Here is a 55,256-nt window from a genome sequence, read left to right as displayed (position 1 = left end):
GCCGGGCTCTGCGGGGTGACCCGCTCGACCATCAGGCGGCCCTGCTCCTCGCGCAGCGTGACGCCCAGCCAGGGGCGGGCCGGCTCCTGCCGCCGCCCGAAGGCCAGAAGGTCGGCCAGGATCGGCTTCAGCGCGGAGACCGGAACGAACATGTTGCCGGGAATGCCGCCATGGGCCGGCATCGCGTCGCGCACGATCAGCGAGCCGATCCCGACCAGTTCGCCCTTGCGGTCGATCAGGGCGGCGCCGTTGAAGCCCATGATCGGCGGGGTGGTGAAGATCGCCTCGTCCAGCAGATACTCCCAATAGCCGGCGAACTCGCGCTTCGCGGCGATCAGCACCGGCTGCACCCCGGTGGAGCCCTGCCGGGTGAGCACCATGGCGCGCTCCCCTTCCTTGATCGCGTCGGAGTCGCCAAGCCGGACCGGCGCGGCGCTGAAGCCCATGCCGGCGCGCAGCAGCCCAAATCCGCTGGCCTGATCGTAGGCCACGAACTCCGCGGGGTAGCCGCGCCCCTCGCCGGTGGTGACCTGGAGCTGCGACGCCTCCAGGATCGTGTAGCCGATGGTCAGGATCAGCCCGGAGCCGTCGATGACGACGCCGGTGCCCTCGCGCTCCGTGCCGAGCGAGCGGGCGCTCTGGCTGTCGGGAAGGATGGTGGCGGAGATGCGGACCAGGGCACCCGCCAGCTTCGCTGCGTCGAGTTGGTCCGCCCGTGCCATGGTGACGGGAAGAAACGCCGCGAAAATGGCGGCAAACAGACTTGCCGGGAAGACGAAGGTCCAGGGGATGCGGCGCCAGCGACCCGTCATGCTTCCCTCCCGTGCCGGAGTCGAGTCGGGCGGAACGCCGGACTGCTCGATCCCCGAACTAAACATGAGGGGCGCCGCGCAACCATCAAGGGCCTCTCCGATTCGACCGGAGTCCCTGGTCCGAGCCGTGAAACCTCCGCCGGCCGTGCAGCGTTACCCGTGGCAACGACACCACGAAGGACGGGACCGATGCCCATCAACAACGAACGCGAACTTGAGCAGGCGGTGGCGGAGTTCCAGCGCCTCGCCGACGAGCCCGCCGGCTCGTCCGGCGAACGCCGGAAGCTCGAACTGGATGCGGACATCAAGGCCTTCTACGCGCAGCACGCCGACGACATGCGCAAGGGCAAGCCGCGCCACGAGTGACGCTCGGTCTCCCCGGACCGCGCATTTCTTCATCGACGCGGAGGGGGCGGCTGACCGACACTGCCGCCGCTCCCGGGCCGGGTCGCCGGGCCGGGACGCGGCCGTTGTATGGAAGGAGCGCGTCCCCACGATGAAGCGAATCGACAATTGCTACACCTGCCTGTTCTGGGAAGGGCAGGGCATCCGCCAGAGGGGACCGAAGGGCCTGTGCCGCCGCTTTCCGCCGCAGGTGACGCCGCGCGACACGGAGGGGCGCTTCCCGATCACCCTGTCGACCGACTGGTGCGGCGAATGGAAACGCGACATCGGTGACCCGGCCGGCGAGGCCGCGGACAACCGCCTGATCTACGACGACCCGCAGCCCCGGTAAACGAACCGGCCAAGTGGCGCACGGTGGCGGTGCGGGGCGCGCTGGTCCGACCGGTCGACAATCACACCGTCGCTTCGGCAGCGGTTCGCCGGTGGCTCACCGGGGCATCGGCGCGACCACCATGGACCGCTGGTTTTCCGGCAGAACCGAATCCCCGCGGACCAGCATCCGATGCCAATCGACGCCGAGCAGGGCGACGGCCAGGGCCATGGACAGGACGATGACTGCCACCGCGCCGACCCATCCGCCATTGTCGTCGCGTCCGCTGGGCCGCGAAGAGGTGTTCTGGGAGGTGAGTGGTCGCGAAAGGAGTGGGAAGATCGTCATGGGTCGCCTCCACCGATGAACAGGCGCAATCCCGACTCGTAGTGTCAGCGAGGTCAGTGTAACGCCGTGAGGCGGGGCGGCGCATCAAGCCTTCGGTCGGAACGCCCATTCCTTCGGATGATGCCGGAAGCCATGGCGCGGAATTCCGCTATGAGAAAAGGCCGAGTCCGCGAGGACTCGGCCTTTTTCATCGAAGTGGCTCCCGGTGCTGGACTCGAACCAGCGACACGCGGATTAACAGTCCGCTGCTCTACCGACTGAGCTAACCGGGATCAGTCTGACCGGGCTTTGCGAGGCGCATCGTCCGGCGTGGGCGGTGATATAGCGGACCCTCAGGCGCTTGCCAAGTCTTTTGATGGCAAAAATTCGACCGCCAAGGCGGGGCAGGGGATCGGTCCGCACACGCTGCGAAAACGCAAAAAGCACCGGGCCGTTCGGGCGCGATGCTTTTGGAACGCTTTGATTTCGCTGATGTCTCAGCCGCATCAAGGATGGAGGCACGGGCGGGAATCGAACCCACGTACACGGATTTGCAGTCCGCTGCATCACCACTCTGCCACCGCGCCATCCTTGCGTCCGGCACCCCCTAGCGGGAGCGCCGCGGCGTGGGAGCGGACGTATACTGCTGTTCACGGGGGTGGTCAAGCGCCTTTGTGGCGTTTTCCGCCGAACCGGTGCGGCGTTGTGTTCGTGGGACTTTGAAGATATATACGCGACGAGGCAGCGAGGCCGCGCACCACGGCTTGGCGCCGCGCTCCGTCCACCAGATTGTAAGCGACCGCCATGTCCGAATACGCCGCCGCCCGCCTCAACATGGTCGAAGGGCAGATCCGACCGAACAAGGTGACCGACCAGCGTCTGGTCGACGCCATGCTCGACATTCCCCGTGAACAGTTCGTGCCGAAGGCGGCGCGCGGCATTGCCTATGTGGACGAGGATCTCGCCATCGGCAAAGGCCGCTATCTGATGGAGCCGATGGTCTTCGCCCGCATGCTCCAGGAAGTGGGCATCGACGCGACCGACGTCGTGCTCGACATCGGCAGCGGCTCCGGCTACTCGACCGCCGTGCTGGCCCGCCTCGCCGCGACCGTCGTCGGCATCGAGTCCGACGCCGAGCTGGCCGGGCAGGCCACGGAGGCGCTGACCGCCGTCGGTGCCGACAACGCCGTCATCATCATGGCGCCCCTTGCCGAGGGCTATCCGCAGCAGGCCCCCTACGACGTGATCGTGATCGAAGGCCTGGTGTCGGAGGTGCCGGACGGCATCCTGGCCCAGCTGGCCGAGGGCGGGCGTCTGGTGAGCGCCGTCATGGGCGACCGTGGGGTTGGCGAGGTGAAGCTCTTCCAGCGCAGCGGCGGCGTCACCTCGGCCCGCACGCTGTTCGAGGCGCACACGCACCCGCTGCCCGGTTTCGAAGCCAAGCCGAAATTCGTATTCTGATCCCAGAGTGAGTGATCCCAGGGGCCTCGGCCCCTGTCGACCCGACCCCCAGCCTGTCACCTTGCCTTTCACCGGCCGCCGTCCTGCGGCCCGCAGCGGAGAATCAAGGCATGCCGGCGCCGTTTGACATGGAAGTCGAAGACCTCGACCGCATCCGGACCTCCGGCGGCGATCCGCTGGTGCTTGACGTACGGGAACCGGGGGAGGTGGCCATCTGCGCCCTTCCCGACAGTCTCCACATTCCGATGGGGGCGCTGCCCGCCCGCGTCGGGGAGTTGCCGCGGGACCGCGACATCGTGGTCGTCTGCCATCACGGTGGACGCAGCGCGCAGGTGACCATGTGGTTGCGTTCCCAGGGGTTTTCCCGCGCCACCAATCTGAATGGCGGGGTGGATGCCTGGGCGCGCCGAATCGACCCGAACATGAAGGTCTATTGAACATGACTGTGCGAAGCCGTTTCGCGCGCCATTTGATGGCGACCGCCCTCACGCTGGGGGTTGCCTTCGTCGGGGGCATCGACACCGCGTCGGCCCAATCCCTCGAAGACGCGCTAGCGCAGGCCTATTCCAACAATCCGGCGCTCGCCGCCCAGCGCGCCCGCCAGCGTGCCGTGGACGAAGGCGTCCCGCAGGCCCTGTCCGGCTACCGGCCGACGGTGCGGGCGACCGCGGGGATCACCCGCAACGCCACCGACAGCACCTTTCAGGGCGGCGAAACCGGTTCCGAGAACAACGCCAAGAGCGTCGGCGTCTCCGCCACCCAGCCGCTCTACGACGCCACGGTAGGTCCGGCCGTCCGCCGCGCCGAGCGCACCGTCGAGGCGCAGCGCGCCACCGTGCTCGCCAACGAGCAGCAGATCCTGCTGAACGCCGCGGCGGCCTATCTGGACGTCGTCCAGAACCAGGCGGTGCTGGAGCTTCAGGCGAACAACGAGCAGGTCCTGCGCCGTCAGCTCGACGCCGCCCGCGACCGCTTCCGCGTCGGCGAATACACCCGCACGGACGTCAGCCAGTCCGAATCGCGTCTGGCCGCCTCCATCGCCGCCCGCATCTCCGCCGATGGCACGCTCCAGGCGTCGCGCGCGACCTACGAGCGCGTCGTCGGCTCGATGCCCGGCAAGCTGAAGGCGCCCAAGCCGAAGTTCAAGCTGCCGGGGACGCTGGACGAGGTCGTCGAGATGGCCCGCTCCAACAACCCGTCGGTGCTGTCGGCCACCTACACCGAGGCGGCGCAGCGCGAGGCGGTGGACCAGCAGTTTGGCCGCCTGCTCCCGTCGGCCAACCTGTCGGCCCAGGCGACCCGCACCATCGATGCGGGCCGTTCGTCGGGCATCGACATCAAGCGCCAGGACGGCGCCCAGCTGACCGCGCAGATCACCATCCCGCTCTATCAGGCCGGCCTGCCGGAAGCGCTGACCCGCGAGGCGAAGCACACGGCGAATCAGGCCCGCCTGCAGATCGACGACACCCGCCGCCAAGCGGTGGAGGCGGCGATCAGCGCGTGGCAGGGGCTGCAGGCCGCCCGGGCGAGCATCGAGTCCTACAACTCCCAGATCCGGGCCGCCGAGATCGCGCTGGAAGGCGTGCGGCAGGAGGCCCAGGTCGGTTCGCGCACCGTGCTTGACGTGCTGAACCAGGAGCAGGAACTGCTGAACGCCCGCGTCAACCTCGTCCGCGCCCAGCGGACCGAGATGGTCCAGGCCTTCACGGTTCTCGGCGCCATCGGCCAGTTGACGGCGCGGCAGCTCAACCTGCCGGTCCAGTATTACGACGCCGACACGCACTACAAGCAGGTGCGCAACAAGTGGATCGGCACCGGCGTTCCCGAGTGATCACACTTGAATGCCCCATCCTGGGTGATCGTTCCCGGATGATCGAAACGGCCCGCTTCGGCGGGCCGTTTTTGTCTGGTGGCTTTTTACCCAGTCCTGCCCTAGTGTCCGCGTCAGGATGACGTCTCCGGGTTTGCCACGATGAGCGATAAAGGCCAGCAAGAACCGTCGATGGAGGAGATCCTCGCCTCCATCCGCCGCATCATCTCGGAGGATGGCGAACCCGCGAAGGCGGAAGCGGCGCCCCCTCCGCCACCGCCCCCACCACCACCTCCTCCGCCGCCACCGCCCCCTCCGCCGCCGCCTCCCATGGAGGAGGATGACGACGACGTTCTGGAACTCACCCAGATGCTGCAGGACGACGGGCGGAACGAACCCGACGAGCCCGACCCGTGGCGCGACGAACCGGCCTTCGGCGGCATGGCCGACCCGGAGCCGGTCTTCCACGACCCCGACCCCGAACCGCCGCCACCGCCGCCGCGTCCGGCGGTGAAGCGTCCGGCGCCGGCCTTCGACGATTTCGACGACGACGAGCCGCCCCCGCCGCGGCCGCGCATCCGTCAGTCGGACCTCGACAACGGGCTGATCTCCCGCCGGGTCGCCGAGGAATCGTCCCATCATTTCACGCATCTGGCGCGCCAGCTCGGCGATGACCTGTCGATCGGCCCGATGCCCGTCGGCGTGCGCACCGTGGAGGAGGTCGTCCGCGAGCTGTTGAAGCCGTTGCTGAAGGAGTGGCTGGACGAGAACCTGCCGACCATCGTCGAACGGCTGGTGCAGCAGGAAATCGACCGGATGATCCGGCGGTCCCAGAAATTCTGAGCGGCGTCACGCCCGCCACGCATTCCGGCCACGCATTCCGTTTGAATTCGTAAGCGAAAGTTCCTGGTGATGTTGGAAAAGACGTACCGGCCCGCCGAGGTCGAGGAAAAGCACTACCGGCTGTGGGAAGAGACGGGCGCCTTCGCGGCGAAGACCGAGTCGAACGGCAAGCCCTACACCATCATGATGCCGCCGCCGAACGTGACCGGCAGCCTGCACATGGGCCACGCGCTGACCTTCACGCTCCAGGACGTTCTGACCCGCTACAACCGGATGCGCGGGCGCGACGCGCTGTGGCAGCCGGGCACCGACCACGCCGGCATCGCGACGCAGATGGTCGTGGAGCGCAACCTCGCCAAGGAAGGCAAGACGCGCCACGATTTCGGCCGCGACGCCTTCATCGACAAGGTGTGGGAGTGGAAGGCCGAATCGGGCGGCACCATCACCCGCCAGCTGCGCCGGCTGGGCGCCTCGCCCGACTGGCCGCGCGAGCGCTTCACCATGGACGAGGGGCTGAGCCGCGCCGTCCGCAAGGTGTTCGTGGAGTTGCACAAGCAGGGGCTGATCTACAAGGACAAGCGGCTGGTCAACTGGGACCCCAAGCTGCACACCGCCATCTCCGACCTCGAGGTCGAGCAGAAGGAGATCAAGGGCAACCTCTGGCACTTCCGCTACCCGATCGAAGGCGAGGCGGACCGCTTCATCGTGGTCGCCACCACGCGCCCCGAGACGATGCTCGGCGACACCGGCGTCGCCGTGCATCCGGAAGACGAGCGCTACAAGGACTTGATCGGCAAGAACGTCGTCCTGCCGCTGGTCGGCCGCCGGATCCCCATCGTCGGCGACGAGTACGCCGATCCGGAAACCGGCTCGGGTGCCGTGAAGATCACCCCGGCGCACGACTTCAACGACTTCGAGGTCGGGCGGCGCAACAACCTCGCGGCCATCAACATCATGGACCGCGACGCCCGCATCACCGGCGACGAGGTTCCCGAGGCCTACCGCGGGCTCGACCGCTACGAGGCGCGCAAGAAGGTCGTGGCCGAGCTGGAGACGCTGGGCCTGCTGGAGAAGATCGAGCCGCACACCCACATGGTGCCGCACGGCGACCGTTCCGGCGTCGCCATCGAGCCCTGGCTGACCGACCAGTGGTACGTCGACGCCGCCACGCTCGCCAAGCCGGCCATCGAGGCGGTGGAGACCGGCAAGACCGTGTTCGTTCCCAAGCAGTGGGAGAACACCTATTTCGAATGGATGCGCAACATCCAGCCCTGGTGCATCAGCCGCCAGATCTGGTGGGGCCATCAGATTCCCGCCTGGTACGGCCCGGACGGCCATTTCTTCGTCGAGGAGACCGAGGCGGCGGCCATCGCCGCGGCCAAGGCCCATTACGGCGAGGACGTGGCGCTGACCCGCGACCAGGACGTTCTGGACACTTGGTTCTCGTCGGCCCTGTGGCCCTTCTCCACGCTGGGCTGGCCGGACGAGACTCCGGAGCTGGCGCGCTATTACCCGACCGACGTGCTGGTGACGGGCTTCGACATCATCTTCTTCTGGGTTGCCCGGATGATGATGATGGGCCTGCACTTCATGAAGGACGTGCCTTTCCGGACGGTTTACATCCACGCCCTGGTCCGCGACGAGAAGGGCCAGAAGATGTCGAAGTCCAAGGGCAACGTCATCGACCCGCTGGAGCTGATCGACCAGTACGGCACCGACGCCCTGCGCTTCACCCTGACGGCCATGGCCGCCCAGGGCCGCGACATCAAGCTGGCGGTCAGCCGCGTCGAGGGCTACCGCAACTTCGCGACGAAGCTGTGGAACGCCGCGCGTTACACCCAGATGAACGGGGTGGCCCCGGTCCCCGGCTTCAAGCCGGTCGGGCTGACCCAGACGGTCAACCGCTGGATCGTCGGCGCCCTGGCGGAGGCGGCGAAGAAGGTCGGCGAGTCCATCGAGGCCTACAAGTTCAACGAGGCCGCCAACACCGCCTACGCCTTCACCTGGGGCACCTTCTGCGACTGGTACCTGGAGTTCACCAAGCCGATCCTGAACGGCTCCGACGAGACGGCCATCGCCGAGACGCGGGCGACCACCGCCTGGGTGCTGGACGAGATCCTGCACATGCTCCACCCGCTGATGCCCTTCATCACGGAAGAGCTGTGGGAGCAGCTCTCCACCGACCGGGCGAACCGCCTGATCTCCGCCCGCTGGCCGGAGCATGGCGCGGAGCTGATCGACCCCGCCGCCCGCGATGAGATGGATTGGGTGGTGCGGGCGATCTCCTCGGTCCGCTCCATGCGGTCGGAGATGAACGTGCCGCCCGCGGCGCAGATCGAGCTGAAGCTGAAGGACGCCGGTCCGGAGAGCCTGAAGCGGCTGGACACGCACCGCGACCTGATCCTGCGCATGGGCCGTCTGTCCAGCGTCGAGCCGCTGTCCGGCCCGGTGCCGAAGAGCGCCGTCCAGGCCGTGCTGGACGAGGCCACGCTGATCCTGCCGCTGGAAGGCATCGTCGATCTCGACAAGGAGCGGGCGCGCCTGACCAAGGAGATCGAAAAGCTGTCCGGCGAGATCAAAAAGATCGACGCCAAGCTGTCGAACGAACAGTTCGTCGCCAAGGCGCCGGAAGAGGTGATCGAGGAGCAGCGCGACCGCCGCGACACCGCGGAACAGGCCCGCGACAAGCTGCAGAAGGCGCTGGAGATGCTGGCCGCGTAAGGCCAGTCATCTGGACCAAAAAAGCGAGAAAGGGCAGGGGCTTCGGCTCCTGCCCTTTCCTTTTGTCTGAAGAATGCCGGACCGCGCGGCGCCTCAAATCTTGATGGAGGAGACGAAGCGGTCGGCGTCGGCTTCGAGCTGCCGGAGTTCGTCCGCCAGCTGGGCGGCGGAGTAGATCATCTCGATGGCCGACTTGCCGGTCTCCGCGGCGGTGATCGCCATGGTGCTGACGCTCTCGGTCACCTCATGGGTGTTGTCGTTGGCCCGGCCCACGGCGCCGACGATCTCCTCGGTCTGTTCGAGCTGGTCGCGCACGGCGGCGGACACGTCCTCCGACAGGTGGGCGACCTCCTCCACGGTGGTCCGAATGGCCCGGATCGCCTCGACGACGGAACCGGTGGCCTCCTGGATCGCGCCGACCTGACCGGCGATGTCTTCGGTCGCCTTGGCGGTCTGGTTGGCCAGCACCTTGACCTCCGACGCGACGACGGCGAAGCCCTTGCCGGCCTCTCCGGCGCGGGCGGCTTCGATGGTGGCGTTCAGGGCCAGCAGGTTCGTCTGCCCGGCGATGTCGTTGATCAGCCGGACGATCTCTCCGATCCGCTGCGAGCTGTCGGCCAGCGCCGCCACCGCCGAGTCGCTCTGCCGGGCGTGATCCACGGCGCGGCGGATCGCCGTGCTGGACGTGGTCACCCGCCCGCCGATCTCGCCGATGGAGGCTGAGAGGGTGCGCGACACGTTGTTGACGATGCCGACCACCTCGGAGGTCTGCTCCGCCTTCTCCGACGTGTCGAGGGCCTGCTCCTTCATCTTCTCTGCGGTGTCGCGCAGGATGTGCGCGCCGTTGCGGATCTGGTCGGCGGCGTGGCTGACCGTGTGGAGCACCCTTCCGAAGGCCGAATCGAAGTCGTGGGCGATGGCGCGCAGTGCGTTTTCGCGCTCTTCCTCCGCCCGCCGTTCGGCCCGGCGCGACTCCTGCTCCAGCTCATGCGTGCGCTGAAGATTCTCCTTGAACACACTGACGGCACGGGCCATAGCACCGATCTCGTCGCGCCGCCCGGTCTCCGGTACGGTGGCCGTCCGGTCGCCGCCGGCCAGCCGCTCCATCACGCCCTCGATCAGGCGCAGCGGCCGGGTGATGCTGCGGGCGACCAGCAGACTGATGACGGCGAAGCCGACCAGCAGGACGGAGCCGACCTGGAGCACGTTGGCGATCACCTCGCCGCGCACCCGATTCTGAGTCTCCACCGCCCCGGCCATGCCGGCGTTGGCCGACTCCAGCAGGGCTTCGAAGCGCGGCACCATGGCCTGGAAGGCATCGTTGAAGGTCTGGACCTCGGCCCGGAACGCCTTGGTGGCGTCCACGAAGCGGCCGAGGTAGGTGCGGTAGGTGCGGGCCTGCTTCTCCAGCTTGGTCTGGGTCGCCGTGTCCAAGCCAGAATCGGCGAGGAAGAAGGTGAATTCGTTGAAGGCCTTGCGGTGGCCGGACAGCAGCGATTCGTCGCTGTAGATGATGAAGTCCTTCTCCATCTTCCGCATGGACTCCATGCGGCCGGTCAGCTTGTCGGCGTTCGGCCACTGCTTCAACTCGTCCTCGATGGCGCGGGCCGAGGCGCGCAGGACGCCGCGCAGGCCGCTGTCGTCGGACAGGCCCAGTTCCTTTGCCCGCGCGACCACCGACGAGAAGCGCTCCTTCAGCGTGCCGATGCCCTGCGACAGATGCTCCAGCTCCTCCTGCGGCAGGCGCTCCACGCCGCGTTCCTTGAGATCGTCCAGCAGGCGCGAGGCTTCCTCGGCGTTCTTCGCGAAGGCCTCGGCCGCCGTCTCGTCACGGTCGGCCACGAAGCGCAACGCCTGGAAGCGCAGACGGCTGGCCCGGCGCTCGATGGCGGCGGTGTGCTCGTAGGCGTCGCGGAACTGGTCCAGTTCGGCGGTCGCCTCGAACATGCGCTGGGCGCCGACGGTGACCGTCCCGCCCAGCAGGCCCAAGGTGACCACGGACGCGGCGACCAGCAGCGCGATTCGCGTGCCGATGGAAATGTTCGACAGCATATGCGGTAAATCCTTGGTTGCGCCGCGGACCTTACGCGCCGCCGAAGACGCCGCTGTTACGGATTGATGGCGGATTCGTTACCGTGCCGTCGCCCCCTGGGCATTCATGGTGAACGCCCGTATCTAGAAACCGCTGGAAATCGAAAGGGGAGGTCGGCTGTTGTCCTTCGTGCTGTCGAAGCTGCTGTGGCTCCTGGTCTCGCCGGGCAATCTGCTCGTGCTGATCCTCACCGCCGGGACGGCGCTGCTGTTCACCCGCCGTCTGGCCCATTGGGGGCGGCGGCTGGTCGTGGCGGTCACCGTCGGCTTCGTCGTCGTCATGGTCACGCCGATCGCCTCCTGGGTCGCGCTGCCGCTGGAGGAGCGCTTTCCCCGACCCGACCTGCCGGAGCGGGTGGACGGCATCATCATGCTGGGCGGGGCGGTGAACCCGCCGATCACCCGCGACCGCGGCGAGCCGTCCGTCAATGACGCGGCGGAGCGTATCCTGGGTTTCGCCGAACTGATCCGCCGCTATCCGCAGGCGCACGCGGTGTTCACCGGCGGCTCGGGACGGCTGGCCGGGCAGGACGCCCTGGACCTGCGCGAGGACCTCGCGGTCCGCGGCGCGCTTCGGCAGGTCGGAATCGACCCGGACAGCGTGACCTACGAGAACGAGTCCCGGAACACCTGGGAAAACGCCCTGTACAGCCAGCGGCTCGTCAAGCCGAAGCCGGGGGAGACCTGGGTCCTCGTGACCTCGGCCATGCACATGCCGCGGTCGGTCGGCATTTTCCGGCAGGTTGGCTGGGAGGTGATTCCCTATCCGGTCGATTACCGCACGCGCTTCGGTGGACGGCCCTTCGTCCGCTTCGAGTTCGACAAGCAGATCGACGCGCTCCAGGACCCGATCCGCGAATGGATCGGCCTCGTCGCCTACCGCCTGATGGGGCGGACCGATGCGCTGTTTCCGGGGCCCGCCCATGACCGCACTGCAGCACAGGCGGGCTCCTGAGGGGTGTTGCGCGGTTGGCGCGGCGAGGTAACTCGGCTAGAGTGGCGCCACCAGATTTAGCGGGGTGGGACCATGCGACGCGCGCATATGCTGAGGGGGGCAGTCGTGCTCGCAGGAGCGCTGACGCTCGCCGCCTGTGCGTCCGCGCCGCCCGCGCCATCCTCGTCCGGACTGCCGCGCAGCGGCGTCTACAAGGTCGGCAAGCCCTATCAGGTCAATGGCGTCTGGTATTATCCCGCCGAGGATTACTCCTACAGCGAGACCGGGATAGCCTCCTGGTATGGTCCGGGATTCCACCAAAAGGTCACCGCCAACGGCGAGGTTTACGACCAAAATGAGCTGACGGCCGCGCACAAGACCTTGCCCATGCCAAGCCTCGTGCGCGTCACCAATCTCGACAACGGCCGGTCGCTGGTTGTTCGCATCAACGACCGCGGCCCCTACGCCAACGGGCGAATCATCGACATGTCGCGGCGCGGCGCGCAATTGCTTGGGTTCGAAGGCACCGGCACGGCCAAGGTGCGCGTGCAGATTCTGGCGGAGGAGAGCCGCGCGGTCGCCGCAGCGGCCCGCCAAGGCACGCCGGCCCCGATGCTGGCGGAACTGGACGGCCCACCGCCGAAGGCCGCCCCGCGCAGCGCGGTGGAGGTCAACGGCGCCGCCCGAGCCACTCCCGCCGCGGTCACCCGCGCGCCGGTGCCGCCACCCACGACGGTGGCCGGCGATATGGTGGACGGCCGCTTCGTTCCGGCCCCGGTGGTCGCCGAGCTGCCGGTGAAGCCCTACGAGCAGATCTACGTGCAGGTCGGCGCCTTCGGCAGTCCGGACAACGTCACCCGCGTGCGCGCCCGTCTGGCCTCGCTCGGCCAGCAGGCGCAGGTCACCCAGACGGTCGCCGGACGGCAGCGTCTGCAGCGGGTGCGGGTGGGGCCGCTGGCCAGCGTGGAGTCCGCCGACGCCGTTTTGAGCCAGATCCTCCAAGCCGGCCTTACCGACGCCAAAATCGTGGTTGATTGATCACCTCCGAGCCCAGTCCAAGCTTGGCCCGGCACCGGGCCTCGTTCCGTTTCTTGTCTTGTCCAGTCCGCGTTTCGAAGGGAGTTGTCATGGTCGCTGTCGTCCGCACCCGCGTTGCCCGCACCCGTTTCACCATGGGCCTTGCGGTCGCGCTGTTCGCGGCGGGGGTGGGGCCGGTGGCTCACGCCGCCAGCATCGAAACCATCGCCAAGCAGGCGATCCTGGTCGATATCACCTCGAACACCGTTCTGTTCGAGAAGAGCCCGGATCAGCGCATGGCGCCGTCCTCGATGAGCAAGATCATGACGATGTACATGGTCTTCGACTCGATCAAGGAAGGCCGGCTCACGCTGGAGAGCACGTTGCCGGTGTCGGAGCGCGCGTGGCGGATGCAGGGCTCCAAGATGTTCGTGGAGCTGCACAACAACATCAAGGTCGACGACCTCATCAAGGGCGTGATCGTGCAGTCGGGCAACGACGCCTGCATCGTCTTCGCCGAAGGTCTCGCCGGTTCCGAATCGGCCTTTGCCGAGCGCATGAACAAGCGCGCCCGCGAATTGGGTCTGAAGGACACCAACCTGACCAACGCGACGGGCTGGCCCGACCCGAACCACTACATGACCGCCCGCGACCTCTCGATCCTGGCCGAGCATCTGATCAAGGATTTCCCGGAGTTCTATCACTACTACTCGATCCGGGAGTTCAAGTACCACGGCATCAACCAGGGCAACCGCAACCCGCTGCTCTACCGTGGCATGGACGTGGACGGCATGAAGACCGGCCACACCGAGGCCGGAGGCTACGGCCTGACCGCCTCGGCGGAGCGCGAAGGGCGCCGTCTCGTCCTGGTTGTCAACGGGCTGCCGAGCATGCAGGCCCGCGCCGACGAATCGGCCCGGTTGATCGAATGGGGCTTCCGTGAATTCGCCACCTACGCCCTGTTCAAGGCAGGCGAGACGGTCGATCAGGTGCCGCTCTGGCTGGGCGCGCAGGACAGCGTGCCGGTCACCGTGCCGGAGGACATGAAGGTCACCATGGCCCGCGCCGACCGCAGCGGCATGAAGGTGTCGCTGGTCAGCAACGCCCCGGTCGCCGCGCCGGTGAAGAAGGGCGACGTGGTCGGCAAGGTGGTGGTGTCGGCGCCGGGCTTCCCAGGCAAGGAGTTCCCGGTGGTCGCCGCCCAGGACGTCGAGAAGCTGGGCTTCGTCGGCCGCGCCCTGGCGGCGGCGAAGTTCCTCATTTTCGGGGCGAGCTGATTGGTGTAAGCCGGCCCATCGCCACCGGAATCCGGAAGGCGGCTGGCCTCATCACCATCGGGAGCAGACCATGACGCGCGGGCGGTTCATCACGCTGGAGGGCGGCGAGGGGGCGGGCAAGACCACCCAGATCCGCCTGCTCGCCGACGCGCTGATCGGTTGGGGAAAGCGGGTCGTGCTGACCCGCGAGCCCGGCGGCTCGCCGGGGGCCGAGGAGATCCGCGGCCTGCTGGTGTCGGGGGAGACCGGGCGCTGGGGTCCGGTGACCGAGGCGCTGCTGCACACCGCCGCCCGCCGCGACCATCTGGAGCGCACCGTCTGGCCGGCGCTTGAGGCCGGGCACTGGGTCATCTGCGACCGCTTCTTCGACAGCACCATGGCCTATCAGGGCTACGGGCTGGGGCTGGGGCGCGATCTGGTCGCCACGCTCCAGGCCACGGCCCTGGGCGACTTCCGGCCCGACCTGACCCTGATCCTCGACCTGCCGGTGGAGGACGGGCTGGCCCGCGCCGCCGCCCGGCGCGGCGGGGAAGACCGCTATGAGCGCATGGACGTCGCCTTCCACCACCGCCTGCGCGACGGCTTCCTCGACATCGCCGCGCGCGAGCCGGAGCGCTGCGCGGTCGTCGACGCCGGACACCCCGTGGAAACGGTGCAGGCGGCCATTCTCGACCATGTGACCCGCCGGCTGGGAGCCTCCTGAGGTGAGCCGCGCCCGCGTGCCCGAACCGGTCGCGGAGGAGGACGCCCTCGCCCCGCGCCGCAATCCCGATCTGACCGGCCATGACGACGCCGAGCGCCTTTTGCTCGACGCCTGGAACTCCGGCCGCCTGCCGCACGCCTGGTTGATCGGCGGTCCGCCGGGGATCGGCAAGGCGACGCTGGCCTTCCGCTTCGCCCGCTTCGTCCTGTCCCAGGGGCACGAGCCGCCGGACACCGGCCTGTTCGGTGCGCCGCCTCCTCCGGCCTCGCTGGCGCTGACTCCCGACACCCCGGTCTTCCGCCGGGTGGCGTCGGGCGGGCACGCCGACCTGCTGACCGTGGAGCGCCAACGCGACGAGAAGCGCGACCGGCTGAAGCGCGACATCGCCGTGGACGACGTGCGCAAGATCGGCCCGTTCCTGCGCAAGACCGCCGCCGAGGGCGGTTGGCGCGTCGCGGTGATCGACGGCGCGGATCGCATGAATCTCAGTGGCTTGAACGCCATTCTCAAGATTCTGGAAGAGCCGCCGCCGGGCGCCTTGCTGCTTCTGGTCAGCGACAATCCCGGTGGTATGCTACCCACCATCCGTTCGCGCTGTCGCAAGCTGACGCTTCAACCGCTTCCTGAGGAAACGGTCCTCAACCTGTTGGCCCAGCATCGTCCGGACCTCGGCGACGAAGACCGGGCGGCGCTCGCCCGGCTGGCGGAGGGCAGCATTGGCCGGGCCATCGGGCTTGCCGAGGCCGGTGGGCTGGACCTTTACCGCGAGCTGATCGGCCTGCTCGGCACCCTGCCGCGGCTCGACATCACCGGCGCCCACGCCTTCGGCGACAAGCTGACCCGCAAGCAGGACGACGGGCTGTACGAGACGGCCACCGATCTGCTCGTCTGGTGGCTGGCCCGCTTCGTCCGGTCGCTGGCCCGCGGCGCCTGGCCGGCGGAGGTGGTGGCCGGGGAGGCCGCCCTGATGACCCGTCTGGCCAACGCCCGCGGCCTTGAACGTTGGGTGGAGGTGTGGGAAAAGGTCCAACGCCATTTCGCCCGTGCGGAATCCGCCAATCTCGACCGCAAACAGGTGGTCCTGAACGCCTTGGCGACGCTGGAAGCGGCTGCTACTTAACACGGACGACACACCACGCCCATCCGGACCGGCGACGCGCCGGGCCGGCGCATTCTCGGGAGAGCCTCTGCCATGACCGGGTCGAAGACCTTCTACCTGACGACTCCGATCTATTACGTGAACGACGTGCCGCACATCGGGCACGCGTACACCACGCTCGCCTGCGACGTGCTGGCCCGCTTCATGCGGCTGGACGGCTATGACGTGAAATTCCTCACCGGCACCGACGAGCACGGCCAGAAGGTGGAGAAGTCCGCCATGAACGCCGGCATCGCGCCGCAGGAATTCACCGACCGCGTGTCGAAGAATTTCCGCGACCTCGTCTCGCTGATGAACTTCTCCAACGACGACTTCATCCGCACGACGGAGCCGCGGCATCTCGCGTCGGTGCAGGAATTGTGGCGCCGTCTTGAATCGGCCGGTGAGATCTATCTCGGCAGCTACGCCGGCTGGTACTCGGTGCGCGACGAGGCGTTCTACGGCGAGGACGAGCTGACCACGTCGCCGTCGGGCAAGAAGATCGCCCCGACCGGCGCGGAGTGCGAATGGGTGGAGGAGCCCTCCTACTTCTTCCGCCTCTCGGCTTGGCAGGACCGCCTGCTGGAGTTCTATGAGCAGAACCCGGACTTCATCGCCCCGGCCGGCAAGCGCAACGAGGTCGTCGCCTTCGTGAAGTCGGGGCTGAAGGACCTGTCGGTCAGCCGCACCACCTTCAAGTGGGGCATTCCGGTGCCGGGCAACCCCGACCACATCATGTATGTCTGGCTGGACGCCCTGGCCAACTACATCACCGCGGTCGGCTTCCCGGACGAGGGTGGCGAGTACGCCAAATACTGGCCAGCCAACCTGCACATGGTCGGCAAGGACATCCTGCGCTTCCACGCCGTCTATTGGCCGGCCTTCCTGATGGCCGCCAAGCTGGCCCCGCCCAAGCGCGTCTTCGCGCACGGTTGGTGGACCATCGAAGGCCAGAAGATGTCGAAGTCGCTGGGCAACGTCATCGCGCCGGAGACGCTGGTCAACACCTACGGCCTGGACCAGACCCGCTACTTCCTGCTGCGCGAGGTGCCGTTCGGCAACGACGGCGACTTCTCGCACAAGCAGATGGTTCAGCGGATCAACGGCAACCTCGCCAACGACTATGGGAACCTCGTGCAGCGCTCGCTGTCGATGATCGGCAAGAACTGCGGGGCCGCCGTGCCGCAGCCGGGCCCCTTCACCGAGGCCGACAACGCCCTGCTCGGTGCCGCCCACAACCTGCTGCCGATCGTCCGGGCGGAGTTCCAGGCGCAGGCCTTCCACAAGGCGCTGGACGCCATCTGGGCGGTGATCGGCGACGGCAACCGCTACGTCGACGAGCAGGCGCCCTGGGCGCTGAAGAAGACCGATCCCGCGCGCATGGCCACCGTGCTGTACGTGCTGGCCGAGACCATCCGCCAACTCGCCATCCTGACCCAGCCGATCATGCCGGAAGCCTCGGCGAAGATCCTGGACCAGCTGGCGCAGGGGCCCGACGCCCGCGGGTTCGACCGGCTGGGGGCGGGTGGGGCGCTGATCCCCGGCACGCCGCTGCCCACGCCGCAGGGCGTGTTCCCCCGCTATGTGGACGAAGCGAAGAGCTGACGAACGATGCTGGTCGATAGCCACTGCCATCTCGACTTTCCCGATTTCGCCGAGGAGCTGGACGCGGTCGTCGATCGCGCCCGGCAGGCGGGGGTGGGGCGGATGGTGACCATCTGCACCTACCTGTCGCGCTTCGACCGCATCCTGGCGGTCGCCGAACGCTACGACGACGTGCTTTGCTCGCTCGGCGTCCATCCGCATCAGGCGGCGGAGGAGATCGCCGGGGTGTCCGTCGAACGCCTCGTCGAGCTGTCGAAGCATCCGAAGGTGATCGGGCTGGGCGAGACCGGGCTCGACTACTTCTACGACAAGAGCCCGCGCGACGTTCAGCAGGAGTGCTTTCGCCGGCACATCCGCGCCAGTCTGGAGACCGGCCTGCCGCTGATCGTGCACACCCGCGACGCCGACGACGACACCATGCGGATCGTCCGCGAGGAGGCCGCCGGCCAGCCGGTCAACGGCTTGTTGCACTGCTTCAGCTCCGGCCGGCAACTCGCTGAAGAAGCACTGGATTTCGGTTTCTACATTTCCCTGTCGGGGATCGTCACCTTCAAGAAGTCGGAGGACCTCCGCGCCATCGTGAAGGACGTTCCGCTCGATCGGATTCTGGTGGAGACGGACGCGCCCTATCTGGCGCCGATTCCGTTCCGCGGGAAGCGCAACGAGCCGGCCTACGTTGCCCACACCGCGGCCTGCGTCGCCGAGGTCAAGGGCATGGACGCGGCGGAGATGGCCCGGATCTCCAGCGAGAACTTTTTCCGCCTCTTCCCCCGCGCCGGCTCGGCCGAACGGGCCGTTGCATGAACGGTCAACGGGTCACGATCCTCGGCTGCGGCGGATCGCGGGGCGTCCCCGTGATCGGTCTCGGCTGGGGCGCTTGTGACCCGGCGAACCCCCGGAACCGTAGGATGCGCCCATCCATCCTGGTGGAGTGGGAGCACGGCCAGGGGATCGGACCGGAGGCCGGGCAGGGCGGCCGTCTGGAGAGCGCTGTCAGCGTCCTGGTCGACACCTCGCCGGACCTGCGTCAACAACTCCTCAACGCGGATGTGCGGCGGGTGGACGCCGTTCTATGGACCCACCAGCACGCCGACCACGCCCACGGCATCGACGAGCTGCGGGAGCTGTGCCGGGCGATGCACGCACCCATCGACGCCTATGGCCGCGCCGAAGACCTCGCGGAGTTAGAGCGGCGCTTTGCCTACTGCTTCGACCCCTTGCGCCCCGGCGATCCCTTCTACCGTCCGGTGCTGACGCCCCACGCGGTGGAAGGCCCGTTCACGGTGCGTGGCCAGCGGATCGTGCCGTTCGAGCAGGATCATGGCTACTTGAAGACTCTCGGCTATCGGTTTGATAAATTTGCTTATTCGACCGATGTTGTGAGATTGGATGATGATGCCTTCGCGGCGCTTGAGGGGGTCGAGGTGTGGGTGGTCGATTGCGCCCGGATCGAGCCGCCGCATCCGGTTCACGCCCACCTCGCCCTGACGCTGGAGTGGATCGCGCGGGTGCGCCCCAAGCGGGCCTACTTGACGCACATGGACCAGACCATGGACTACGACACGCTCCGCCGGCTGCTGCCCACCGGTGTCGAGCCCGCCTACGACGGGCTCGTCATCGAGCTTTGATGTTGTGGTTTCCCGGGCCGGGGCAGGGCGACGGTCAGTCGTCCGGCATGATCAGGCCAAGGCGACCGGCGATGAAGCGGTCCGCAGCCGCTTTGGCCGCCTGATCCGCCGTCTGCGGATTCAGCTTGAACTTTTCCCTGTAAATCTTTGATGTCGCAGTGATTGCAGCGGGCAGGGCGTGCAGCGCCGCGCGGTAGTCTTTCTCCGGCCAAACCTCGAAATCATCCCAGGACCGGAAGGCGGCCACGGCCTTTCCGCGCTGTTCGGCCATCTTCCTGGCCTCGGCGGACATCGGCGATTCCAGCAGCGTGCTGGGCACCAACGACGCCTGAAGGTCGTCCACCTCGAACTGGCGCTCATAGCCGTGACGGATGCTGCCGCGCTCCACCAGGGCCGGTTCGATGGCCGGATCGATGTGGGCGGACACCGTCTTCCATTCCGGAAGATCGAACACCGACGACGGTGGAGCGCACAGGCCGGGCGTCTCGTCGCGCGCGTTGCCCCAGAAGGCGCCGAAGGCCTCGAAAGCCGGTTGCCCATGCCTAGTGAACAGGAAGCAGGGCGCGTCCATTTCCGTGGTCGACAGGACGTGGCGCAGGAAGAGCAGCGCCGTGCCCAGGGACGCGCTTGGAACGTCGCCAAGATTTCTCATCTCTTCAAGGAGATAGGGATCTTTTGGAAGATCCTGGTTGAGAATTTCATCGACCAGCCGGCGCACCGCGGCGTCCTTGTCGGGCACCGCCACAGTCCCGCTTTGGTAGAGATAGACCAGCCACGCCTTGGCCGGTGCACCGCTGTAGCGCCGCAGTGCCGCGGCGGCGGCCTTGGCGTCCTTCGGAATGCCCGCGACGACCGCGGCCAGCGTCTTCTGGCCCGCCGAGTTCTGGGAAGCCAGATCGGTGGCGCGCGCCTCATACAGGGCCCGGCAGGCCGGAATGGCCGACGTGTCGGCGCAGCGGCCGTCACGGTCCGTCAGAAAGGCCTTCTGCGCACGCTCGATGGCATCCCGGCCTTCGACCGGCGTGTTTCCCAGGGTGTCACGCAACAGCGTCGTCAAATCCTCGGCGGCGACCTTCAGATCGGCGCTGGCGCAGATGGTGCGCTCGGCTCGACCGGACGGCTTGGCGCAATCGGGTGGCGTTTGGGCCGCGGCGGCAACGGGGATCAGGCAGAGCGACAGCATGGGGCCGAAAAGCCACGAGGAACGAGGCATAAGGCGCAGCCTTTATCGACGGGATGGAACGGAGAATGGACGCGGGAGCGAGCCGCGACGATAGTGCATCGACCGGAACGCCGGAAGAGACGGATTGGTGCCCTGCACTCTTCCGATGGCTTATATTTTCCATAATACAGATTATATGATCGGCCGTCATCCTGACGTCCGGGCGCCTCCGCCCTTGGCGATGCCCGCAATGCGCGCTACATAAACCGCAGTTTATACCCAACGGTCAGGTTCCGGTGAACGACGCCTCCGCGCCGACGTTTGCGACGACGACATGGCGGCTTCGATGGGCCGCGGGACTGCTCGCCGCCGTCATCGGAATCATTGCATGGCCGGTCCATGCCACCACCGCCTCCGAGACCCAGGCCGAGACCCAGGCCGAGGCCGAGACCGAAACCCCCGCAGACAGCGAAGCCGGGGCGGCACCAACACTCCCCACACCGGTCGATCCGCCGCGTCCCGCCGTGCCGGACCTGTCGGGGTTGCGTACAGCCCTGGCGGAGTTCCAGTGCGCCGAACTGGAGGTCGCGGTCGGCAAGGACCAGAGGGTTGCGATATCCGGCCTGACCGCCGGCGACACCGATCCCGACAGTCTCGCGCTGCTCGCCCAGGATTACGTCACCGGCCAGCGGGCCGCCGTGGACATCGAGCGCGCGTCCCCTGCCCTGTGCGAACCCCTGACCCTGATCGGCGCGCTGCGGACCAGCAACGCCGGCTTGGCGGCGCCCGTGGCGATCCGCCTCGAAGGCGGAATCGGCATAGCGCTCCATGGCGGTCAGGATTTGGTGTTCGACGTGGCCGCACCCGATTTTCCGGCGCATCTTCAGGTGGATTATTTCACCTCTGACGGCGACGTCATCCATTTGTTGCCCAATCCACTGGAAATCAGCGGCCGGGTTGAGGCCGGCGCGGTCCGCCGCCTGGGAGAACGCGGCGCCGGAGGGCGATTCTGGAGCATCGGGCCGCCCTACGGTCACGAACTGATCGTCGTGATCGCCAGCCCCTCGCCGCTGTTTGCGTCGCCGCGGCCCGAGGCCGAGCCGGCGTCCTCCTATCTCCCGGCCTTGAAGCAGGCCCTGGACGCCGCCGCGCCGACCACCGTGGCAACCGCGCGTTTCCTGAAAACCAGGGCGCCTTGACGGTCGTTCAGGCCGGAAGAAGGACGAAACGGGCGAGGATGAGGGTGATGTTGTCCGGCCCGCCGGCCCCGTTGGCGAGGTCGATCAGCCGGGCGCAGGCGTCTTCGGCGGTGGGAGGCGGCTGCTGGGTGAGAATCCGCTGGATCACGCCCTCCGGCACGATTCCCGTGAGCCCATCCGAGCACAGAAGGTAAAGATCATCGGGCCGCAGATCGTGGACGGCGATGTCGGGCTCGACCTGCTCCCCGGTGCCGAGCGCGCGGACGATGATGTTCCGTTGAGGTGCCTGCCCGCGCCGCCCATTGTCGAGCCAAACCTGATAAAGGCTGTGATCGCGTGTCAGCGGACGCAGTTCGCCGTCGCGCAAACGATACAGCCGGCTGTCTCCGGCATGGAAGACGACGATGCGGCCGGTTCCCGGCACCCGCCAGAGCCCCACCAGCGTGGTGCCCATGCCGCGCCCTTCGGCGAATCCGCGCTGGCGGTTCAGGGTGTTGATGCGACGGTTGGCGGCCGCCACCGCGGTGCGGACCGTCGTTGCGGCCTCGGCCGCCGCCCTCTCCTCCTCCAGCGGTGACAGCGTGCCACCGCTGGCGGTCCCATCGGCATGGTCCTGGGACGCAAGGACCGCAGCGACAACCTCCACCGCGGTGCGGCTGGCGATGTCGCCGCCGGCGTGCCCGCCCATGCCGTCGCAGATCACCGCCAAGCCACGCGCCGGATCGAGGTGGAACGAGTCCTCGTTGCGCGACCGGACACGGCCGACATCCGTCTGACCGGCGGCGATCATATTGATCAGGGCGGAATGAATCACGCGAACGGCTCCAGCGCGTTACAGCCGAACCAGCTTCCTGGCAACAGCCTTCGGCAACGCGAAAAAACCGCCTCGGCTCTGCATACGATAATGGCGGAGAGCGAACCGATTGAACAGCGGGAAAGGACGCGTGAAAACGCCTCAGACGCTGACGTCGAGGAGCGTGCCGCGCTGCTTGCCGCCGTAGCCGGTGCCGTTGGTGCGGGCCTGCACCGCCGCCGTCTGCGGATCAATGGCCTGCCCCGACTGGGTCGCGTTGCGCGTCTCCCGCGTCGGGTCCATCTTGCCCACCGCCTGGGTCGCCTGGACCGTCTGGGTGCGGACAGTGGGCGTGGTCTGCTGCGCCGCCTGCACCGCCGGAGACATAGCCATCTGCATCGCCGGTGTGATCGGCGTCTGCGGCTTTGCCATCGGGGGCATATTGAGCGGATTTACCTGCATGACAGAAAGATGCGCCCCCACCCCGATCGATTCAAGGTCCGAATCGACGCAGTGTCTTGTTCAAAAAGCGAAGGCCGCCCCAACCTTCGCCTTCTCGCGGTCGGAAAAAAGGGGCTGCGTCAGACCGCGGGCTGCTGCTGGGTGATGCAGTGGATTCCGCCGCCGCCGCGCACGATATCGAGCGCCGGGACCTGCACCACCTCGCGGTCCGGGAAGGCGCGGCGCACAACGCGGAAGGCCTCGTCGTCCGCCGGATCCTCGAAGGCCGGCATGACGATGCCGCCGTTGGCGATGTAGAGATTCGTGTAGGACAGGGTCAGCCGAACGCCGTTCTCGTCGCGCCGCGCCGGCTGGCGGACCGGGATGACTTCCAACTCGCGCCCCTGGGCGTCGCGGGCGCGCTTCAGCCGGTCCAGATTGTCCTGGAACGCCTTGAAATTGGCGTCGCCGGGATCGTCGGTGGTGATCGCCATCACGACGCCGGGCTTCACGAACAGGGCGATCTCGTCGATGTGGCCATCCGTCTCGTCGTCCTGATAGCCCTCGCCCAGCCAGATCACGCTGGAGATGCCGAGATGCTCCTTCAGCAACTCCTCAATCTCCGCCTTGCCGAGATTCGGGTTGCGGTTGGGATTCAGCAGGCACTGCTCGGTCGTCAGCAGCGTCCCCTCCCCGTCCACATGGAAGGAGCCGCCCTCCATGATCAGGGGAGCTTCGAAGCGGCGCAGGCCGAGATGCTCCAGCATCAGACGCCCGACCTGCTGGTCCTTGGCGCTGTCCGGATAGTTGCCGCCCCAGGCGTTGAAGCGCCAATGGACGCCGGCCACCTGCCCTTTCCGGTCGGTGACGAAGCTGGGCCCGGTGTCGCGGACCCAGGAGTCGCTGATGGGCAGGGGCAGGATCTCGATGCCCGGCCCGCAGGCCAGGGAAGCGTCGGCGACGTCGGCGGGATCGCAGACCATGGTCAGCGGCTCGAACCGGCTGATGGCGCGGGCGACGTCGGTGTAGGCGGCAGCGGCGGCGTCGAAAGCCCCTTCGGGCCAGGTCTCGGGCCGGCACGGCCACGCCATCCAGCAGCGGGTGTGCCGTTCCCATTCGCCCGGCATGGTGAAGCCTTCCGCCGCCGGTGTCGTCATCTTTGAATCTCCTGCCAAATCCCTGAACGGTCCGGCTCTTGTGCGTGGCCGGAGCGGGTCGCCACAGCGTCACCCGTGACCACGGTCACCCTAACCACGGAGCGAAGGATTTGGCAACGGCCACCAAAGGGGCCATCGGAATGCCCGGAGGGGCAGCGCGCTCGACCGCTCAGCGGCGGGAGGGCGGACGGTCCGAATAACGGCGCTTGGGCGCCGAAAAAGGCATCGAAAAACCAAGACGAAGCATGGGGAACCATAAGAGCGTGCGCACGATACGACCTCATTCGCTGTTGCAGATGCCAATACAATAGCAAATGCAGCGGCGAACGGCCACCCCGCCGCCTGCGGCCTAACGGCATAGCCCCTATGAGGCGGTGTTTGGGGGTGACAGGGGGCTTTTCAGCCCCCCTGCACCGCCATCTGTTCGTCCCGTTTCCGCTGACGTTCCTGCCGCGCCATGACCAGGCTGGCGATGAAAATGCCAGTGGCGACCACCACCATCATCAGCGTCGCCAGCGCGTTGATCTGCGGGCTGATGCCGAACTTCACGCTGGAGAAGATGACCATCGGCAACGTGGTGGAGCCCGGACCCGACACGAAGCTGGCGACCACCACGTCGTCGAGCGACAGGGTGAAGGCGAGCAGCCAGCCCGACACGATCGCCGGGGCGATGATCGGCAGCGTGATGACGAAGAACACCTTGGCCGGGCGGGCGCCGAGGTCCATCGCCGCCTCTTCCAGGCTCTCGTCCAGGCTGACGAGGCGCGACTGGATGATGACGGCCACATAGGCCATGGTGAAGGTGGTGTGGGCGATGGTGATCGTCGTCATGCCGCGCCCGTCCGGCCAGCCGATGGCCTGCTCCAGCGCCACGAACAGCAGCAGAAGCGACAGGCCGGTGATGACCTCCGGCATGACCAGCGGCGCGGTGATCATGCCGCCGAACAGCGTCCGTCCACGAAAGCGCCCGAAGCGGGCCAGCGCCAGACCGGCGACGGTGCCGAGCACCACCGACGCGGTGGCCGACATCGCCGCCACCTTGAGCGACAGCCAGGCCGCCCCGAGAAGCTGGTCGTTCTGCAGAAGCTCCGCGTACCATTTGGTGGAGAAACCGCCCCACACCGTGACCAGCCGCGACTCGTTGAAGGAGTAGAAGATCAGCAGCGCGATCGGCACGTAGAGGAAGGCGTAGCCGAACCACAGCGCCCAGGCCAGTTTTCCCATCTGCTTCATCGTCCGGCCTCCGTCTGGCGCCCCTGGACATGCTGGAAGACCATGATCGGCACCACCAGGAACAGCAGAAGCGCGATGGCCACCGCCGAGGCGACGGGCCAGTCACGGTTGGCGAAGAACTCGTTCCACAGCACGCGGCCGATCATCAGCGTGTCCGGACCACCCAGCAGTTCCGGAGTCACGAACTCGCCGACCGAGGGGATGAAGACCAGCAGCGACCCGGCGATGATGCCCGGCAGAGACAGCGGCAGAGTCACCGTCAGGAACGCCTTCCAGGGCCGGCAGCCGAGGTCCGCCGCCGCCTCCAGCAGCGTCGGGTCGAGCTTCTCCAGCGTCGCGTAAAGCGGCAGCACCATGAAGGGCAGATAACAGTAGGTCATGCCGATGTAGACGGCCCAGTCCGAGTACAGCAGCTCGAACGGCTCCGTCGTCAGGCCGGTCCATTGCAGCAGGTTGTCCACCACCCCGTTGGCCTTCAGGATGCCGATCCAGGCGTAGATGCGGATCAGGAAGCTGGTCCAGAAGGGCAGGATGACCAGCATCATCAGCGGCCCGCGCTTGGCCGGCTCGGCCCTGGCGATGGCGTAGGCCATGGGGTAGCCGAGCAGCAGGCAGCAGACGGTGGTGACCAGCGCGATCTTCACCGAGTTCAGATAGGCCAGGATGTAAAGGTCGTCGCCGCCCAGCCGCAAATAGTTGGACAGGTTCAGCAGGATCTGGAGCTTGGTCGTGCCCGCATCCTCGTCCACCAGCCAGTCGATCAGCGGCGCGTAGGGCGGCTGCGCCAGCATCGCCTCCGACAGGCTGATGCCGAACACGATCAGGAAGGGCACCAGGAAGAACAGCAGAAGCCACAGGTAGGGGATGGCGACCACCACCCCCCGCCCCCACAGGCCGATCCGGCGCAGAAGGTCGATCATTGCGTCAGCACCACCCCGGCGAAGGGACGCCAGCTCAGATGCACCTCATCGTCCCAGGTGATGGGCATCTCGGTGCGCCGCACCACGTTGGGCGCCGTGACGCGCACCGTCTTGCCCGTCTTCAGCTCGACCAGATAGATCGACACGTCGCCGAGATAGGCGATCTCGCGCACGATGCCGCTGGTGACATTGCGCCCGTCACTGTTGGCCGGCGGCTCCTTGCTCAGCGCGATCTTCTCCGGGCGGACGGCGACGCCCACCGTGGCGCCGGCGGGGACCGCCACCGCGTGGTTGATGTAGAGGTCGCAGCCGGCGTCCTCGGAGCGGATCAGCACATGGTCGGCCTGATCCTCGACCACCCTGCCCTCGAACATGTTCACCGAACCGATGAACTCGGCGACGAAGCGCGATTGCGGGTACTCGTAGATCTCGGTCGGCGTGCCGGTCTGGGCGATGACGCCGTGGTTCATGACGGCGATCCGCGAGGACATGGTCATCGCCTCCTCCTGGTCGTGGGTGACCACGATGAAGGTGACGCCCAGCTTCTCCTGGATGTTGACCAGCTCGAACTGCGTGCGCTCGCGCAGCCGCTTGTCGAGCGCGCCCAGCGGCTCGTCGAGCAGCAGCAGCTTGGGCCGCTTGACCAGCGAGCGGGCCAGCGCCACGCGCTGCCGCTGGCCGCCGGAGAGCTGGTGCGGCTTGCGCTTGCCGAACTGGCCGAGCTGGACGAGGTCGAGGATCGCCCCCACCCGTTCCTTGATCTCGGCCTTGCCAACGCCGTCCTGCTTCAGGCCGAAGGCGACGTTCTGCTCCACCGACATGTGCGGGAACAGGGCGTAGGACTGGAACATCATGTTGACCGGCCGCTCGTAGGGCGGGATGCCGGCCATGTCGACGCCGTCGATGAAGATCTTGCCCTCGGTCGGCGTCTCGAACCCGGCGAGCATGCGCAGCAGGGTCGTCTTTCCGGAGCCGGAGCCGCCCAGCAGGGCGAAGAACTCGCCCCGGTAGATCGACAGGCTGACCTCGTCCACGGCGACGAAATCGCCGAAGGTCTTGGTCACCTTCTCGATTCGCACATAGGGCTTCTGTCCCGGGTCCTGCCAGGGTTCCAGGCGCGTGGGCTTGCGGATCGGCTGGACGGCCATGCGGGTCCTCTCGGCGTCCTCTCTCATGGGAACGCCCCGGCCGTTCCCACAAGGGAACGACCAGGGCGCGTGTCGTGCGTGCCGGTTCGCGGCCGCGCTTACTTGCCGGTCTTGACCTTGGTCCAGACGCGGGTGCGGGCCCGGTCGGTGGTCTGCTTGATCGACTTCAGCGCGAACAGCTTGAGGCTGCTGTTCTCCGGCAGGAAGACGGCCGGGTTGGTCTTCACGCCCTCGTCAACCGAGGCCAGCGAGGCCGGGACGGCGTTGGCGTAGCTGACCGTGTTGGACACCGCCGCGATGTTCGCCGGGTCGAGGATGAAGTTGATGTAGGCGTGCGCGCCCTCCTTGTTCGGCGCGTCCGCCGGGATGGCCAGCGTGTCCCACCACACCTGCACGCCTTCCTTCGGCGTGATGTATTCGACCTTCACGCCGTTCTTGGCTTCCTCGGCGCGGGCCGCACCCTGGATGGCGTCGCCGTTGTAGGCCATGACGACGCAGGCGTCGCCGCCCGCCAGGATGTTGATGTTCTGGCCGGTGACGAACTGCTTGATGTAGGGGCGGACCGCCAGCAGCGTCTTCTCGACCTTGTCCAGATCCTCCTTCTTCTCGGAATTCGGATCGAGGCCGAGGTAGTTCAGCACCGACGGGATCACGTCGATGGCCGAATCCATCACGGTGATGCCGCAGGCCGCCACCTTCTTCGCCACCTCCGGCTTGAAGATCAGGTCCCAGCTGTCAAGCGGGACGTCGGGGGCGACGGCCTTGATCTTCTCCGGGATGATGGCGATGCCGACCGTGCCGCCCAGATAGGGCACGGCGAACTTGTTGCCGGGGTCCGAGTTCTCGAGGAGCTTGAGGACCTTCGGGTCGACGTTCTTCAGGTTCGGGATCTTCGCCTTGTCGAGCGGCGCCACGACCTTCGCCTGGATCATGCGCGACAGGGTCGGCTCGGCGGTCGGGACGATCACGTCGTAGCCCGACTTGCCGACCAGGACCTTCTGCTCCAGCAGCTCAAGGCTGTCGTAGAGGTCCACCTTGGTGTCGTAGCCGGTGGCCTTCGTGAAGTCCGCCAGCGTCGATTCGCCCAGATAGTCGTTCCAGATGTAGATGTTGACCGGCTTCTTGGCCTGGGCCAGCGCCGGGCCGGCGATGGCGATCGCCGCGACGGCGCCGATGACGCTGAGAGCGAAACGTTTCATGCAGAAAGCCCCCGAATTCTGGATCGTTCGTCAGTTCGTGACTGGTCGACTTTTTTCCATTCGACGTGAGGGGCGGCGTGCATCGCACGGCGTCCCCGGCGCGAGCGCTATTGCACCCACGGGGGGGTTGGTTGTCAACGGTTTGCGGGGGGTTTTGCGGGTTTTGCGGAACGCAAACGCCCCCTTCCGCGGCAACGGCGGAAGGGGGCGGAAAAATGCTCAAACGTTCAGCAGAAGATTTTCGCGCTCCCAGGAACTGATCACCCGGTGATAGGCCTCGTACTCCGCCTCCTTCACGCAGGTCACCGCGTCGAAGAACTTCTCGCCCAGCACCTCCTTCAGCGGCTTGCAGGCGTTGAACTTCTGCAAGGCATCGCCCTGGTGGCGCGGCAGGGTGAAGGCCAGCCGGTAGGCCGAGCCCTTCACCGGGTCGGTCGGCTCCAGCCCCTGGGCCATGCCGAGATAGCCGCAGGCCAGCGAGGCTGCGATGGCGAGGTACGGATTCGCGTCCGCGCCGGCCACCCGGTTCTCCACCCGGCGCGAATCGGCGGGCGAGACGGGAACGCGCAGGCCCGTGGTGCGGTTGTCGCGGCCCCAATGCACGTTGATCGGCGCGTCGGAGTTCGGCACCAGCCGGCGGTAGGAGTTCACGTTCGGCGCCAGCAGCGGCATCGCGTAAGGCAGATACTTCTGCAGCCCGGCGATGTGGGACATGAACAGCGGCGTGTCCGCCCCGTTGGCGTCGGAGAACAGGTTGCGTCCGGAATCCGCGTCGACCACCGACTGGTGGATGTGCATGGCGCTGCCCGGCTCGTTCTGCATCGGCTTGGCCATGAAGGTCGCGTAGACCTGATGGCGCAGCGCCGCCTCGCGGGCCGTCCGCTTGAACAGGAAGGCCTGGTCGGCCAGCTCCAGCGCATCGCCGTGGTTGAAGTTGATCTCGATCTGCGCCGCCCCGGCCTCGTGGGTCAGGGTGTCGATGTCGATGTCCTGCGCCTCGCAGAAGTCGTAGACCATCTCGAAGATCGGATCGAACTCGTTCACCGCGTCGATGCCGAAGGCCTGCCGCCCGCTCTCCACGCGCCCGTTGCGCCCGATCGGCGGCACCAGCGGGTAGTCGGGGTCCTTGTTGACCTGGACGAGGAAGAACTCCAGCTCCGGCGCCACCATCGGCTTCCAGCCGCGCTCCTCGTAAAGCGACAGCACCCGCTTCAGCACATGGCGGGGCGAGAAGTTCACCGGGCCGCCGTCGGCGTAGACGCAGTCGGTGATGACCTGGGCGGTCGGCTCCTCGTACCAGGGGACGAAGCGGATCGTCCGCTCGTCGGGGATCATGTAGATGTCGGAATTCTCATCCGAGGTGACCGAATCGTCCTCCGGATACTCCCCGGTCACGGTCTGGACGAAGATCGCCTCGGGCAGCCGCAGACCGCGGTCGCGCAGGATGCGCAGGAACTTCTCGGCGGGCACGATCTTGCCGCGCGCGATGCCCGACATGTCGGGCACGAGGCATTCCACTTCGGTGATGCGGTTCTTCTTGATGAAGTCTTCCATGAAACCCATGAACGTATGGACCGCACCGGACGGTGGGCAGCCCCTCCCTGCTGTGAACGACCCGCATACTATGATCCCGCACCCCCTCCTCGCGCCAGAGGGGAACAAAGATCCTGCCCATATGACCGCTGGAATCATTGACGGGGCGGGGGTCCCTCCCCTAACTCGGCGGTCATGCCGACCTCATCCCACATCCGCTCGTGGTACGCCGACACCGCGACTCCGCACCCGCAGCACCCGGCGCTGGAGGACTCGCTGTCCTGCGACGTCTGCGTGGTCGGCGGCGGCTACACCGGGCTGATGACCGCGCTGGAACTGGCCGAGCGGGGCTACGACGTGGTCCTGCTGGAAGCCAACCGCGTCGGCTGGGGGGCGTCGGGCCGCAACGGCGGGCAGATCATCACCGGCTACAACAAGTCGATGAGCACCATCGAGCGCTGGGTCGGGAAAGAGGACGCGCGGCGGCTGTGGGACCTCGGCGAGGAGTCCAAAGCGCTGCTGGCGGAGCGGGTGGCCAGACACGCCATTCCCTGCGATCTCACCTGGGGCTTCGCCCACGCGGCGGTGAAGCCACGCCATCTGGACGACGTGGCGGCCATGGAGCGCGAGATGCGCGACGGCTACGGCTACACCAAGGTCCGCGCGCTCGACCGCGCGGCCATGCGGGCGGTCGTGGGCAGCGACGCCTATGTCGGCGGGCTGGCCGACGACGGAAGCGGCCATCTGCACCCGCTGAACTACGCGCTGGGCCTCGCCGATGCCGCCGCCCGGGCGGGCGTTCGCCTCTTCGAGGACAGCCGCGTCACCGCCATCGACACCGGCGACCGCCCCGTCGCCACCACCGCGAAGGGCCGGGTGACAGCGCGTTTCCTGGTGCTGGCCGGGAACGCCTATCTGGGGACGCTGGCGCCGCGCCTGTCGGCCGTGGTGATGCCGGTCGCCACCTACATGATCGCCACCGAACCGTTGGGCGAAGCCACCGCGACCTCCCTGCTGCCGACCAATCTGGCGGTCAGCGACATGAACTTCGTGCTGAATTACTTCCGCCGCTCCGCCGACCACCGGCTGCTGTTCGGCGGCGGCGTCAGCTATTCCGGGCTGGACGCGCCGGGGCTGAAAATCGCCATGCGGTCCAAGATGCTGGCGGTCTTCCCGCAGCTCCGCGGCGCCGCGGTCGATCACTTCTGGGGCGGCCATGTCGCCATCACCATGAACCGCATGCCGCAGGTCGGGCGCCTGACGCCGACCACCTGTTTCGCCCACGGCTATTCGGGCCACGGAGTGGCTCTGGCCGGCATGGCCGGACGGGTGATGGCGGAGGCGATCCGCGGCACGGCGGAGCGGTTCGACGTGTTCGCCCGCGTGCCCCACCTGCCCTTCCCCGGCGGGCGGCGATTCCGCACACCCGCCCTTGTCCTCGCGATGCTCTGGTTCCGGCTGCGCGATCTGCTGTAACCTGCCCGTCCCATTCGCCGCTTCCGGTTCCCCCCCATGTCCGATCTCCCCGATCCCGAAACCGGAAGCACGGATGCCGACGCCACGGCGGCGCCACCCGTCGCGGCGCCGCCCGTCGCGGCGCCGCCCGATGCCGCGCCGCCCGATTCCTCTCCGGCTGCGCCGATGCGGGACACGCACTTCGATTTCGAGCACAAGGTCTTCAGCCTGTCCGGGGCCTTTTTCTGCATCGACCCCTCGTCCAAGCAGCCGGTGCTGCACATCCTGCTGGGCGATCTGAAGGCCGCCCTGCCCTTCAACACGCTGATGGAATCCTTCGACATCAAGGAGGACAGCCGCGACGCCAAGCTGCTGGATGTGGTGGAAAAGGGCTTGGCCTACGTAAAGCAGATCCGCCCCGGCGAGCAGATTCCTGGCGAGCTGCTGGACGGCCGCGCCTCCTGGTCGGTGGAGGAGAAGCACCGGACCATCGCGCGCGGGCGCCTGACCGTCCAGCTCGTCTCCTCGATTTCCGGGACCGAGATGATCGTGGTGAAGGCCGACGAGCTGGAACAGATCGTCGAGGACCCGCAGACCAAGCAGCGCGTCAAGGCCGCCTTCAAGGACATCGCGGCGAAGCTTGGCCTGAAGGACAATTACGAGCAGTACCTGACCGACCGCATCGAGGACCTGACCCAGGAGCTGTCCTACATCGAGGCGCTGCGCGACCGCTTCAACGCGATCCGCGCCATCAGCGGTAAGCTGACCCGGCTGACCCAGATCTATCGGACCGACCGCACCCTGTGCAACGAGGTGGCGCGCATGCAGGGGCTGCTGGGCAAACCGCTGAAGGACTACGACGCCATCTTCGAGCAGGCGGACGCCCAGACCGGCGAGATCTTCGGCGCGTTGAAGGCCTTCGACACCACCGTGACCTTCGTCCGGAAGATCCGCGACGACCTGCGCGCCCGGTTGCTGGAGTGGGAAGACATCCTCCAGGCCTGGGACACCACACCGGTGGAGAAGTCCACCGCCATCGAACAGTTGCAGAAGCAGACCTACCGCTTCCTCGCCAACCGCTTCATGGAAACCAAGGTCTGGATTCGCAAGTAACCGAATTCTCCGCCCTCCCCCGCCGTTGCCGTGGCCGAAGATTCGAATGGCTGCGATGATCGGAAGCGGCTTGTCACCGGAAAGGCGCTCACCAAACATCCCTCCATCCACACCTTGACGGTGGCCGACACGGAGGATGTCGCCATGAAAACAATCAAGCTGTCTTTATGGGGGATTTTAGCCCTTCTCACGATTTTATGGATCGCCGCCGAACCCGGCGTGTTTCTGGCGGACGGTTTCTTCAGCCTTCGCGCCCAACTGGTACAGTACAGCGGAATCGTCGCCATCGGCTGCATGGCCGCGGCGATGATCCTGGCGTTGCGGCCGCGCTGGCCGGAGGCGTGGTTCGGCGGTCTCGACAAGATGTACCGCCTGCACAAATGGCTGGGCATCGCCGGCCTCGTCGCGGCGGTCGTCCACTGGCTGTGGGCCCAGGGGCCGAAATGGGCGGTGGGCTGGGGGTGGCTGGCCCGGCCGCAACGGGGGCCGCGGGCGCTTCCCGACAGCTCCCTTGAGCAGTCGCTCCGCAGCCTGCGCGGCACAGCCGAATGGCTCGGCGAATGGGCCTTCTACGCGGTCGTTCTGCTGATTGCGCTGGCGCTGTTCAAACGCCTCCCCTACCGGCTGTTCTTCAGGACGCACCGCCTGTTGGCGATCGCCCATCTCGTGCTGGTCTTCCACGCCGTCGTGCTGACCGACTTCACTTACTGGAGCGCGCCGATCGGCTGGGTGATGGCGCCACTGCTCGCCGCCAGCGCCTGGGCCGCCATCGTCGTGCTGCTCGGCCGGGTCGCCGCCGGTCGGCGGGTTCCGGGCACGATCGACGCCCTCCATTACTTTCCGGGCGTGCGCACGCTCGAGGTCTCCATCGACGTTCCGCAGGGCTGGCCGGGCCACAAGGCGGGCCAGTTCGCCTTCGCCACCTCGGACCGCGCGGAGGGCGCCCATCCCTACACCATCGCCTCGGCCTGGAACGACGCCGAGCGCCGGATCACCTTCGTGGTGAAGGAGTTGGGCGACCACACCCGGCGGCTGCGGGAGCGGCTGGCGGTTGGCCAGACGGTGACCGTGGAAGGGCCCTACGGCTGCTTCACCTTCGACGATTCCTGCCCGAACCAGATCTGGGTGGGCGGCGGCATCGGAGTCACACCCTTCATCGCCCGCATGAAATTCCTGGCGGCGAACCCTGAACGGCCGCGGCAATCCATCGACTTCTTCCACACCACCAGCGAGTACGATGGGGAGGCGATCGCGAAGCTCACCGCCGACGCGGCGGCGGCGGGGGTTCGCCTCCATGTCCTGGTGGACAGCCGCGACGGTCGACTGGACGGCGCGCGCATCCGTGCCCTGGTGCCGGAATGGCGGGACGCCAGCGTCTGGTTCTGCGGACCGACCGGCTTCGGCCAAGCGCTGCGGCACGACTTCGCAGCACACGGCCTGCCGGTGGAGCAACGCTTCCACCAGGAACTCTTCGCGATGCGCTAGGCAGCCTTACGCCTCCGGCTCGCGCAACAGGGCGCCCTGGCGCAGCAGCTCGCGCTGGATGGCGCCGACCGGGATGTCGCGGGTGCGCTCCCCGCGCCGCGCCGCCATCGACGCACAGACCCCGGCGGCCTGCCCCGTCGCCATGCAGGTGGGCGTGACCCGGTAGGAGGAGTGGGCCTCGTGGCTGCCGGAGATGCAGCGGCCCGCCACCAGCAGCTTCTCCATCCCCTTGGGCAGAAGCGCCCGCATCGGCACCTCGTACCATTCGCCGGAGGGCACACGCTTCAATACCGTGCCGCGGCCCGTCGGGCTGTGGATGTCCACCGGGTAGGTGCCGCGCGCGATGGCATCCTTGAACTTCGCTGCGCCCAGCACGTCGTCCGCGGTCATGGCGTAATCGCCGACGATGCGCCGCGTCTCGCGGATGCCGATGCCGGTGCCGGTCTGGCAGGTGTAGGCGTCGGCGAATCCGGGAGCGTACTTGCGCAGGAAATTGGCGATCTGCGCGGCCTGCCGGTGGCTTTCCCACTCCGCGCGGGTGAGGTCGAAGACGTCAGTGCCCAGCGCGCCGGTGACCCGCGTGCAGTTCAGGGCAATCTCGCCGGGGTGGGTGGTGGCGAAGAACAGGATGTCCTCGCGCGCCAGATCGAGGTCGCCGTTGGCGGTGGCCTTGGAGACGAGGTCCCACAGCCCGTGCACGCCGCGCCATTGCGTCGGATGCTCCCGCACATAGCCGCTGAAGGCGTCGTGGTCGAAGCCGACCATGCGGAACATCAGCGTCATCGGCTGGGTCAGTCCATCCTCCTCCCGCCCGACCTCGTAGTCGCAGCCGGCCAGCGCCGCGATGTCGCCGTCGCCGGTGCAATCCACGATCACGTCGGCCTCGATGACCAAAGGGCCGGACTTGGTCTCGAAAACCACCGCGTCGGGCTTCCCCGGCTCGCCGAGCACGGTGGAGGCGAAGGCGTGCAGCAGCACCTTCACCCCGGCCTCGTCCAGGATCTGCTGCGCGGTGACCTTGAGCACTTCCGGATCGAAGGGAACGGTGAAGCCGGTGTCCGGCGAGGGCGGAACGGCCCCCTGGTTGGTGTAGAGACGCCCCAGAAAGACGGCCAGCGCCCCGCCCACCACCGGCTCGCCGGGGCCGTGGTCCTGCGGCATCAGGCGGGTGTTGTCGACCACCGCCACCGAACCGCGCTGGGTGTAGAAGCTCATCCAGGGCATGACGAGCGCCGCCGTGGCGTTGCCGCCGAGGAAGCCGTAGCGCTCCACCAGGATCGTCTCCGCCCCCGACTGGGCGGCGCCGATGGCCGCCCCCATGCCGGCCGGGCCGCCGCCGACGACAAGGACGTGGCAGCGCGCCGCCTTCATGGCGCGGCGCGGCGGCAGCGTGACGGACTCAGGATTCGGGGGACGGGGCAGGACGGGCACGACTGGCTCCTTTCGTCATTCCGCAGGCTCGGCCGCATGCTCGGCGCGCGGCGCCACGGTGCGGAGGGCCAGCGGCGCCGTCTCGCGGGCGCGCTCCATCAGCACGGGAACCCGGTCGCGCAGCAGTCCCTTCTGCTCCGCGCGGTGGTCCCACAAGCGGTCGAGGTCGGCGAGGAAGGTCCCGGCGGTGGTGTGGGACACGGTCGCCCGCGGCTCCAACCCCACCGAAGACAGGAAATCCGACACCTTGGAGGCGTAGGGCAGAGCGATCAGCGGCGTGCCGGTGATCGCGGCGAAGATCAGGAAATGCAGCCGCATCCCCACGGCCAGTTCGAAATGCTCCATCAGCCCGATGATCTGGCGCGGCGTGTAGCGGTACTGGAGCAGATGGGCGCGCTCCGACACCGCCATGCGGCCCATGACGCGGTGGGCCTCGCGCACGTCGGCGCGCTCCATCGGCACGAACACCACGTCGGCGCCGAAGCGCTGCACGATGTAGTCCGCCGCCTCCGCCAGGAGCTGGTGGTAGGCCGCGTCGGTGAGTTCGGGCGCCGCGGCCCCCTGCTCGCGCACCGACAGGCCGACCAGCGGCCGGCCGCGCGGGATGCCGGCCTCCGCCAGCATCTCCTCGGTGAAGGGCTCCGGAGTCAGCAGCAGCGCCGGATCAGCGGTGACCGTCACCGGAATCTGCACGCCGATCTCCTCGATCAACCGCTTGGCGCTCGGTTCGCGGACGGTGATGCCGGCCATGCGGTCCAGCCCCTCGCGCACCGCCTCGCGCTCCACCCGGTCCTTCAGCGGGCCGACGCCGATGGCGAAGGTGTAGGTCGGCACCCCCAGATTCTGCGCGATGGTGACCTCGCGCAGGTAGGTCTGCGCCTCGCTGTCATAGAGGATACCGCCGCCGCCGAGGAGAAGCAGGTCGAGCCGCTCGACCTCCGGGGTGATTTCGTCCTTCATGGCTTCCCGCGGATTCAGGACGCGGTCCACCGCGTGGTTCTCGCGGGTGTGGGCGGCGTTGCGGGAAAAGACGACCACCTCAACCCCCGGCGCCGTGGCGCGCAGCTGCTCGATGGCCGAGGTGAGGATCGCCTCGTCACCCAGGTTCAGGCCGCCGTAAGATCCTGAAATGCCTATGACCGTCATCCAATCCCCCTGCCGCGCCGGATCAGGGCGCCTATGCCTTCGGTTGCAACCCGACCGGCTGGCGAAGGTTCCGCGCGGCCGCTATTCTTCCGCCGCCTCCGTCCGGCGTTGAAGGGGCGGGATCAGAAAGGACACGACACGGCGGACGATGCAGAAACCCAAGCTGTTCCTCGACCTCGACGGCGTTCTGGCCGACTTCGACCGCGGCGTGAAGGCGGTCACCGGCAAACGTCCGGAGGAGATCCCGATGAAGGTCATGTGGCGGGAGCTGTCGCGCCACCCGGACTTCTTCGGCACGCTGGAGTTCATGCACGACGCGCAGGACCTCTGGCGATTCTGCGAACCCCACGGCCCGACCATCCTGACCGGGCTGCCGCTGGGTTCCTGGGCGCCGGAGCAGAAGCGGCGCTGGGTCGCCCATATGCTCGGTCCCCATGTGCGGGTCATCACCTGCATGGCGCGCGACAAGCACCGCCACGGCGGGCCGGGAACGGTTCTGGTGGACGACCGCGAGAAGGCCCGCGATCCCTGGACCCAGGCGGGCGGCGACTTCATCCTGCACACCAGCGCGAAGGAGAGCATCGCCGCCCTGAAGCGCCTGGGCTTTACCGGCTGAGAGCCATTTGACCGGCATCACTCCGCCGGCAGCCGCTTCCCCTCGCTGCGCGTCTTGAGAAGCGAGACGACCACGCCGCCCGCGATCAGGGTCAGCGTCACGCCGAGCGAGATCAGCGGGTCCGGCTTGCCGACGAACTGGGTGTAGAAGATCTTGCCCCCGATGAAGACCAGCACCAGCGCCAGCGCGTATTTCAGGTAACGGAAGCGGTGGACCATCGCTGCCAGCGCGAAGTAGAGCGCGCGCAGGCCGAGGATGGCGAAGATGTTGCTGGTGTAGATGATGTAAGGGTCGGTGGTGATGGCGAAGATCGCCGGCACGCTGTCCACCGCAAAGATCAGGTCGGCGAACTCGACCATCATCAGCGCCAGGAACAGCGGCGTGGCGTGCAGCGCGCTCCGCCCGTCCGGCCCCGCCTCGCGCACGAAGAACGTCTGGCCGCGGAAGCCGTCGGTGATCCGCAGGTGACGGTTCAGGAAGCGCAGCGCCGGGTTGCCGGCGAGGTCCGGCTCCTTGTCCACGGCGAACAGCATCTTCACGCCGGTGAGCAGCAGGAAGGCGCCGAAGACGTAGAGCACCCAGTGGAACTCGCTGACCAGCGCGGCCCCGGCGGCGATCATCAGGCCGCGCATCACGATCACGCCCAGGATGCCCCAAAACAGCACACGGTGCTGGTAGGCGCGCGGGACCGCGAAGTAGGTGAAGATCAGCGATATGACGAAGACGTTGTCGAGCGACAGGCTCTTTTCGATGAAGAAGCCCGTGTAGTACTGCGCCGCCGCGGTGTCGCCCATCGACCACCAGATCCAGCCGCCGAACAGCAGGGCGACGGCGATGTAGAAGGCGGAGAGGCGGAGGCTTTCCTTCACGCCGATCTCGCGGTCACGGCGGTTGAGGATGCCGAGGTCGAAGGCCAGCAGGGCCAGGACGAGGCCGACGAAGGTCAGCCAGACCCACGCCGGCTTTCCCATGAACTCGAGAAAGACGGGTGCGATAAGGGAATCCATAACAAGACCCACTTGATTGCGCTGCGTCTGCAGTGAATTCAAGCGGGATCCGACATCACGGCTGACGCCTCAGCCGTCAGAGGGGCCCGGACCCGAACGCCACGCAAATGGTGTTGCCGATTGTCCGTTCAAGAACCGCGTCCCGCGAGTCGATCAACTTTTGCCGCAGAACTTCCTTCCTTTGGCGATCATGGCGCACCGTCGAACCGAGATGGACGGTCTTTTTGATGCATCCAGGCCACAGTGAAGGCAAGAATTCATAACTGGCGATACACTTAGGGTTGCTTTCCCGTCCATCTCTCTTGTGCCGATGGATTCGATCTGCCAAGAACACGGGAAAATCCACACGCGCGAAGGCGCCAGGAGTTCCGCATGAACCAAGCCGAGCTCATCGAGACCATCGCGACCAACGCCGGCATCCGCAAATCCGATGCGGCGAAGGTCGTGCAGTCGGTGTTCGAAGGCATTTCCTCGGCGCTCGCCCGCGGCGAGGAGGTGCGCCTTGCCGGGTTCGGCATTTTCGAGGTGGCCGAGCGCGCCGCCCGCGAGGGGCGCAACCCGCGCACCGGCGAGGCGGTGCAGATCGCCGCGTCCAAGGCGCCGCGGTTCAAGCCGGCCAAGCAATTGCGCGACGTGGTGAACGTCTGATCGACATCGCCCAATCCAAGGCCGTTCCAAAACGGCCGACTCACAGGGGAACGGAGCTGAACGCGGCCATGACCATCGAAGCATCGGAATTGCAGGCCCTGACCGCCAAGGTCGTCTCGGCCTATGTCGGCAACAACACGGTGCCGGTCTCCGACCTGCCGGCGCTGATCCTGAACGTTCAGGCGGCCTTCAACGGCCTGGGCGAGGAAAAGGCCGCGCCGGCCAAGGCCGAACTGGTCCCCGCGGTGCCGATCAAGAAGTCGGTCACCCCGGAATACATCATCTGTCTTGAGGACGGAAAGAAGCTGAAGATGCTGAAGCGGCATCTCAAGACCGTCTACGACATGTCCCCGGACGACTACCGCGCCAAGTGGAGCCTGCCGGCGGAATATCCGATGGTTGCCCCGAACTACGCCAAGGCCCGGTCGGAAATGGCCACCAAGCTCGGCTTGGGCCGCAAGCGGGTCGCGCAGGACTGACCCCCTGCCCTTCACCCGGCGGCCGACCGATCCGGTGGTTTACAGCGGGCGCGTCCCCAGGATGCGCCCTTTTTGTTTAAAGCGTTCCGTCAACGATCGTCCGGCAGCACCGTGTCCCCGTGCCCCAGTGGACGCTGCATCAGGACGCTGTCCACCCAGCGCCCGAACTTGAATCCAACCGACCTCAGCAGGCCCGCTGATTCGAAACCCAGACTCCGGTGCAGGCCGATGGACGCCGCGTTGCCGCTGTCGCCGATCACCGCGAGCATCTGGCGGCACCCCGCCGCCGCGCAGCGGTCGATCACCGCCGCGAGCAAGGCCCGCCCGGCACCGCGGCCTGTGCAGTCCGGGTCGAGATAAATCGAATCCTCAACGCTGTAGCGGTAGGCGGTGCGCAGCCGGTAAGGTCCGGCATAGGCGTATCCTATGACCCGCCCGTCCATCTCCGCAACGACATAGGGCATGCCCCGGGCCAGCACGTCGTCCCGCCGGCGGGCAAGCTCCTCCGGACCGGGAGGCACCTCCTCGAAGCTGGCCGTGCCGGTCAGGACATGGTGGGTGTAGATCGCGTGGATGCGCGGCAGATCGTCGGTCCGGCTGTCGCGGATGTGCATGAGGGGGCCTCTCGCCTTGTTCGGACCTGGAATAGCACGTCCGCAACCTGGGAGAACACCGGCCTCGCCGGGGCGGGACCGCGCTTCACCGCGCACCCCTGAAGAACGTCATATGCCCTGTAGCGCGCGCCATTAGCCTGTATGGCCAGAGCTTATGCAGAGGATAAAGCCGTATGGCCGAGTGATGACCAAGCGGAGAGAACCGCATCTGCCTTAACTCCAAACGAAAATCGTCATCTTTTCGCCAATCTTCCAAAAGTTCTTCCGATCTTTTCGGCATTCATAAGGCCCGAATAGTCCGGACATAGGCCAAAAAATATTGCTGCACCGCCGTTTCAAGGCTTGATCCAACTTGGAGGTGGCGGCACAGTATCAATGTCTGATTGACGTGTTCCCGGATAATTTCGGCAAATCCCCCACAAAAAAAATGCCGAAACGGTGGGCGTCTGCGAACGGCCATCGAAAGGGTTCCACGGCAAGGGACGGTGGAGCGTTGGAGAGAGGAGGCCGGTGTGCTCAAGAAACTCCTGACTGGTGAAAACGCCAGCCTGACCCGCTATGTCGAGGAGTCGAAGCGGTTCCCCATCCTGGCCCCCGACGAAGAGCGCGAGCTCGCCGTCGCCTGGCGTGACCGCGGGAACGGCCATGCGCTGGAACGTCTGGTGGGCAGCCACCTGCGGCTGGTCATCAAGATCGCCCGCGGCTTCGGCGGCTACGGCCTGCCGCTGCCCGACCTCGTCGCCGAAGGCAATGTTGGCCTGATGCAGGCCGCGCAGAAGTTCGATCCGGAGCGCGGCTTCCGTTTCGCGACTTACGCCACCTGGTGGATCCGCGCCTCCATCCAGGAATACATCCTGCACAGCTGGTCGCTGGTGAAGATGGGCACGACCGCTGCCCAGAAGAAGCTGTTCTTCAACCTGCGCCGCCTGAAGAGCCAGATGCAGGAGCTGGAGCAGGGCGACCTGTCCCCCTCGACCGTCACCGCCATCGCCACCGAGCTGGACGTGCCGGAGCAGGAGGTGGTGGAGATGAACCGCCGGCTCTCGTCCAACGACAGCTCGCTCGACGCCGCCCTGTCCAGCGACGGTGAGACCAACTGGCTGGAACTCCTGGCCGACGACCGCCCGACGCAGGAGAGCGTGATTGCCGACGCCGACGAGCTGGCCCTGCGCCGCCGGCTGGTCGGCCAAGCCCTGGAGCGGCTGGACGACCGCGAGCGCCGCATCCTGTTCGAGCGCCGCCTGAAGGAGGATCCGTCGACCCTGGAGTCGCTGAGCCAGCAGTTCTGCGTGTCGCGCGAGCGGGTGCGCCAGATCGAGGTGCGCGCCTTCGAAAAGCTGCAGAAAGCCGTCCTCAGCGCCGCCCAGGCTCTGCGCCGCGCCCCGGCCCACATGGCTGCCTGATGTAGACGAACAGTCGAAGTCCACGGCGGCCCACTACATACCGGCGGATGCCAAACGGCTCCGCCGGTTTTCTATTTTTATCAGCGTTTAATGATTTGCCGGCCTGCGACAACTCTGCCGGTTTCCACACCGATCATAACCCTCCATAGTGCCGCCCGCAGGTTAGTTACTTTGCATTAAAAACAAATTGCGCTAATCTGATGCGGTCCTATTTTCGCGGGGAAGTCGATCCATGTCGCATTCTGCCCAGACGCAATCCATTCTCGACCGAATCTCCTTTTTGCGAATCGACGAACCCACGAAGGCCATCCTTCGGGACTTCCAACCTTATCTCGCCCAGCGCATCGACCAGATCCTCGAGGAATTCTACGAATACCTGCGCGCCGTTCCCCAGGTCGCGACGCTGCTCGCCAATCCGACGGTGGTCAGCCGGGCGCGCGACATGCAAAAGCAGCATTGGCTGAAGAACGTCTTCACCGGCACCTTTGACGACGCCTACATGGCGCAGGTGCTGAAGATCGGGCAGGCCCACCAGCGCATCGGCCTGGAGCCGCGCTGGTACACCGGCGCCTACTGCTTCACCCTGAACAAGCTGATCGACCTCGCCTATCAAGTCTACCGCAAGAAGCCGGAGAAGCTCGCCCAACTCATGCAGGCGATCAACAAGGCGGTCTTCCTCGACATGGATCTGGCGACCTCGGTCTATGTCGACCTGAACACCGCCGCGATCATCTCGCGCGAGTTGGGGACCACCGCCGACTCGTTCGAACGCGAGGTGAAGAGCGTGGTGCAGGCCGTGGCCTCCGCCGCGCACCAGCTCCAGGGCACCGCCCAGAACATGAGCCGCACCGCCGAGGAAACCAGCGCGCAGTCCACCCAGGTCGCGGCCGCCGCGGAGGAGGCCTCCGTCAACATCCAGACCGTCGCCGCGGCGGCGGAGGAACTGACCGCCTCCATCGGTGAGATCAGCCATCAGGTGACCCAGTCGGCCGCCATCGCCGGAGAGGCCATGTCGCAGGCGGAGCGCACCAACACCACGGTGCAGGGACTGGCCGACGCCGCCAGCCGCATCGGTCAGGTGGTGAAGCTGATTCACGACATCGCCAGCCAGACCAACCTCCTCGCCTTGAACGCGACCATCGAGGCGGCCCGCGCCGGCGAGGCCGGCAAGGGTTTCGCCGTCGTGGCGTCGGAGGTGAAGAGCCTCGCCAACCAGACCGCAAAAGCGACGGAGGAGATCAACTCCCAGATCGGCGCGGTCCAGGGAGCGACCCAGGACGCGGTACTCGCCATCCGCTCGATCTCGGAAACCATCGCGCGGATCAACGACATTTCGACCTCCATCGCCTCGGCCATGGAGGAGCAGGGCGCCGCCACCACCGAGATCGCCCGCAACGTCCAGCAGGCCTCGATCGGCACGCGCGAGGTCAGCGAGACCATCGTCCGAGTCAATTCCTCGGCGTCGGACACGGGGTCGGAGGCGCGCAGCGTCCTCTCCGCAACGAACGAGTTGTCCGTTCATTCGAACAATCTGCGGGCCGAGGTCGACCGCTTCCTGGCGCGGGTCCGGGCCGGCTGATCACTGGAACAATGTGCGGCCGGCGGCCTGAGAGAGTGCCGCCGGCTGTTTGGAACACCCGATCCGCTGTTTTAAAAAGGCGGGCGTCGCATCAGAGAACGGTGCGAAGAACCGTATCGCTGATCTTGAGCTTCGCCGCGGTGGCGGCCGAACGGATGTCGTCGAGCGACCGCCAGTGACTGCGACCGCCAATGGTGGTCAGGGCACCATTCTGCATCGCCACGAAAAGGCCGGTGCGCCCCAGGTTGACAATTTTGATCATCGCACGCCCTCCCCTGTCTCTGGGCGCCGTCCCTCGGCATGAGGGTCTCGCGCCGTCACCGCACGGGCATCTTTGCGCCCTATAACGTTTAGAGACTTATCAAGAGGCGTCCCGATCCGTCAACAAGGCTTATCGTCATATCCTAAAGGTTGTTTATAGCGACGATGAGGATCGTTTTTACGCGCAACTTTTCACAATTTTTCCTTTGCTCCAGGCGTCGTGGACCGGCTTTGCCCGCTAAGACTTTCATCGGACGGGGGGAACGCTGCCTGCGCCGGCCCGTTCACTCCGTCAGATGGTTTGAAGTCCGGAGGAGGAATGGACGCCGCCACCGCGTCGCAGGATGTCATCAGCCTGCCCGTCGCAATTCGCCCGGCCTGCCGGACCGATCTGCCGGATCTCGAATGGTTCGGGCTGCACACGCCGCACCGGGAAATCCTCGCCACGGCGTTCCGCGCCCAGGAACGCGGAAGCGGCGCGCTTCTGGTGGCGGAGGTCAACGGCTTTCCCGCCGGCCAGATCTGCATCGATTTCCAGCGCAAGCGGCATCTGCGTCGCGCCACGCTGTGGGCGTTGCGGGTGTTCCAGCCCTTCCGCAATCGGGGAATCGCCACGCGGCTGATGGCCGCCGCCGAGGGCACCGCGCTCGACCACGGCTATTCGGAGGCGGAGCTGGGCGTGGACCGGGACAACCCTGGGGTACTCGCCTTCTACGAGCGGCTGGGGTACGAGTTGCGCGGCACCGAACGGGGACGTTATTCCTACCGCACCCCGGCCGGCGAGCTGGTTCAGGTTCCCATCGATCAGTGGATCATGCGCAAGCCGCTGCTCCGGCAGGCGGCGTGGCAGACCGGAGCCGGCTTCGCACCGGTTATTCCGCCGCCAGCGCTATGAGCCGGGCCGGACGGCGCCGCGGCAGACGGATGCGCGCGCCGTCCAGGATGTCCGCCAATTCCCGCGCGGAATCCGCGGCCATGGTCAGGGCGACCAGGGGAAGCCAGCGGTCGAACACCTGGATCGTCACGTCGCCTTCCCCGGCCTGCATGGCGGCCAGCGCATCCAGAACCGCCATCTCGTCCATCCCGACCCGCGAGCAGGTGGGGCAACGGAAGGCCGGCCGACCGGCGTTGGTCACGGCGAACGTGCCCAGCAGCGCGAACAGCGGCAGAAGAGCCGACGAGGGCACGCCGGCCACGCCAAAGCTGGCCCGCATGGCGGCCATCCCGCCGGCGGTGCCATGACGGAACCACTGCCGGAAGCCGGTCAGCAGCGCGCGCTCCGCCGTCGTCAGATCGGACACCGTCCAGGGGGACAGCCTCCCCTCGCCCACCGAATCGCACATATCGACCCCTCCCGACTGAAGTGACGGAACCGACCTTAGACGATCCGCGTCAGAATTGCGAGTCATTCGCATTTGCATCTTTGGGACTTTCTGACGCAGAGCTGGTCCGGCGCCCGGAGGCTGTGACAACGCTCCGTGACGACGCCCCGCGCGGTTCGATGGAAAGGTTGGGTTAACCATATTCCGGGACCCTCTCCACGCCGCAGACAGGAGCGTGGAAGGATGAAGCGGACAGTCGGACAGGCGCTGCTCGGATTGGTGGTGGCGTTGACGATGCTCGGGGCGGCGCAGCCGGCGGCGGCCCAGATTCACCTGAATCCGGCCTATGGCGACGGCACCCTGCTCGGCCCGACGGCGGCCCGCGGCGCGGTGGTGTGGAGCCACGGGCGGTCGGTGGACGTGGAGGATTCGAACGCGCCCACGCCCCTCTACATGAAGACCATGAAGGACGCTGGGTGGGACGTGTTCCGGCTCGACCGCATGCGGGTCAGCGACACGCTGCCGAACAGCTCCCGCGCGCTGGCGGGCTACGCCGACCAGTTGAAGGACCGCGGCTACCGCAAGGTCGTGCTGACCGGCCAGTCCTTCGGCGCCTTCCTCTCGCTGATGGCCGCCGGGCAGAGCGACCGGGTGGACGCCGTCGTCGGCACCGCTCCCGCCGCCTTCGGCAACTTCTCGGACTCCTACGACAGCTTCCGCGACAACGCCGCTCAGCTCTGGCCGATCCTGCGCGGGATCCACAGCGCGCGGGTGATGCTGTTCTTCTTCCACGGTGACGATTTCGACCCCGGCGGGCGCGGGGAGTCGGCGCGCGGCATCCTGTCCTCGCGCGGACTGGACCACATCGTGGTCGATCAGCCGGCGCTGCTGACCGGCCACGGCGCCGCGACGACCGGCATGTTCGTCCGGCGCTTCGGCTCCTGCATCCTGCGCTTCGCCGAGGCGCCGCCGCGCCGGGACGACCCGTCCTGCGACGAATCCTGGGGCCGCACGCCGAGCGCCGAGCTGATGCGGGCCGCGGCGCCGGAGCCGCGCACCGGCAGCGGCACCTCCTCCCCGGCCGGGACCGGCGCCCGCTCCTTCCTCGGCGTCTGGTACGGCGCCTACATCAACGGGCGGGAAATCGCGCTGGCGGTGGACCGGGTCGATGGCGACGCCGTCTACGCCGACTATGTGCTGGGGCCGGGCATGGAGGCCGACCAGCCGATGGAGCGCGCCCAGCGCAAGGGCCGCATCGAAAACGGCGAGCTGGTCTTCGACGAGAAGGGGCGCAACGTGCTGCGCTACAGCGTGCGGACGGACGGGCGCCTGTCCGCCACATGGCTGGACCGCTCCGGCAAGGGCCGTCTGGAGACGACCCTCCGCCGGATGGACTGAGCAATCATAAGGCGGGCGATCAGAGCCGGCGGGCGAGCGCCAGCAGGCCACCGGCGCCGATCATCAAGCCGCCGGTCAGGCGGTTGAGCGTGCGGGCGGCGGACCCGCTGGTCAGGCGGGCGCCGATGCTGTTGCCGCCGGTGGCGTAGGCCATGATCCAGCCGAACTCGATCACCACCATGATCGCCACCAGGGCGACGAGCTGCGGCATCAGCGGGGCCGCCGGGTCGATGAATTGCGGAAACAGCGCGGCCATGAAGACCAGCGCCTTCGGGTTGCTGAAGGCGACGAGCAGACCGCGCAGGAACAGACGATGGGCCGGAGCCTCCTCCACCGCCGCGGCACCGCTGACGCGCGGCGAGCCGTCCGGCACCGGCGCCCGCCACGCGGCGATGCCGAGCCAGGTCAGATAGGCCACGCCCGCCCATTTCACCGCCTGAAAGGCCGGCTCCGATGCCGCCAGCAGGGCACCGAGGCCGAGCACCGACAGGGTGGCCATCGTCGTCAGCGCCACGCACATGCCGAGCCCGCCCCAGGCCGCCCGGCGGACGCCGTAGCGCAGGCCGAGGCTCATCGCCAGCAGCATGTTGGGGCCGGGAGTCATCGACAGCACGAAGGCCGTCGCGAAGAAGAATCCGAGAGTCTGCCAGTTCATCGCCGTCATCCGAAGAGAGCCCGCGATGTCACCACGACGCGCGCCCTCTGGCAAACGCCGCCTGCGCAAGGCTGGTCAACGCCGCTTCGCATCGCGTGGAACCGGTTCGCGGTAATCCCACGGCGGCGTGCGCAGCCACTCCTCCAGGCTGCCCGGCGCCGCTCGGCTCTTCGGTTCCGGCCGCTCGGCCGACTGGATGGGGTCCGGAGGCTTCGCGCCGAGAAGCGCGCCCGGCCACACCCGCCCGTCGCGGTCGACCCGCGCCCGGTAGCGCAACCCCATGGAGGCGACGAACACCCCCTCCCCGGTCGGACGCCCGAACGCGAAGATCCCCTCATAGCGGTGGCCGTCCGGCAGGGTCAGCGTCCCCATGCCGGTGGCGAGGCCATGACGGAAGCGGCCCTGGAAAAGTGTCCCGTCCGTGCTCCCGCGGCGCCCCGGCCCCTCGGCCCGGCCGTCGACGAAGACCGCCTCGATCCAATCGGCCTCGCCCCAGGCGACCTCGGCTTGGTCCGCCGGCGTCGCCCCACCGAACATTTCAAGAACACCAGCGCCATGGGCGAAACCGTTGCGGCAGGCGCCAGTCCAGCGGACGGACTTCCCCCGGCTGGGATCGGAATCGCGGATGCGGCAACCGCCTACCGGATCGGTCAGAATCCGTTCCGCCGTGTGCCGCTCCTTCCCATGGACAGGGCACGAGAACAATGCGCCCAACGACAGGGCCAGTCCGGTGAGCAGAAGCCGGGTTCGCACGATCGGACACTCCGCATGCGCGCACAGCTTGGCGCGGGAGCGGATCCAACCACCGTGAGGAGGGCGCCGTCTGTGCCCTGCGTCTCACCTCACGCCGGTTTCGTCCAGCGGGCCGCCGCCTGGTCGTCGGACTGCTTGGCCTCCACCCAGCGCTCGCCCTCCGGGGTGGCTTCCATCTTCCAGAAGGGCGCCTTGGTCTTCAGCCAGTCGATCAGGAAATGGCAGCTTTCGAAGGCCGCCTCGCGGTGGGCGCTGGCGGTGGCGACCAGCACGATCTGGTCGCCCGGCTCCAACCGCCCGTAGCGGTGGATGATCAGCGCGTCGTCGAGCGGCCAGCGCTCCCGCGCCTCCGCCTCGATCGCCTCCAACTGCCTCTCGGTCATGCCGGGATAATGCTCCAGCGTCATGGCGCTGACGGACTCGCCGCCGGCCATGTCGCGGACCAGCCCGACGAAGAGGGTCACCCCACCGATGCCGGTCTTGCCGCCGGTCATCGCGGCCAGCTCCGCGCCGACGTCGAAATCCTCGCTCTGAACCTTCACCGTCACGGCAACACGTCCTTCCTCAGCCGCCGGTCACCGGCGGGAACAGGGCCACCTCGTCGCCGGGGCCGACCGGGTGGTCGTAGGGCACATGCTCCTGGTTCACCGCCACCTTGACCACCGTGCTGTTGGCGAGCGCGTCGGCGTGCTTCGGGCTGCGGGTCTTCAGCCACGCCACCAGGGCGCCGACGTCGCGGACCTCCGCCGGCAGGTCCACCGTCTCGGTCGCCACGCCGATCTTGGTGCGCAGCCAGGCGAAATAGAGGATCTTCATCACCGAACCTCACTGAAAGGCAGGAATTCCACGATCATCCCCGGTTCGACGCGGGTGATCTCTTCCGGCAGTTCGACGAGTCCGTCGGACTCGACCATCGACGACAGGATGCCCGCCCCGTCGCGCGGGTGCTTGACCGCGGTCAAAACCCCGTCGGCGGCGCGGGCGAGCGTGGCCCGCACATACTCGCGTCGCCCCGCCTTCTTCTTGTAGGTGAAGCCGGCGCGCAGCGGGAACAAGGCGGGCGCCTCGTCCGCCGCCCCCATCAGCCGCAGCAGGATCGGGCGGGCGATGCGCAGGAAGGTGACCATCACCGCCACCGGGTTGCCCGGCAGGCCGACGAAGACCGCGCTCCCGGCCGTGGCGTTGACCGTGCCCAAGGCCACCGGACGCCCCGGCTTGATCGCCAGCCGCCAGAAATGAAGCCCGCCCAGAGCCTCAACCGCCGCCTTGACGTGGTCTTCCTCGCCGGTGGACATGCCGCCGGAGGTGATGAGGACGTCGTGAGTCTCCGCCGCGTCGGCCAGGGCGCCGCGAACGGCGTCGAGCCGGTCGGGCAGGATCCCCAGATCGGTCACGGTGCAGCCGAGTTGGCACAGCGAAGCGATGAGGGCGAAGCGGTTGGCGTCGTAGATGCAGCCGGCCTCCAGCGGCACGCCCGGCTCCCGCACCTCGTCGCCGGTGGAGAAGACGGCGACGCGCAGGGCGGTGCGCACCGTCACCTCCCGCCGTCCCAGCGAGGCGAGCAGGCCGATGTCCTCCGCCCGCAGCCGGCGTCCGGCGGTCAGGACGGTGCTCCCCCGCGCCATGTCCTCGCCGGCGCGGCGGCGGTTGGCGCCGCGGCGGATGCCGGGGGGAATGGCGACCGTGCCCTCACCCGCCGTGCAATCCTCCTGCATCAGCACGGTGTCGAAGCCCTCGGGCATCGGGGCGCCGGTGAAGATTCGCACCGCCTCGCCGCGCCGTCCCGGACGGTCCAGCGCGTGGCCGGCGGCGACGCGCGCCGTGACCGGCAGCAGCGTGGCCGCGTCGGGCGTCAGGTCGTCGAAGAACACCGCGTAGCCGTCCACCGCCGAATTGTCGTGCGGCGGCACGTTGAACGGGGCGACGACGTCCTCGGCCAGCGCGTGGCCCAGCGCGTCGGCAAGACCGATCCGGCGGGTCTCCGTGACGGGGTGGAGGCGACCGGAGAGAAGCTCCAGCGCCCGGTCCACCGCCATCATCTCCCCGCCGAAGGCGAAGCAATCGTCGCTAAGCTGAGCCATCGCTCCACTCCACCCCCGCACACCGCAACCCGGCCGCCTTGCTCCGGCGTGCCGCCGCCTCAGACAGCCTGCCCCGTCGCGCCACAACGGTCCAGCGCGCAACGCGCAATGATGAAGGCGGCAATGCCCTCCTCGTCGCTCAGGTCGAAGACGGGCACCTTGGCGTCCGGCACCGGCCCGTCGCTGGCGATCGCGACGATGCTCGGATCGTCCAGCGCGATCAGCGGCTTGCCCACCGAGGCGCGCCACACCTCGATCTTTTCGTGGGGCTCGCGCTTGAACCCCTCGATCAGCAGCAGATCGACCGGCGACATCTTCGGCAGAAGCTCGGCCAGCGACAGCTCCGGCTCGTCGTTCCGGATCTCGTGCATCAGCGCCCAGCGGCGGGGCGAGCTGACCAGAACCTCCGTGGCGCCGGCCTCGCGGTGGTTGTGGCTGTCCTTGCCGCGATGATCGATGTCGAAGCCCTTGTGCGCGTGCTTCATGGTCGAAACGGTCAGGCCGTGCCGGATCAGCGCCGGGATCAGGCGAACGATCAGCGTCGTCTTGCCGCTGCCGCTCCACCCCGTCAGGCCGAACATCTTCATGGAAGCCCCTATCCTCCGCCTTGCCGCCCATCGCCGCGCGGGCGTTCCACGGTCACATAGCAGAAACACACGGGCATGCGAACGGACAAACCGGAATGGCCGCCCGCTCTGCCATGTGCCGGAAAACTGATGCCGGAAAACAGGTCCCGGAAAAGAACGGACCGCTGGTAAAGCGACTCAGCCCGGCGTGCGGGCCGGATTGCCCGGGGCGCCCTTTTGCGGCTTCGCCGGCTGGTGGGCCATCATGTGCTTCAGCCCGGCGCGCATGTAATCCCAGCCGGTGACGAAGGTGAGGATCGCCGCCACCCACAGGCCCAGCGTGCCGATCAGCGTGACCGGAAGGTGGACCGGGCCATAGTCGCCGACGATCAGAAAGCCGATCGCCACCATCTGGATCGTCGTCTTCCACTTGGCCATCCAGGTGACCGGCACCCCGACGTTCAGCCCGGCCAGATACTCGCGCAGGCCGGACACCAGCACCTCGCGCAGCAGGATGACCACGGCGGCCAGCACCGACAGCCCGGACAGCCTGGCGAAGGCGACCAGCATGATCAGCGTCGCGGCGACCAGCAGCTTGTCCGCGATCGGATCGAGGAACTTGCCGATGACGCTTTCCTGCTCCCAGGCGCGGGCCAGATAGCCGTCGAACCAGTCGGTGATGCAGGCCGCGGCGAACAGGGCGCAGGCCGTGTAGGCGGCCCACGCCTCCGGCACGTAGAACAACCCGACCACGACGGGGATCACCGCGATGCGCGACAGGGTGAGCAGGTTCGGCAGGCTGGTCAGCATCGGTCGCAACTCTGGAATCGGGGGGAAACGCGCGGCGGGCGGCGTCATTCTAACCGTCTGAATGGAAATGATCGTATATCTTTTTCGCCACTGTCTTGCTGATCCCTTCGACCGACTCCAAATCCGCCAGTCCGGCGCGGGAGACGGCGACGGCGCTCCCGAAATGGTGAAGGAGGGCCTTCTTGCGGCTGGGTCCGATTCCGGGAATCTCGTCGATCATCGATTTGCCCAACGCCTTGGTGCGCTTCGCACGATGGGTGCCGATGGCGAAGCGGTGCGCCTCGTCCCGCAGCCGTTGCAGGAAATAGAGCACCGGGTCCCGCATTTCCAGCTGGAACGGCGCGCGGTCCGGCATGAAGAAGCGCTCCCGCCCGGCGTCACGGTCCGGTCCCTTGGCGATGCCGACCAGCGTCACGTCGTCGATCCCCAGATCGGCCAGCACGCCCAGCGCCATGTTGAGCTGCCCGATGCCGCCGTCAATCAGCACCAGATCGGGCCAGGTGCCCTGCGTCCGCTCCGGGTCTTCCTTGATCGCCCGGCCGAAGCGGCGGGCCATGACCTCGCGCATCATCGCGAAGTCGTCGCCGGCGGCGCCCTCGGTCTTGATGTTGAACTTCCGGTAGGCGTTCTTAATGAAGCCCTCCGGCCCGGCGACGATCATCGCGCCGATGGCGTGGGCGCCCTGGACGTGGGAGTTGTCGTAGACCTCGATCCGCTGCGGCGGGCCGTCCAGCCCGAAGACCGTCGCCACCCCGTCGAGCAGCCGCGCCTGCGACGAGCTTTCGGCCAGCCGCCGCCCGTGGGCCTCGCGCGCGTTGGTCAGGGCGTGCTCGACGATGCGCCGCTTGTCGCCCCGCTTGGGCGCGGCCAGCTCCACCCGATGGCCGGCGCGCAGCGCCAGGGCCTCGGTCAGCAACTCCTGCTCCGGCAGGTCATGGCTGACCAGGACGAGGCCGGGGGCCGCCTTGTTCTCATAGAACTGGGCGATGAAGGCGGCCAGCACCTCCGGTGTCTCAGCGCTCTTGTCGTGGCTGGGGAAATAGGCGCGGTTGCCGTAGTTGCGCCCGCCGCGGAAGAAGAACACCTGCACGCAGGTCATCCCGCCCTCGGCGTAGGCGGCGATCACGTCGGCGTCCTCGACCACCCCCTCGACATTGATGTCCTGGTGCGCCTGCACCGCGGTCAGCGCCCGGATGCGGTCGCGGTAGCGGGCGGCGGTCTCGTAGTCGAGATTCTCCGCCGCCCTGCTCATCTCCGCGACGAACTCCGTCTGGATGTCCCGGCTCTTGCCCGACAGGAAGGCGCGCGCCTGATCGACCTGAGCCTGATACTCCGCCGGGCTGACCCGCTCCACGCAGGGCGCGGTGCAGCGCTTGATCTGGTACTGCAGGCAGGGCCGGGTGCGCGCGGCGAACACCGTGTCGGCGCAGTTGCGCAGCAGGAAGGCGCGCTGGAGCGCCGTGATCGTCCGGTTGACCGCCCCCGCCGAGGCGAAGGGGCCGAAATAGTCGGCGTCGCGCGACCGCGCCCCGCGGTGCTTGGTCAGCTGCGGGTAATCGTGGTCCTTGGTGATCATGATGTGCGGGAAGGTCTTGTCGTCCCGCAGAAGCACGTTGTAGCGCGGCATCAGCCGCTTGATCAGGTTCGATTCGAGGAGCAGCGCCTCGACCTCGGTGTGGGTCGTGACGAACTCCATGGTCTCCGTCTCCGAGACCATGCGCTGCAGCCGCACGGGCAGACGGTTGACCTGGGTGTAATTGAACACCCGCCGCTTCAGGTTCTTGGCCTTGCCGACATAAAGCACGGCCCCGTCGCCCGCCAGCATGCGGTAGACGCCGGGCGTCTGCGGCAGGGTCTTCAGATGCTCGCGGATCACCTCCGCCCCCCGGGCGAGGTCAGCGGGGCGCCGGCGCGCGCGCGGCGCGGCCTCCGGAGCATCGGTGCCGGGAGCATCGCTGCCGGGAGCGTCGGCGCCGTCCGTCTCCGGGAGGACGAGGTCCGTTGGGGTGTCTGCGGTGTCGTCCATGTCTCGAATGTCGTCGGGTTCCGGGAATGGATCAACCACCCCCTGTCCTGAATGGTTAAGACGAACGACACACCCATCGGCGGTCATTCATCGGGATATCCACGACTCCTGTGGATAAGTGTGTCGATAACCCAAGAGTTACCCCAACGGAACCAAGGCGCCCCAAGGGATTCGAAAGCTATGCACAAAAATTGAGCATTTCTGCTAAGTTATTGTTTTTCCTGACATCGCTTTGAGTCAATACGGCAGTTTGGCGCTGCGACGCTAATTTTCCGGATCGTGCAAACAGCCCCTTGCGCCGATGAGGCCGGATGTGTACAACGCGCGGTCCTCTTGCCGGGGTGCCCGACCGTTCCGGGCACCGGCCGCCGAACGGCATAGCGTCGCCGCGCCGAACCGCCTATTCCGTCGGAACGAATCCCAGGGACGGCTGCGCCCATCCCAGATGCTCCCCTCCGTCCAGCGCGACCATCTGGCCGGTGACCGACGGCGCGTCGATGAGAAAGCGCAGGGCCGCGCAGATCTCGTCCGGCGAGGGGCCGCGCTTCAGCGGGGTCGCTTCACGCTGCGCTGCGAACTCCTCGTCGGTCTGCCGCACATTCTTCAACGTCGGTCCCGGCCCGATCGCGTTGACCCGGATGCACGGTGCAAGCGCCATGGCAAGCGTCTGGGTCAGGGTCCACAATCCAGCCTTCGACAGGGTATAGGAGATGAAGTGCGGGGTGAGGTTCCACACCCGCTGGTCGATCATGTTGACGATCAACCCCTCCATGTCGCCCGGCACCTGCGCGGCGAAGGCTTGGCTCAGCACGAAGGGCGCGCGGAGATTCGCCTCCATGTGACGATCCCAGGACTCGCGGGTCACATCCCCCACTTCATCCCGCTCAAAGCAGGAGGCGTTGTTGACCAGCAGGGACAGCGCGCCCAGCCGCTCGACGGCTTCGGGCACCAGCGCCTGCACGTCCAGTTCACGCTCCAGGTCGGCCTGAAGCGCCACGGCGACGCCGCCCTGCCCGACGATGTGCGTCACCACCGCGTCGGCCTCGCTGCGGGAATGCCCGAAATGCACCCCCACGCGCCAGCCACGCGCCGCGAGATCGAGCGCAATGGCGCGTCCGATCCGCTTTCCCGCCCCGGTGACCAGGGCCGCTTTCCTCTTGATCTCCACCATGCCGCCATAGGTACCCTGCCACCCGTTCCGGTCAAGGGGGTTCCCTTCGGGTCAAGCTCCGGACCGGCAAAAGACGCGCGGAGCGGGACGGGCCATGCTGAGAGAAGCCTTCGAGTATCTGACGACGCCCTGCCCGCCGCTGGCCCGCCGCTACGGCTATCTGGCAGAAATGGTGGCCCTCGGGGCGCGCCACCGGCGCCAGCGGCGGGCCTGGGCGCCGCACGTCGACTCCTGCCGCCGTTTCGTCCAGGACGCCGTTGGGCGGGCGCCGCGGGGCGGGCGGGCCCTGGTGGCCGGGTCCGGCCTGTTGATCGAGGTTCCGCTGCCGGTCCTTGCCGAGCGATTCGGCGAAGTGGTGCTGATCGACATGCTGCACAGCCGTTCCGTTCGCCGTCAGGCGCGGCGCCACCCCAACGTTCGCCTGCTCACCCTCGACGTCACCGGAACGCTGGCGCCGCTGGACGCCGCCCTCTCCAGCGGTTCACCGCTTCCATCGCCGTCGCCGCCCGACCTGCCGGGGGAACGCTTCGCTTTCGCACTGTCCTGCAATCTCCTGTCGCAGCTTCCCCTGCTGCCCCTGGACGCCATCGACCGCAAGGCACCGACCATCCCCTGGGCGGAACGCGAGCGGTTTGCTCGAAGTCTGGCGCAGACGCATCGCTCCTGGCTGGCCCGCGTCGCCGAACAGGCAAGTCTCTTCACCGATACAGAAAGTCTTTGGCTGGAAGGCGGAGCGGTCCGGGAGCGCGAGGACTCCCTGTGGGGGCTCGACCTTCCCGCTCCGGACCAATCCTGGGATTGGGACATCGCCCCCGCCCCGGAAGAGGACCGCCGGCGCAGCCTGCGTCACCGGGTTGGCGCGTGGTTCACTCTTCCGGTTCCGGCCTGTCCAGCCCCAACTGGGCCCTGACGGCGTGGCAGGCGTCGCTCCCCGCGGTGAACTCACGGCAGACCAAAGGGCGGTGCTCGTAGACGCTGCAGAAGACGGATTCGCCGAGGGTTCCCATCAAGGCGGCGCAGCGGTTGCCGTTGCACCGCATGCGGCCGTCCTCCTTCAGATGCTCCATGATGCCGTCGCCATCCCAATCGCCGATGAAGGTCGGCCATTCCCAGGAATAGGCGCAGCAGCCCCCGCAGCTTTCGCAATCCGGTACGTCGTCCTCCGCCAGCATCACTTTCCCCTTTTCGCCTCATCCATATCCGTCCCCGGCACGACGAAAAGCCGGCGCTTTCCGTTGGGAAAGCGCCGGCTTTGTCGTTCAGGAAGCCGATTGCCAAGCGTGTGTGAAACCGTGTCCGTCCGTGTCCGTTTTGGTTTGGCGTGTGCCGTGGTGACCTGGCGGCGACCTACTCTCCCACGTCTTAAGACG

At 67.4% G+C, this 55,256-nt stretch carries 55 protein-coding genes and 2 tRNA genes (1 of these 57 running past the window's edge); 27 read left to right on the top strand and 30 right to left on the bottom strand.

Going from position 1 to position 55,256, the window contains the following annotated elements; genetic code table 11:
• Nucleotides 1-812, bottom strand: partial view of a S1C family serine protease gene (locus FBZ83_RS17375; protein WP_145686232.1) — the 5' portion only. It extends 211 nt beyond the left edge of the window; only the first 812 of its 1,023 coding nucleotides appear in the window; its start codon is at nt 810-812; its stop codon lies off the left edge, out of view.
• Nucleotides 813-1,001: 189 nt separating this feature from the next.
• On the opposite strand from FBZ83_RS17375, the gene FBZ83_RS31485 reads away from it, so the two are divergent.
• On the top strand, nt 1,002-1,178 hold the full coding sequence (locus tag FBZ83_RS31485; RefSeq protein ID WP_186466118.1) for a hypothetical protein: 177 nt from the start codon (nt 1,002-1,004) through the stop codon (nt 1,176-1,178).
• 130 nt (nt 1,179-1,308) lie between these two features.
• Nucleotides 1,309-1,548: a hypothetical protein gene (locus FBZ83_RS17370; protein WP_014240444.1), complete on the top strand. Its 240-nt coding sequence runs from the start codon at nt 1,309-1,311 to the stop codon at nt 1,546-1,548.
• A gap of 96 nt (nt 1,549-1,644) precedes the next feature.
• Here the strand turns inward: FBZ83_RS17370 and FBZ83_RS32355 are convergent, their stop codons facing one another.
• From FBZ83_RS32355 to FBZ83_RS17360, 3 genes are all read right to left on the bottom strand, one after another.
• Nucleotides 1,645-1,779, bottom strand: a complete 135-nt coding sequence (locus FBZ83_RS32355) for a hypothetical protein (protein WP_282186904.1) — start codon at nt 1,777-1,779, stop codon at nt 1,645-1,647.
• Between the two features lie 292 nt (nt 1,780-2,071).
• A tRNA-Asn gene (locus tag FBZ83_RS17365) sits at nt 2,072-2,147 on the bottom strand.
• A gap of 220 nt (nt 2,148-2,367) precedes the next feature.
• Nucleotides 2,368-2,441 (bottom strand) — tRNA-Cys (locus FBZ83_RS17360).
• A 217-nt stretch (nt 2,442-2,658) separates the two neighbouring features.
• On the opposite strand from FBZ83_RS17360, the gene FBZ83_RS17355 reads away from it, so the two are divergent.
• From FBZ83_RS17355 to FBZ83_RS17335, 5 genes are all read left to right on the top strand, one after another.
• Entirely contained in the window at nt 2,659-3,315 is a 657-nt protein-coding gene (locus FBZ83_RS17355; protein ID WP_145686230.1) for a protein-L-isoaspartate O-methyltransferase family protein, read from the top strand.
• A 110-nt stretch (nt 3,316-3,425) separates the two neighbouring features.
• Nucleotides 3,426-3,752, top strand: a complete 327-nt coding sequence (locus tag FBZ83_RS17350; protein ID WP_094302098.1) for a rhodanese-like domain-containing protein — start codon at nt 3,426-3,428, stop codon at nt 3,750-3,752.
• 35 nt (nt 3,753-3,787) lie between these two features.
• Nucleotides 3,788-5,146, top strand: a complete 1,359-nt coding sequence (locus FBZ83_RS17345; protein WP_247888343.1) for a TolC family outer membrane protein — start codon at nt 3,788-3,790, stop codon at nt 5,144-5,146.
• Nucleotides 5,147-5,287: 141 nt separating this feature from the next.
• Entirely contained in the window at nt 5,288-5,968 is a 681-nt protein-coding gene (locus FBZ83_RS17340; RefSeq protein ID WP_145686225.1) for a DUF2497 domain-containing protein, read from the top strand.
• Nucleotides 5,969-6,037: 69 nt separating this feature from the next.
• On the top strand, nt 6,038-8,689 hold the full coding sequence (locus FBZ83_RS17335; protein ID WP_186466117.1) for a valine--tRNA ligase: 2,652 nt from the start codon (nt 6,038-6,040) through the stop codon (nt 8,687-8,689).
• A 93-nt stretch (nt 8,690-8,782) separates the two neighbouring features.
• Here FBZ83_RS17335 and FBZ83_RS17330 read toward each other — a convergent pair whose 3' ends face one another.
• Nucleotides 8,783-10,741 carry a methyl-accepting chemotaxis protein gene (locus tag FBZ83_RS17330; protein WP_145686207.1) on the bottom strand — a complete coding sequence of 653 codons (1,959 nt, stop codon included), beginning with the start codon at nt 10,739-10,741 and terminating at the stop codon, nt 8,783-8,785.
• Between the two features lie 169 nt (nt 10,742-10,910).
• Between FBZ83_RS17330 and FBZ83_RS17325 the strand changes: the two genes are divergently transcribed.
• The 8 genes from FBZ83_RS17325 to FBZ83_RS17290 all read left to right on the top strand — a co-directional run bounded on the left by FBZ83_RS17325 (nt 10,911) and on the right by FBZ83_RS17290 (nt 19,082).
• A complete protein-coding gene (locus tag FBZ83_RS17325) occupies nt 10,911-11,735 on the top strand; it encodes a YdcF family protein (protein WP_247888369.1) in 825 nt (274 codons plus the stop codon).
• A 105-nt stretch (nt 11,736-11,840) separates the two neighbouring features.
• Nucleotides 11,841-12,752 (top strand): septal ring lytic transglycosylase RlpA family protein, encoded by a 912-nt coding sequence (locus FBZ83_RS17320; protein WP_247888342.1) that lies wholly within the window; start codon nt 11,841-11,843, stop codon nt 12,750-12,752.
• An 89-nt stretch (nt 12,753-12,841) separates the two neighbouring features.
• On the top strand, nt 12,842-14,008 hold the full coding sequence (locus tag FBZ83_RS17315; protein ID WP_145686180.1) for a D-alanyl-D-alanine carboxypeptidase family protein: 1,167 nt from the start codon (nt 12,842-12,844) through the stop codon (nt 14,006-14,008).
• A 70-nt stretch (nt 14,009-14,078) separates the two neighbouring features.
• On the top strand, nt 14,079-14,711 hold the full coding sequence (gene tmk, locus FBZ83_RS17310; protein ID WP_145686177.1) for a dTMP kinase: 633 nt from the start codon (nt 14,079-14,081) through the stop codon (nt 14,709-14,711).
• Nucleotide 14,712: 1 nt separating this feature from the next.
• Complete coding sequence (locus tag FBZ83_RS17305; RefSeq protein WP_145686175.1) at nt 14,713-15,831, top strand: DNA polymerase III subunit delta'; 1,119 nt, start codon at nt 14,713-14,715, stop codon at nt 15,829-15,831.
• A 72-nt stretch (nt 15,832-15,903) separates the two neighbouring features.
• The gene (gene metG, locus FBZ83_RS17300; RefSeq protein WP_145686173.1) at nt 15,904-17,454 is read left to right on the top strand and encodes a methionine--tRNA ligase; all 1,551 of its coding nucleotides are present in this window, start codon (nt 15,904-15,906) and stop codon (nt 17,452-17,454) included.
• A gap of 6 nt (nt 17,455-17,460) precedes the next feature.
• A complete protein-coding gene (locus tag FBZ83_RS17295; RefSeq protein WP_145686171.1) occupies nt 17,461-18,258 on the top strand; it encodes a TatD family hydrolase in 798 nt (265 codons plus the stop codon).
• On the top strand, nt 18,255-19,082 hold the full coding sequence (locus FBZ83_RS17290; protein ID WP_145686169.1) for an MBL fold metallo-hydrolase: 828 nt from the start codon (nt 18,255-18,257) through the stop codon (nt 19,080-19,082). The genes FBZ83_RS17295 and FBZ83_RS17290 overlap by 4 nt, the downstream gene beginning before the upstream one ends.
• Before the next feature lie 34 nt (nt 19,083-19,116).
• On the opposite strand, the gene FBZ83_RS17285 is transcribed toward FBZ83_RS17290, so the two are convergent.
• Nucleotides 19,117-20,265, bottom strand: coding sequence for a lysozyme inhibitor LprI family protein (locus FBZ83_RS17285; RefSeq protein ID WP_186466116.1), 1,149 nt, complete (start codon nt 20,263-20,265; stop codon nt 19,117-19,119).
• A gap of 275 nt (nt 20,266-20,540) precedes the next feature.
• Here FBZ83_RS17285 and FBZ83_RS17280 point away from each other — a divergent pair, with 275 nt between their 5' ends.
• Nucleotides 20,541-21,443, top strand: a complete 903-nt coding sequence (locus FBZ83_RS17280; protein WP_145686154.1) for a DUF4384 domain-containing protein — start codon at nt 20,541-20,543, stop codon at nt 21,441-21,443.
• A 7-nt stretch (nt 21,444-21,450) separates the two neighbouring features.
• Here the strand turns inward: FBZ83_RS17280 and FBZ83_RS17275 are convergent, their stop codons facing one another.
• The 8 genes from FBZ83_RS17275 to FBZ83_RS17240 all read right to left on the bottom strand — a co-directional run bounded on the left by FBZ83_RS17275 (nt 21,451) and on the right by FBZ83_RS17240 (nt 29,897).
• Entirely contained in the window at nt 21,451-22,257 is an 807-nt protein-coding gene (locus tag FBZ83_RS17275; protein WP_247888341.1) for a PP2C family protein-serine/threonine phosphatase, read from the bottom strand.
• 141 nt (nt 22,258-22,398) lie between these two features.
• The gene (locus tag FBZ83_RS17270) at nt 22,399-22,629 is read right to left on the bottom strand and encodes a hypothetical protein (protein ID WP_247888340.1); all 231 of its coding nucleotides are present in this window, start codon (nt 22,627-22,629) and stop codon (nt 22,399-22,401) included.
• Between the two features lie 188 nt (nt 22,630-22,817).
• Nucleotides 22,818-23,834 carry an agmatine deiminase family protein gene (locus FBZ83_RS17265; RefSeq protein ID WP_145686146.1) on the bottom strand — a complete coding sequence of 339 codons (1,017 nt, stop codon included), beginning with the start codon at nt 23,832-23,834 and terminating at the stop codon, nt 22,818-22,820.
• Nucleotides 23,835-24,233: 399 nt separating this feature from the next.
• Nucleotides 24,234-25,067, bottom strand: a complete 834-nt coding sequence (locus FBZ83_RS17260) for an ABC transporter permease subunit (RefSeq protein WP_137138499.1) — start codon at nt 25,065-25,067, stop codon at nt 24,234-24,236.
• On the bottom strand, nt 25,064-25,987 hold the full coding sequence (locus FBZ83_RS17255; RefSeq protein WP_145686137.1) for an ABC transporter permease subunit: 924 nt from the start codon (nt 25,985-25,987) through the stop codon (nt 25,064-25,066). The genes FBZ83_RS17260 and FBZ83_RS17255 overlap by 4 nt, the downstream gene beginning before the upstream one ends.
• Nucleotides 25,984-27,135: an ABC transporter ATP-binding protein gene (locus tag FBZ83_RS17250; RefSeq protein ID WP_145686988.1), complete on the bottom strand. Its 1,152-nt coding sequence runs from the start codon at nt 27,133-27,135 to the stop codon at nt 25,984-25,986. The genes FBZ83_RS17255 and FBZ83_RS17250 overlap by 4 nt, the downstream gene beginning before the upstream one ends.
• A gap of 98 nt (nt 27,136-27,233) precedes the next feature.
• Nucleotides 27,234-28,334, bottom strand: a complete 1,101-nt coding sequence (locus FBZ83_RS17245; RefSeq protein ID WP_014240469.1) for an extracellular solute-binding protein — start codon at nt 28,332-28,334, stop codon at nt 27,234-27,236.
• A 219-nt stretch (nt 28,335-28,553) separates the two neighbouring features.
• On the bottom strand, nt 28,554-29,897 hold the full coding sequence (locus tag FBZ83_RS17240) for a glutamine synthetase family protein (RefSeq protein WP_145686128.1): 1,344 nt from the start codon (nt 29,895-29,897) through the stop codon (nt 28,554-28,556).
• 165 nt (nt 29,898-30,062) lie between these two features.
• Between FBZ83_RS17240 and FBZ83_RS17235 the strand changes: the two genes are divergently transcribed.
• From FBZ83_RS17235 to FBZ83_RS17225, 3 genes are all read left to right on the top strand, one after another.
• Nucleotides 30,063-31,343: an NAD(P)/FAD-dependent oxidoreductase gene (locus tag FBZ83_RS17235; protein ID WP_145686126.1), complete on the top strand. Its 1,281-nt coding sequence runs from the start codon at nt 30,063-30,065 to the stop codon at nt 31,341-31,343.
• Between the two features lie 36 nt (nt 31,344-31,379).
• Nucleotides 31,380-32,435: a hypothetical protein gene (locus FBZ83_RS17230; RefSeq protein ID WP_145686124.1), complete on the top strand. Its 1,056-nt coding sequence runs from the start codon at nt 31,380-31,382 to the stop codon at nt 32,433-32,435.
• 219 nt (nt 32,436-32,654) lie between these two features.
• The gene (locus tag FBZ83_RS17225) at nt 32,655-33,920 is read left to right on the top strand and encodes a ferredoxin reductase family protein (protein WP_247888339.1); all 1,266 of its coding nucleotides are present in this window, start codon (nt 32,655-32,657) and stop codon (nt 33,918-33,920) included.
• 6 nt (nt 33,921-33,926) lie between these two features.
• Here FBZ83_RS17225 and FBZ83_RS17220 read toward each other — a convergent pair whose 3' ends face one another.
• Together FBZ83_RS17220 and FBZ83_RS17215 are read right to left on the bottom strand one after the other, a co-directional pair.
• On the bottom strand, nt 33,927-35,351 hold the full coding sequence (locus FBZ83_RS17220; protein ID WP_247888338.1) for an FAD-dependent oxidoreductase: 1,425 nt from the start codon (nt 35,349-35,351) through the stop codon (nt 33,927-33,929).
• A 15-nt stretch (nt 35,352-35,366) separates the two neighbouring features.
• The gene (locus FBZ83_RS17215) at nt 35,367-36,497 is read right to left on the bottom strand and encodes a polysaccharide pyruvyl transferase family protein (RefSeq protein WP_145686120.1); all 1,131 of its coding nucleotides are present in this window, start codon (nt 36,495-36,497) and stop codon (nt 35,367-35,369) included.
• Nucleotides 36,498-36,645: 148 nt separating this feature from the next.
• On the opposite strand from FBZ83_RS17215, the gene FBZ83_RS17210 reads away from it, so the two are divergent.
• A complete protein-coding gene (locus FBZ83_RS17210; protein ID WP_145686118.1) occupies nt 36,646-37,113 on the top strand; it encodes a hypothetical protein in 468 nt (155 codons plus the stop codon).
• Between the two features lie 17 nt (nt 37,114-37,130).
• On the opposite strand, the gene FBZ83_RS17205 is transcribed toward FBZ83_RS17210, so the two are convergent.
• Nucleotides 37,131-38,120, bottom strand: coding sequence for a TerC family protein (locus tag FBZ83_RS17205; protein WP_145686116.1), 990 nt, complete (start codon nt 38,118-38,120; stop codon nt 37,131-37,133).
• A 321-nt stretch (nt 38,121-38,441) separates the two neighbouring features.
• Between FBZ83_RS17205 and FBZ83_RS17200 the strand changes: the two genes are divergently transcribed.
• Nucleotides 38,442-38,768 carry an HU family DNA-binding protein gene (locus FBZ83_RS17200; RefSeq protein ID WP_282184083.1) on the top strand — a complete coding sequence of 109 codons (327 nt, stop codon included), beginning with the start codon at nt 38,442-38,444 and terminating at the stop codon, nt 38,766-38,768.
• 68 nt (nt 38,769-38,836) lie between these two features.
• Nucleotides 38,837-39,247 carry a MucR family transcriptional regulator gene (locus FBZ83_RS17195; protein WP_145686114.1) on the top strand — a complete coding sequence of 137 codons (411 nt, stop codon included), beginning with the start codon at nt 38,837-38,839 and terminating at the stop codon, nt 39,245-39,247.
• Nucleotides 39,248-39,336: 89 nt separating this feature from the next.
• On the opposite strand, the gene FBZ83_RS17190 is transcribed toward FBZ83_RS17195, so the two are convergent.
• Entirely contained in the window at nt 39,337-39,861 is a 525-nt protein-coding gene (locus tag FBZ83_RS17190) for a GNAT family N-acetyltransferase (RefSeq protein WP_145686106.1), read from the bottom strand.
• A 512-nt stretch (nt 39,862-40,373) separates the two neighbouring features.
• On the opposite strand from FBZ83_RS17190, the gene rpoH reads away from it, so the two are divergent.
• Nucleotides 40,374-41,264: an RNA polymerase sigma factor RpoH gene (gene rpoH, locus FBZ83_RS17185; protein ID WP_145686101.1), complete on the top strand. Its 891-nt coding sequence runs from the start codon at nt 40,374-40,376 to the stop codon at nt 41,262-41,264.
• Between the two features lie 232 nt (nt 41,265-41,496).
• Nucleotides 41,497-42,843: a globin-coupled sensor protein gene (locus tag FBZ83_RS17180; RefSeq protein WP_145686099.1), complete on the top strand. Its 1,347-nt coding sequence runs from the start codon at nt 41,497-41,499 to the stop codon at nt 42,841-42,843.
• Between the two features lie 91 nt (nt 42,844-42,934).
• Here FBZ83_RS17180 and FBZ83_RS31480 read toward each other — a convergent pair whose 3' ends face one another.
• A complete protein-coding gene (locus FBZ83_RS31480) occupies nt 42,935-43,105 on the bottom strand; it encodes a hypothetical protein (RefSeq protein ID WP_186466115.1) in 171 nt (56 codons plus the stop codon).
• A 318-nt stretch (nt 43,106-43,423) separates the two neighbouring features.
• Here FBZ83_RS31480 and FBZ83_RS17175 point away from each other — a divergent pair, with 318 nt between their 5' ends.
• Nucleotides 43,424-43,999: a GNAT family N-acetyltransferase gene (locus FBZ83_RS17175; RefSeq protein ID WP_145686097.1), complete on the top strand. Its 576-nt coding sequence runs from the start codon at nt 43,424-43,426 to the stop codon at nt 43,997-43,999.
• On the opposite strand, the gene FBZ83_RS17170 is transcribed toward FBZ83_RS17175, so the two are convergent.
• Nucleotides 43,977-44,447 carry a hypothetical protein gene (locus FBZ83_RS17170; protein WP_247888337.1) on the bottom strand — a complete coding sequence of 157 codons (471 nt, stop codon included), beginning with the start codon at nt 44,445-44,447 and terminating at the stop codon, nt 43,977-43,979. The genes FBZ83_RS17175 and FBZ83_RS17170 overlap by 23 nt on opposite strands.
• A gap of 222 nt (nt 44,448-44,669) precedes the next feature.
• Between FBZ83_RS17170 and FBZ83_RS17165 the strand changes: the two genes are divergently transcribed.
• Nucleotides 44,670-45,824, top strand: coding sequence for an alpha/beta hydrolase family protein (locus FBZ83_RS17165; protein WP_145686093.1), 1,155 nt, complete (start codon nt 44,670-44,672; stop codon nt 45,822-45,824).
• Nucleotides 45,825-45,843: 19 nt separating this feature from the next.
• Here FBZ83_RS17165 and FBZ83_RS17160 read toward each other — a convergent pair whose 3' ends face one another.
• From FBZ83_RS17160 to FBZ83_RS17120, 9 genes are all read right to left on the bottom strand, one after another.
• Nucleotides 45,844-46,479: a LysE family translocator gene (locus FBZ83_RS17160; protein WP_145686091.1), complete on the bottom strand. Its 636-nt coding sequence runs from the start codon at nt 46,477-46,479 to the stop codon at nt 45,844-45,846.
• Nucleotides 46,480-46,554: 75 nt separating this feature from the next.
• Nucleotides 46,555-47,016, bottom strand: a complete 462-nt coding sequence (locus FBZ83_RS17155) for a hypothetical protein (protein ID WP_145686089.1) — start codon at nt 47,014-47,016, stop codon at nt 46,555-46,557.
• A 305-nt stretch (nt 47,017-47,321) separates the two neighbouring features.
• Entirely contained in the window at nt 47,322-47,780 is a 459-nt protein-coding gene (gene moaE / locus FBZ83_RS17150) for a molybdopterin synthase catalytic subunit MoaE (protein ID WP_145686087.1), read from the bottom strand.
• Between the two features lie 16 nt (nt 47,781-47,796).
• Complete coding sequence (gene moaD, locus FBZ83_RS17145; protein ID WP_038527886.1) at nt 47,797-48,048, bottom strand: molybdopterin converting factor subunit 1; 252 nt, start codon at nt 48,046-48,048, stop codon at nt 47,797-47,799.
• A complete protein-coding gene (locus FBZ83_RS17140) occupies nt 48,048-49,313 on the bottom strand; it encodes a molybdopterin molybdotransferase MoeA (RefSeq protein WP_145686085.1) in 1,266 nt (421 codons plus the stop codon). The genes moaD and FBZ83_RS17140 overlap by 1 nt, the downstream gene beginning before the upstream one ends.
• A gap of 59 nt (nt 49,314-49,372) precedes the next feature.
• Complete coding sequence (gene mobB, locus FBZ83_RS17135) at nt 49,373-49,900, bottom strand: molybdopterin-guanine dinucleotide biosynthesis protein B (RefSeq protein ID WP_145686083.1); 528 nt, start codon at nt 49,898-49,900, stop codon at nt 49,373-49,375.
• Nucleotides 49,901-50,077: 177 nt separating this feature from the next.
• Nucleotides 50,078-50,689, bottom strand: coding sequence for a CDP-diacylglycerol--glycerol-3-phosphate 3-phosphatidyltransferase (gene pgsA / locus FBZ83_RS17130; RefSeq protein ID WP_145686081.1), 612 nt, complete (start codon nt 50,687-50,689; stop codon nt 50,078-50,080).
• Nucleotides 50,690-50,738: 49 nt separating this feature from the next.
• Nucleotides 50,739-52,565: an excinuclease ABC subunit UvrC gene (gene uvrC, locus FBZ83_RS17125; protein WP_432612495.1), complete on the bottom strand. Its 1,827-nt coding sequence runs from the start codon at nt 52,563-52,565 to the stop codon at nt 50,739-50,741.
• A gap of 550 nt (nt 52,566-53,115) precedes the next feature.
• Nucleotides 53,116-53,886, bottom strand: coding sequence for an SDR family oxidoreductase (locus tag FBZ83_RS17120; RefSeq protein ID WP_145686077.1), 771 nt, complete (start codon nt 53,884-53,886; stop codon nt 53,116-53,118).
• Nucleotides 53,887-53,980: 94 nt separating this feature from the next.
• On the opposite strand from FBZ83_RS17120, the gene FBZ83_RS17115 reads away from it, so the two are divergent.
• Complete coding sequence (locus FBZ83_RS17115; protein ID WP_145686075.1) at nt 53,981-54,796, top strand: hypothetical protein; 816 nt, start codon at nt 53,981-53,983, stop codon at nt 54,794-54,796.
• Here FBZ83_RS17115 and FBZ83_RS17110 read toward each other — a convergent pair.
• The gene (locus FBZ83_RS17110; RefSeq protein ID WP_145686073.1) at nt 54,753-55,058 is read right to left on the bottom strand and encodes a YkgJ family cysteine cluster protein; all 306 of its coding nucleotides are present in this window, start codon (nt 55,056-55,058) and stop codon (nt 54,753-54,755) included. The two genes, FBZ83_RS17115 and FBZ83_RS17110, sit on opposite strands and share 44 nt — an antisense overlap.
• Nucleotides 55,059-55,256: the final 198 nt, after the last annotated feature.

Source organism: Azospirillum brasilense (assembly GCF_007827815.1).
Classification (GTDB): domain Bacteria; phylum Pseudomonadota; class Alphaproteobacteria; order Azospirillales; family Azospirillaceae; genus Azospirillum; species Azospirillum brasilense_C.
The sequence above is the reverse complement of the archived record's forward strand: the minus strand, read 5'-3'. Positions and strand labels throughout refer to the sequence as shown.

What these genes read in the sequence shown, in the direction of transcription:
- tmk (WP_145686177.1), top strand. Translation starts at nt 14,079, where the DNA reads ATGACGCGCGGGCGGTTCATCACGCTGGAGGGCGGCGAGGGGGCGGGC.
- FBZ83_RS17120 (WP_145686077.1), bottom strand. Translation starts at nt 53,886, where the DNA reads ATGGTGGAGATCAAGAGGAAAGCGGCCCTGGTCACCGGGGCGGGAAAG.
- FBZ83_RS17240 (WP_145686128.1), bottom strand. Translation starts at nt 29,897, where the DNA reads ATGGGTTTCATGGAAGACTTCATCAAGAAGAACCGCATCACCGAAGTG.
- FBZ83_RS17140 (WP_145686085.1), bottom strand. Translation starts at nt 49,313, where the DNA reads ATGGCTCAGCTTAGCGACGATTGCTTCGCCTTCGGCGGGGAGATGATG.
- FBZ83_RS17265 (WP_145686146.1), bottom strand. Translation starts at nt 23,834, where the DNA reads ATGACGACACCGGCGGCGGAAGGCTTCACCATGCCGGGCGAATGGGAA.
- FBZ83_RS17215 (WP_145686120.1), bottom strand. Translation starts at nt 36,497, where the DNA reads ATGACGGTCATAGGCATTTCAGGATCTTACGGCGGCCTGAACCTGGGT.
- FBZ83_RS17170 (WP_247888337.1), bottom strand. Translation starts at nt 44,447, where the DNA reads ATGTGCGATTCGGTGGGCGAGGGGAGGCTGTCCCCCTGGACGGTGTCC.
- FBZ83_RS17315 (WP_145686180.1), top strand. Translation starts at nt 12,842, where the DNA reads ATGGTCGCTGTCGTCCGCACCCGCGTTGCCCGCACCCGTTTCACCATG.
- FBZ83_RS17155 (WP_145686089.1), bottom strand. Translation starts at nt 47,016, where the DNA reads ATGTTCGGTGGGGCGACGCCGGCGGACCAAGCCGAGGTCGCCTGGGGC.
- FBZ83_RS17370 (WP_014240444.1), top strand. Translation starts at nt 1,309, where the DNA reads ATGAAGCGAATCGACAATTGCTACACCTGCCTGTTCTGGGAAGGGCAG.
- FBZ83_RS17165 (WP_145686093.1), top strand. Translation starts at nt 44,670, where the DNA reads ATGAAGCGGACAGTCGGACAGGCGCTGCTCGGATTGGTGGTGGCGTTG.
- FBZ83_RS17210 (WP_145686118.1), top strand. Translation starts at nt 36,646, where the DNA reads ATGCAGAAACCCAAGCTGTTCCTCGACCTCGACGGCGTTCTGGCCGAC.
- FBZ83_RS17230 (WP_145686124.1), top strand. Translation starts at nt 31,380, where the DNA reads ATGTCCGATCTCCCCGATCCCGAAACCGGAAGCACGGATGCCGACGCC.
- FBZ83_RS17115 (WP_145686075.1), top strand. Translation starts at nt 53,981, where the DNA reads ATGCTGAGAGAAGCCTTCGAGTATCTGACGACGCCCTGCCCGCCGCTG.
- FBZ83_RS17330 (WP_145686207.1), bottom strand. Translation starts at nt 10,741, where the DNA reads ATGCTGTCGAACATTTCCATCGGCACGCGAATCGCGCTGCTGGTCGCC.
- FBZ83_RS17295 (WP_145686171.1), top strand. Translation starts at nt 17,461, where the DNA reads ATGCTGGTCGATAGCCACTGCCATCTCGACTTTCCCGATTTCGCCGAG.
- FBZ83_RS17290 (WP_145686169.1), top strand. Translation starts at nt 18,255, where the DNA reads ATGAACGGTCAACGGGTCACGATCCTCGGCTGCGGCGGATCGCGGGGC.
- FBZ83_RS31480 (WP_186466115.1), bottom strand. Translation starts at nt 43,105, where the DNA reads ATGATCAAAATTGTCAACCTGGGGCGCACCGGCCTTTTCGTGGCGATG.
- FBZ83_RS17350 (WP_094302098.1), top strand. Translation starts at nt 3,426, where the DNA reads ATGCCGGCGCCGTTTGACATGGAAGTCGAAGACCTCGACCGCATCCGG.
- mobB (WP_145686083.1), bottom strand. Translation starts at nt 49,900, where the DNA reads ATGAAGATGTTCGGCCTGACGGGGTGGAGCGGCAGCGGCAAGACGACG.
- FBZ83_RS17205 (WP_145686116.1), bottom strand. Translation starts at nt 38,120, where the DNA reads ATGGATTCCCTTATCGCACCCGTCTTTCTCGAGTTCATGGGAAAGCCG.
- FBZ83_RS17345 (WP_247888343.1), top strand. Translation starts at nt 3,788, where the DNA reads ATGGCGACCGCCCTCACGCTGGGGGTTGCCTTCGTCGGGGGCATCGAC.
- FBZ83_RS17270 (WP_247888340.1), bottom strand. Translation starts at nt 22,629, where the DNA reads ATGGCTATGTCTCCGGCGGTGCAGGCGGCGCAGCAGACCACGCCCACT.
- FBZ83_RS17340 (WP_145686225.1), top strand. Translation starts at nt 5,288, where the DNA reads ATGAGCGATAAAGGCCAGCAAGAACCGTCGATGGAGGAGATCCTCGCC.
- FBZ83_RS17355 (WP_145686230.1), top strand. Translation starts at nt 2,659, where the DNA reads ATGTCCGAATACGCCGCCGCCCGCCTCAACATGGTCGAAGGGCAGATC.
- FBZ83_RS17255 (WP_145686137.1), bottom strand. Translation starts at nt 25,987, where the DNA reads ATGATCGACCTTCTGCGCCGGATCGGCCTGTGGGGGCGGGGGGTGGTG.
- FBZ83_RS17335 (WP_186466117.1), top strand. Translation starts at nt 6,038, where the DNA reads ATGTTGGAAAAGACGTACCGGCCCGCCGAGGTCGAGGAAAAGCACTAC.
- FBZ83_RS17245 (WP_014240469.1), bottom strand. Translation starts at nt 28,334, where the DNA reads ATGAAACGTTTCGCTCTCAGCGTCATCGGCGCCGTCGCGGCGATCGCC.
- metG (WP_145686173.1), top strand. Translation starts at nt 15,904, where the DNA reads ATGACCGGGTCGAAGACCTTCTACCTGACGACTCCGATCTATTACGTG.
- FBZ83_RS31485 (WP_186466118.1), top strand. Translation starts at nt 1,002, where the DNA reads ATGCCCATCAACAACGAACGCGAACTTGAGCAGGCGGTGGCGGAGTTC.
- FBZ83_RS17160 (WP_145686091.1), bottom strand. Translation starts at nt 46,479, where the DNA reads ATGAACTGGCAGACTCTCGGATTCTTCTTCGCGACGGCCTTCGTGCTG.
- moaD (WP_038527886.1), bottom strand. Translation starts at nt 48,048, where the DNA reads ATGAAGATCCTCTATTTCGCCTGGCTGCGCACCAAGATCGGCGTGGCG.
- FBZ83_RS17250 (WP_145686988.1), bottom strand. Translation starts at nt 27,135, where the DNA reads ATGGCCGTCCAGCCGATCCGCAAGCCCACGCGCCTGGAACCCTGGCAG.
- FBZ83_RS17180 (WP_145686099.1), top strand. Translation starts at nt 41,497, where the DNA reads ATGTCGCATTCTGCCCAGACGCAATCCATTCTCGACCGAATCTCCTTT.
- FBZ83_RS17260 (WP_137138499.1), bottom strand. Translation starts at nt 25,067, where the DNA reads ATGAAGCAGATGGGAAAACTGGCCTGGGCGCTGTGGTTCGGCTACGCC.
- FBZ83_RS17110 (WP_145686073.1), bottom strand. Translation starts at nt 55,058, where the DNA reads ATGCTGGCGGAGGACGACGTACCGGATTGCGAAAGCTGCGGGGGCTGC.
- FBZ83_RS17195 (WP_145686114.1), top strand. Translation starts at nt 38,837, where the DNA reads ATGACCATCGAAGCATCGGAATTGCAGGCCCTGACCGCCAAGGTCGTC.
- FBZ83_RS17235 (WP_145686126.1), top strand. Translation starts at nt 30,063, where the DNA reads ATGCCGACCTCATCCCACATCCGCTCGTGGTACGCCGACACCGCGACT.
- FBZ83_RS17285 (WP_186466116.1), bottom strand. Translation starts at nt 20,265, where the DNA reads ATGCTGTCGCTCTGCCTGATCCCCGTTGCCGCCGCGGCCCAAACGCCA.
- FBZ83_RS17175 (WP_145686097.1), top strand. Translation starts at nt 43,424, where the DNA reads ATGGACGCCGCCACCGCGTCGCAGGATGTCATCAGCCTGCCCGTCGCA.
- FBZ83_RS17190 (WP_145686106.1), bottom strand. Translation starts at nt 39,861, where the DNA reads ATGCACATCCGCGACAGCCGGACCGACGATCTGCCGCGCATCCACGCG.
- pgsA (WP_145686081.1), bottom strand. Translation starts at nt 50,689, where the DNA reads ATGCTGACCAGCCTGCCGAACCTGCTCACCCTGTCGCGCATCGCGGTG.